This is a genomic window from Alishewanella sp. HH-ZS (assembly GCF_001704375.1).
GTDB classification, from domain to species: domain Bacteria; phylum Pseudomonadota; class Gammaproteobacteria; order Enterobacterales; family Alteromonadaceae; genus Alishewanella; species Alishewanella aestuarii.
On the sequence record NZ_LZEJ01000005.1, the window covers coordinates 1 to 56,852 of the forward strand.

At 53.1% G+C, this 56,852-nt stretch carries 57 protein-coding genes (1 of these 57 running past the window's edge); 23 read left to right on the forward strand and 34 right to left on the reverse strand.

Annotated features, from left to right (window positions below):
• Positions 1–227 precede the first annotated feature (227 nt).
• From A9165_RS02975 to gspC, 12 genes are read right to left on the reverse strand one after another with little or no spacing between them, the layout of a single operon-like run.
• On the reverse strand, positions 228–977 hold the full coding sequence (locus tag A9165_RS02975) for a type II secretion system protein N (protein ID WP_065954867.1): 750 nt from the start codon (positions 975–977) through the stop codon (positions 228–230).
• A gap of 1 nt (position 978) precedes the next feature.
• Positions 979–1,446, reverse strand: coding sequence for a type II secretion system protein GspM (gene gspM, locus A9165_RS02980; RefSeq protein ID WP_008609655.1), 468 nt, complete (start codon positions 1,444–1,446; stop codon positions 979–981).
• On the reverse strand, positions 1,443–2,633 hold the full coding sequence (gene gspL / locus A9165_RS02985) for a type II secretion system protein GspL (protein ID WP_008609657.1): 1,191 nt from the start codon (positions 2,631–2,633) through the stop codon (positions 1,443–1,445). The genes gspM and gspL overlap by 4 nt, the downstream gene beginning before the upstream one ends.
• Entirely contained in the window at positions 2,630–3,622 is a 993-nt protein-coding gene (gene gspK / locus A9165_RS02990; RefSeq protein WP_039925526.1) for a type II secretion system minor pseudopilin GspK, read from the reverse strand. The genes gspL and gspK overlap by 4 nt, the downstream gene beginning before the upstream one ends.
• Positions 3,619–4,233, reverse strand: a complete 615-nt coding sequence (gspJ, locus tag A9165_RS02995) for a type II secretion system minor pseudopilin GspJ (protein WP_008609659.1) — start codon at positions 4,231–4,233, stop codon at positions 3,619–3,621. The genes gspK and gspJ overlap by 4 nt, the downstream gene beginning before the upstream one ends.
• Positions 4,220–4,597 (reverse strand): type II secretion system minor pseudopilin GspI, encoded by a 378-nt coding sequence (gene gspI, locus A9165_RS03000; protein ID WP_008609661.1) that lies wholly within the window; start codon positions 4,595–4,597, stop codon positions 4,220–4,222. Before gspI ends, gspJ begins: the two co-directional genes overlap by 14 nt.
• A complete protein-coding gene (gspH, locus tag A9165_RS03005; RefSeq protein ID WP_008609662.1) occupies positions 4,597–5,163 on the reverse strand; it encodes a type II secretion system minor pseudopilin GspH in 567 nt (188 codons plus the stop codon). The genes gspI and gspH overlap by 1 nt, the downstream gene beginning before the upstream one ends.
• The gene (gspG, locus tag A9165_RS03010) at positions 5,163–5,606 is read right to left on the reverse strand and encodes a type II secretion system major pseudopilin GspG (RefSeq protein WP_008609663.1); all 444 of its coding nucleotides are present in this window, start codon (positions 5,604–5,606) and stop codon (positions 5,163–5,165) included. The genes gspH and gspG overlap by 1 nt, the downstream gene beginning before the upstream one ends.
• Position 5,607: 1 nt before the next feature.
• Positions 5,608–6,828 (reverse strand): type II secretion system inner membrane protein GspF, encoded by a 1,221-nt coding sequence (gspF, locus tag A9165_RS03015; RefSeq protein ID WP_008609664.1) that lies wholly within the window; start codon positions 6,826–6,828, stop codon positions 5,608–5,610.
• A complete protein-coding gene (gene gspE, locus A9165_RS03020) occupies positions 6,828–8,333 on the reverse strand; it encodes a type II secretion system ATPase GspE (RefSeq protein ID WP_008609665.1) in 1,506 nt (501 codons plus the stop codon). The genes gspF and gspE overlap by 1 nt, the downstream gene beginning before the upstream one ends.
• Positions 8,330–10,423 (reverse strand): type II secretion system secretin GspD, encoded by a 2,094-nt coding sequence (gene gspD / locus A9165_RS03025; protein WP_008609667.1) that lies wholly within the window; start codon positions 10,421–10,423, stop codon positions 8,330–8,332. Before gspD ends, gspE begins: the two co-directional genes overlap by 4 nt.
• Before the next feature lie 28 nt (positions 10,424–10,451).
• Positions 10,452–11,399 (reverse strand): type II secretion system protein GspC, encoded by a 948-nt coding sequence (gspC, locus tag A9165_RS03030; protein WP_008609668.1) that lies wholly within the window; start codon positions 11,397–11,399, stop codon positions 10,452–10,454.
• 160 nt (positions 11,400–11,559) lie between these two features.
• Here gspC and hslR point away from each other — a divergent pair, with 160 nt between their 5' ends.
• Positions 11,560–11,973, forward strand: a complete 414-nt coding sequence (gene hslR / locus A9165_RS03035) for a ribosome-associated heat shock protein Hsp15 (RefSeq protein WP_008609670.1) — start codon at positions 11,560–11,562, stop codon at positions 11,971–11,973.
• Positions 11,974–11,983: 10 nt separating this feature from the next.
• Positions 11,984–12,826 (forward strand): Hsp33 family molecular chaperone HslO, encoded by an 843-nt coding sequence (hslO, locus tag A9165_RS03040; RefSeq protein ID WP_008609671.1) that lies wholly within the window; start codon positions 11,984–11,986, stop codon positions 12,824–12,826.
• A 52-nt stretch (positions 12,827–12,878) separates the two neighbouring features.
• On the opposite strand, the gene A9165_RS03045 is transcribed toward hslO, so the two are convergent.
• From A9165_RS03045 to A9165_RS03060, 4 genes are all read right to left on the reverse strand, one after another.
• On the reverse strand, positions 12,879–16,613 hold the full coding sequence (locus tag A9165_RS03045) for a S8 family serine peptidase (RefSeq protein WP_039925527.1): 3,735 nt from the start codon (positions 16,611–16,613) through the stop codon (positions 12,879–12,881).
• 285 nt (positions 16,614–16,898) lie between these two features.
• Positions 16,899–18,209 carry a two-component system sensor histidine kinase EnvZ gene (envZ, locus tag A9165_RS03050; RefSeq protein WP_008609674.1) on the reverse strand — a complete coding sequence of 437 codons (1,311 nt, stop codon included), beginning with the start codon at positions 18,207–18,209 and terminating at the stop codon, positions 16,899–16,901.
• Complete coding sequence (gene ompR / locus A9165_RS03055; RefSeq protein WP_008609675.1) at positions 18,206–18,931, reverse strand: two-component system response regulator OmpR; 726 nt, start codon at positions 18,929–18,931, stop codon at positions 18,206–18,208. The genes envZ and ompR overlap by 4 nt, the downstream gene beginning before the upstream one ends.
• 116 nt (positions 18,932–19,047) lie before the next feature.
• Complete coding sequence (locus tag A9165_RS03060) at positions 19,048–19,248, reverse strand: hypothetical protein (RefSeq protein WP_008609676.1); 201 nt, start codon at positions 19,246–19,248, stop codon at positions 19,048–19,050.
• 180 nt (positions 19,249–19,428) lie between these two features.
• Between A9165_RS03060 and greB the strand changes: the two genes are divergently transcribed.
• Positions 19,429–19,932: a transcription elongation factor GreB gene (greB, locus tag A9165_RS03065; RefSeq protein WP_008609677.1), complete on the forward strand. Its 504-nt coding sequence runs from the start codon at positions 19,429–19,431 to the stop codon at positions 19,930–19,932.
• 48 nt (positions 19,933–19,980) lie between these two features.
• The gene (locus A9165_RS03070) at positions 19,981–22,302 is read left to right on the forward strand and encodes a Tex family protein (protein WP_008609678.1); all 2,322 of its coding nucleotides are present in this window, start codon (positions 19,981–19,983) and stop codon (positions 22,300–22,302) included.
• 47 nt (positions 22,303–22,349) lie between these two features.
• On the opposite strand, the gene A9165_RS03075 is transcribed toward A9165_RS03070, so the two are convergent.
• The 3 genes from A9165_RS03075 to bioH form a co-directional block, all read right to left on the reverse strand.
• Positions 22,350–23,222, reverse strand: coding sequence for a putative metalloprotease CJM1_0395 family protein (locus tag A9165_RS03075; protein WP_008609679.1), 873 nt, complete (start codon positions 23,220–23,222; stop codon positions 22,350–22,352).
• Positions 23,223–23,227: 5 nt separating this feature from the next.
• A complete protein-coding gene (locus A9165_RS03080) occupies positions 23,228–23,548 on the reverse strand; it encodes a hypothetical protein (RefSeq protein WP_008609680.1) in 321 nt (106 codons plus the stop codon).
• A 114-nt stretch (positions 23,549–23,662) separates the two neighbouring features.
• Positions 23,663–24,418, reverse strand: coding sequence for a pimeloyl-ACP methyl ester esterase BioH (bioH, locus tag A9165_RS03085; protein ID WP_065954868.1), 756 nt, complete (start codon positions 24,416–24,418; stop codon positions 23,663–23,665).
• 30 nt (positions 24,419–24,448) lie between these two features.
• On the opposite strand from bioH, the gene A9165_RS03090 reads away from it, so the two are divergent.
• Complete coding sequence (locus A9165_RS03090) at positions 24,449–25,165, forward strand: ComF family protein (protein ID WP_008609682.1); 717 nt, start codon at positions 24,449–24,451, stop codon at positions 25,163–25,165.
• On the opposite strand, the gene A9165_RS03095 is transcribed toward A9165_RS03090, so the two are convergent.
• Complete coding sequence (locus tag A9165_RS03095; protein ID WP_065954869.1) at positions 25,150–27,696, reverse strand: M14 family zinc carboxypeptidase; 2,547 nt, start codon at positions 27,694–27,696, stop codon at positions 25,150–25,152. The two genes, A9165_RS03090 and A9165_RS03095, sit on opposite strands and share 16 nt — an antisense overlap.
• 125 nt (positions 27,697–27,821) lie before the next feature.
• Here A9165_RS03095 and nfuA point away from each other — a divergent pair, with 125 nt between their 5' ends.
• Together nfuA and A9165_RS03105 are read left to right on the forward strand one after the other, a co-directional pair.
• Positions 27,822–28,400: a Fe-S biogenesis protein NfuA gene (nfuA, locus tag A9165_RS03100; protein WP_008609684.1), complete on the forward strand. Its 579-nt coding sequence runs from the start codon at positions 27,822–27,824 to the stop codon at positions 28,398–28,400.
• 120 nt (positions 28,401–28,520) lie between these two features.
• Entirely contained in the window at positions 28,521–29,528 is a 1,008-nt protein-coding gene (locus A9165_RS03105; protein WP_008609685.1) for a polysaccharide deacetylase family protein, read from the forward strand.
• Here the strand turns inward: A9165_RS03105 and A9165_RS03110 are convergent.
• The 5 genes from A9165_RS03110 to A9165_RS03130 are packed head-to-tail and all read right to left on the reverse strand — an operon-like array spanning position 29,525 to position 33,285.
• Positions 29,525–30,163, reverse strand: coding sequence for an SCO family protein (locus A9165_RS03110; RefSeq protein WP_065954870.1), 639 nt, complete (start codon positions 30,161–30,163; stop codon positions 29,525–29,527). The two genes, A9165_RS03105 and A9165_RS03110, sit on opposite strands and share 4 nt — an antisense overlap.
• Complete coding sequence (gene cyoE, locus A9165_RS03115) at positions 30,153–31,064, reverse strand: heme o synthase (RefSeq protein WP_008609687.1); 912 nt, start codon at positions 31,062–31,064, stop codon at positions 30,153–30,155. Before cyoE ends, A9165_RS03110 begins: the two co-directional genes overlap by 11 nt.
• A gap of 1 nt (position 31,065) precedes the next feature.
• Positions 31,066–32,058: a heme A synthase gene (locus tag A9165_RS03120; protein ID WP_008609688.1), complete on the reverse strand. Its 993-nt coding sequence runs from the start codon at positions 32,056–32,058 to the stop codon at positions 31,066–31,068.
• The gene (locus tag A9165_RS03125; protein WP_065954871.1) at positions 32,055–32,564 is read right to left on the reverse strand and encodes a hypothetical protein; all 510 of its coding nucleotides are present in this window, start codon (positions 32,562–32,564) and stop codon (positions 32,055–32,057) included. The genes A9165_RS03120 and A9165_RS03125 overlap by 4 nt, the downstream gene beginning before the upstream one ends.
• Entirely contained in the window at positions 32,551–33,285 is a 735-nt protein-coding gene (locus tag A9165_RS03130) for an SURF1 family protein (protein WP_008609690.1), read from the reverse strand. The genes A9165_RS03125 and A9165_RS03130 overlap by 14 nt, the downstream gene beginning before the upstream one ends.
• 21 nt (positions 33,286–33,306) lie before the next feature.
• On the opposite strand from A9165_RS03130, the gene A9165_RS03135 reads away from it, so the two are divergent.
• Positions 33,307–33,516, forward strand: coding sequence for a DUF2909 domain-containing protein (locus A9165_RS03135; RefSeq protein WP_008609691.1), 210 nt, complete (start codon positions 33,307–33,309; stop codon positions 33,514–33,516).
• Between the two features lie 6 nt (positions 33,517–33,522).
• Here A9165_RS03135 and A9165_RS03140 read toward each other — a convergent pair whose 3' ends face one another.
• From A9165_RS03140 to lexA, 5 genes are all read right to left on the reverse strand, one after another.
• Positions 33,523–34,401: a cytochrome c oxidase subunit 3 gene (locus tag A9165_RS03140; RefSeq protein ID WP_008609692.1), complete on the reverse strand. Its 879-nt coding sequence runs from the start codon at positions 34,399–34,401 to the stop codon at positions 33,523–33,525.
• A gap of 1 nt (position 34,402) precedes the next feature.
• Entirely contained in the window at positions 34,403–34,957 is a 555-nt protein-coding gene (locus A9165_RS03145; RefSeq protein WP_008609693.1) for a cytochrome c oxidase assembly protein, read from the reverse strand.
• An 8-nt stretch (positions 34,958–34,965) separates the two neighbouring features.
• Complete coding sequence (gene ctaD, locus A9165_RS03150) at positions 34,966–36,552, reverse strand: cytochrome c oxidase subunit I (RefSeq protein ID WP_065954872.1); 1,587 nt, start codon at positions 36,550–36,552, stop codon at positions 34,966–34,968.
• Positions 36,553–36,555: 3 nt separating this feature from the next.
• A complete protein-coding gene (gene coxB / locus A9165_RS03155; protein ID WP_008609695.1) occupies positions 36,556–37,626 on the reverse strand; it encodes a cytochrome c oxidase subunit II in 1,071 nt (356 codons plus the stop codon).
• A 418-nt stretch (positions 37,627–38,044) separates the two neighbouring features.
• A complete protein-coding gene (gene lexA / locus A9165_RS03160) occupies positions 38,045–38,668 on the reverse strand; it encodes a transcriptional repressor LexA (RefSeq protein ID WP_008609696.1) in 624 nt (207 codons plus the stop codon).
• A 136-nt stretch (positions 38,669–38,804) separates the two neighbouring features.
• Here lexA and plsB point away from each other — a divergent pair, with 136 nt between their 5' ends.
• Positions 38,805–41,261 carry a glycerol-3-phosphate 1-O-acyltransferase PlsB gene (gene plsB / locus A9165_RS03165; protein WP_218060727.1) on the forward strand — a complete coding sequence of 819 codons (2,457 nt, stop codon included), beginning with the start codon at positions 38,805–38,807 and terminating at the stop codon, positions 41,259–41,261.
• Here plsB and tesB read toward each other — a convergent pair.
• Positions 41,246–42,115: an acyl-CoA thioesterase II gene (gene tesB, locus A9165_RS03170; protein ID WP_008609698.1), complete on the reverse strand. Its 870-nt coding sequence runs from the start codon at positions 42,113–42,115 to the stop codon at positions 41,246–41,248. The two genes, plsB and tesB, sit on opposite strands and share 16 nt — an antisense overlap.
• A gap of 61 nt (positions 42,116–42,176) precedes the next feature.
• On the opposite strand from tesB, the gene A9165_RS03175 reads away from it, so the two are divergent.
• Complete coding sequence (locus tag A9165_RS03175; RefSeq protein WP_008609699.1) at positions 42,177–42,635, forward strand: EVE domain-containing protein; 459 nt, start codon at positions 42,177–42,179, stop codon at positions 42,633–42,635.
• 33 nt (positions 42,636–42,668) lie between these two features.
• Positions 42,669–42,911 carry a hypothetical protein gene (locus A9165_RS03180; RefSeq protein WP_008609700.1) on the forward strand — a complete coding sequence of 81 codons (243 nt, stop codon included), beginning with the start codon at positions 42,669–42,671 and terminating at the stop codon, positions 42,909–42,911.
• An 85-nt stretch (positions 42,912–42,996) separates the two neighbouring features.
• On the opposite strand, the gene A9165_RS03185 is transcribed toward A9165_RS03180, so the two are convergent.
• Positions 42,997–44,736, reverse strand: coding sequence for a DUF885 family protein (locus A9165_RS03185; RefSeq protein ID WP_008609701.1), 1,740 nt, complete (start codon positions 44,734–44,736; stop codon positions 42,997–42,999).
• A 262-nt stretch (positions 44,737–44,998) separates the two neighbouring features.
• Between A9165_RS03185 and A9165_RS03190 the strand changes: the two genes are divergently transcribed.
• The 10 genes from A9165_RS03190 to hemB all read left to right on the forward strand — a co-directional run bounded on the left by A9165_RS03190 (position 44,999) and on the right by hemB (position 52,768).
• Entirely contained in the window at positions 44,999–46,003 is a 1,005-nt protein-coding gene (locus A9165_RS03190; protein WP_008609702.1) for a GGDEF domain-containing protein, read from the forward strand.
• 101 nt (positions 46,004–46,104) lie between these two features.
• Positions 46,105–46,860, forward strand: coding sequence for a bifunctional demethylmenaquinone methyltransferase/2-methoxy-6-polyprenyl-1,4-benzoquinol methylase UbiE (ubiE, locus tag A9165_RS03195; protein WP_008609703.1), 756 nt, complete (start codon positions 46,105–46,107; stop codon positions 46,858–46,860).
• Complete coding sequence (locus tag A9165_RS03200) at positions 46,860–47,477, forward strand: SCP2 domain-containing protein (RefSeq protein ID WP_008609704.1); 618 nt, start codon at positions 46,860–46,862, stop codon at positions 47,475–47,477. Before ubiE ends, A9165_RS03200 begins: the two co-directional genes overlap by 1 nt.
• Positions 47,468–49,096 (forward strand): ubiquinone biosynthesis regulatory protein kinase UbiB, encoded by a 1,629-nt coding sequence (gene ubiB / locus A9165_RS03205; RefSeq protein ID WP_008609705.1) that lies wholly within the window; start codon positions 47,468–47,470, stop codon positions 49,094–49,096. The genes A9165_RS03200 and ubiB overlap by 10 nt, the downstream gene beginning before the upstream one ends.
• Positions 49,097–49,126: 30 nt before the next feature.
• Entirely contained in the window at positions 49,127–49,378 is a 252-nt protein-coding gene (gene tatA / locus A9165_RS03210) for a Sec-independent protein translocase subunit TatA (protein WP_008609706.1), read from the forward strand.
• A gap of 2 nt (positions 49,379–49,380) precedes the next feature.
• Positions 49,381–49,758 (forward strand): Sec-independent protein translocase protein TatB, encoded by a 378-nt coding sequence (gene tatB, locus A9165_RS03215; protein WP_008609707.1) that lies wholly within the window; start codon positions 49,381–49,383, stop codon positions 49,756–49,758.
• Positions 49,736–50,488 (forward strand): twin-arginine translocase subunit TatC, encoded by a 753-nt coding sequence (tatC, locus tag A9165_RS03220; protein ID WP_008609708.1) that lies wholly within the window; start codon positions 49,736–49,738, stop codon positions 50,486–50,488. The genes tatB and tatC overlap by 23 nt, the downstream gene beginning before the upstream one ends.
• Positions 50,485–50,979 (forward strand): hypothetical protein, encoded by a 495-nt coding sequence (locus tag A9165_RS03225; RefSeq protein ID WP_008609709.1) that lies wholly within the window; start codon positions 50,485–50,487, stop codon positions 50,977–50,979. Before tatC ends, A9165_RS03225 begins: the two co-directional genes overlap by 4 nt.
• Position 50,980: 1 nt before the next feature.
• The gene (locus A9165_RS03230; protein ID WP_065954873.1) at positions 50,981–51,760 is read left to right on the forward strand and encodes a TatD family hydrolase; all 780 of its coding nucleotides are present in this window, start codon (positions 50,981–50,983) and stop codon (positions 51,758–51,760) included.
• Positions 51,761–52,768 carry a porphobilinogen synthase gene (gene hemB, locus A9165_RS03235; protein WP_065954874.1) on the forward strand — a complete coding sequence of 336 codons (1,008 nt, stop codon included), beginning with the start codon at positions 51,761–51,763 and terminating at the stop codon, positions 52,766–52,768.
• Positions 52,769–52,814: 46 nt separating this feature from the next.
• Here hemB and gppA read toward each other — a convergent pair whose 3' ends face one another.
• Both gppA and rhlB read right to left on the reverse strand, forming a co-directional pair.
• Complete coding sequence (gene gppA, locus A9165_RS03240) at positions 52,815–54,359, reverse strand: guanosine-5'-triphosphate,3'-diphosphate diphosphatase (RefSeq protein ID WP_083216214.1); 1,545 nt, start codon at positions 54,357–54,359, stop codon at positions 52,815–52,817.
• A complete protein-coding gene (rhlB, locus tag A9165_RS03245; RefSeq protein WP_065954875.1) occupies positions 54,328–55,608 on the reverse strand; it encodes an ATP-dependent RNA helicase RhlB in 1,281 nt (426 codons plus the stop codon). Before rhlB ends, gppA begins: the two co-directional genes overlap by 32 nt.
• Positions 55,609–55,709: 101 nt before the next feature.
• Here rhlB and trxA point away from each other — a divergent pair, with 101 nt between their 5' ends.
• Together trxA and rho are read left to right on the forward strand one after the other, a co-directional pair.
• On the forward strand, positions 55,710–56,036 hold the full coding sequence (gene trxA, locus A9165_RS03250; RefSeq protein ID WP_008609714.1) for a thioredoxin TrxA: 327 nt from the start codon (positions 55,710–55,712) through the stop codon (positions 56,034–56,036).
• Between the two features lie 197 nt (positions 56,037–56,233).
• Positions 56,234–56,852, forward strand: partial view of a transcription termination factor Rho gene (rho, locus tag A9165_RS03255; RefSeq protein ID WP_008609715.1) — the 5' end (the start) only. 647 nt of this gene lie beyond the right edge of the window; only the first 619 of its 1,266 coding nucleotides appear in the window; it begins with the start codon at positions 56,234–56,236; its stop codon lies beyond the right edge, outside the window.

Sequence of the window (56,852 nt, forward strand, 5' to 3'; positions counted from 1 at the left end):
CAGATCAAGTCTGAGCTAGTACACATAATATTAACAACAAACCAATGGAATAGCTCATTTCCACTCCCCATCACACATTACTCTTACAGATCTAAATTTCTACCTTAAAAACATCAATGAAATCGTAAGGACTTGATATTGACACAAATCGGTGGCGAGCATTGCCCGCCATCACTTACATATCCACAGCATGCGCAGCAAAAGGGAGAGAAAATAAATACCAAACATCAGAAATTTAAGCGGTAGCGGCCCTCAGCGTCGGGTGCGCCAACGAACTGCATCGCCTGATGCACCTCAGCCGGCAACTCTGCCGCTGGTTTCAGGGTGCCGCTAACCTGCAGTTTACCGGCAGCATTAACCGTTGCCCTTACGTCTAACGCCAGAATATTGGCCGGATCGGTAATCAGCACCGGTTGTTGCTGTTCACACTCGAGGCGGGCATTAAACTGCTGCAGTTGCAACCAGGTACCTGTCGGCGGCTGCAGGCTGGCATCAAACCAGCTGAGCTGGCCAGCAAGGGTCTGGCAACGGCCACTTTGCAAAGTCAGACGCTGAATATCCAGCACTAACTCGCCGCCGGCCTGCACCGGCATCGGCAATTGCAGTAATGGCAGCAATAAAGGTACCGGCAGTTTAATCAGGCTGGAATGCACACTGATACCCGCCGGCGTGGCCCAGACCCGGGCCTGCAAATAGGGTTGCTGATTTTGCTGCACACTACCGGATTGCAGTGCCAGATCTAAGCGTAAGCGCAGTAATGACCAGGGATTAAGCTGCCAGTTCAGTTCATTTAACTGCAGTTGCTGGAAGCGCAGCTGTTGCACCTTCCCCTGCCACAGGGTGCCCGTAACCTGACCCAGTTGCAGTTGTGGCGGCAAGCTCACCAGCTTTAACCACCAGGCTGCCGGCGTTAATACCAGCATAAACAGCAAGTAGGCAACCAAGCCCAGTGCGGCCAAAGGCCAATGTTGTTTCATACTACTCAATCACCATTCTGCGAACTCTGACAATACCGGCCTTATCTGTTGCGGCAACGTCTACCTGCACCAGCCGCACCCCGTTCTGATAGTACAGCTGATGCAACCAGGGCAACAATTGTTCGAACGCCACATCTTCCAGTACCAGTTGCAACTGCTCATTCTGCGGCTGCATCCGGCTAACCCGGATATTAAAGCTTCGGGCACTGGTGCTGATAATTTGCGACAAGCTGCCACCGCTGCGTGCCGTTACCGTGGCGCCCTGCAACAACGGAGCCGCCTGTTGTAACGCCTGCAGCTGTTGCTGCACCTGTTGAATTGCTACTGCGTTGCGCGCCTGTGCCTGGTGCAGTGGTTGCCACAACAGCCAGTAAAAGGCGCCGAGCAACAGCACAGGAACACAGAGTAACAGCAGTTGTTGTTCGCGTTGCGCTAAACCTTGCCACCAGAGCAGCACCCGTTGTTTCATACCTTACCCCGCATTACTACTGTGCCCTGTACCCGGCTGCCATCGTTGCTCAGCGCGCCCTGCTCTATGCTATAGCCGGCTTGCTCCAGCACGGTTTTTAACTGTTCAAAACTCTGAAAACCTGCAGCACTGGCTGAAAAGCGTAACTCATGCCGCGCCGCGTCATAGCGCAGTGAGTCAAGCTTCACATCCGGCAAGCCTTCCAAGCGTTGCTGTAGCGCCTGTAATTGCACAAAGAAATTCTGCTCGTTAGGTCCGACGCCGGCAGCCTGTAACTTCTGCTGTAACTGGCGGTTTAAATTCACGATCCGCTCACCCGGGAACAGCTGCAGATAATTAGTTTGCAGCTCGGCGGTCAATTGCGTCAGCTGCCGTTGCTGCTGCCAGACACCGATACCCAGCTGTAACAGATAGGCCAGCAGCAAGCCGCCAGCCAGGGCGGCACTGAGTCGCCATTGCTGCCAGGTTTTGTTCTGAGGCTTTTTCGGAGTATAGGGGCCTTGTAACAGGTTGAAACTGGTCGCAGTCAGGCCTCTGGCCAGTAAGGCCAGGGGTAACTCCGGAGCGGCAGCCTGATGTGGCTGGACAATATGTTCAGGCCAGGGACTGTACGTTGTCAGTTGTGGCAGAGCAGCCAACGCCAGGTAGTCCTGCCACCAGGCACTGTCGATCGCTGTTGCCTGCCAGCTGTCCAGTCGCAGTAACCATTGCTGTTGCAGTTCAATACAAGCCGGTAATGTATCAGCTGGTAGTAATAACGCATCTGGCAGCATCCGGCTAACATTAAAGCCTGCCTGTTGCAACCAATCTAACCATTGCTGCAAACGTTCGCGCTGGCAAATCGCAACCTGCTGCCGGTACTGCCCCTGCTGCAGTTCAGCCTGTCCGTGCGCAATAAAAAGCTTATCAATATCTTCAGCCTGCTCTTCTTCCAGCATATAGGGCAGCGCCTGCAGTAACTGACGGTTCGGTTTGGCCGGTAAGGTCACCGTTTTCAGTACCACATCTGCGGCCGGTACCAGCGCGATAACGTTGCGCCGTCCCAGCCGCTCGGCCAGCGCGGCTAGCGCCGCCACACCGGCAACCTCGCCACTGGCTATGATGTCTGCGGTTAGCGGTGCATAGACCAGCCAGCTGATTGGTTGTTCAGGCTGACTGGCCAGCCGGATTAGTAGTTGTTCATTCACCCCTGGCCTCCAAAGCGCCGGGCCAAAACCCTGATGGCATTATTTTCTTCTCGTTTAAATAGTGTACTTTGCTGAAAACCACTTTCCTGATAAGCCGTCGTTGCCTGTAACCGGAAATACTCGGATTTGACGGCCAGTGCCGCCTTCACATCGGCCGGCACTGTCAGCCCGGCCAGCGCCGGGCTTTGTAGAAAACTTTCTACATCGGTGTAGCCCTGCTCCGGCCGGTTTAATACCGCATCCTGCGCCTGAGTTTCGGTCATCTCCGGTAGCAGCGCCTGTAACAGGACGGCGCTTTGCTCCGTTAACGTATTCACATTCAGCAGCAATACATCGTTTTCCGGCAGCACGCAAATATAAGGCAGCAGTAATTGATAATCTGCCGGCGTCAGATCGAGGATTAACCGCAGTTCAGTCTCCGACACCATCAAGCTGTTGGCGGTATAATAGGGAAATAACAAGGCGGCATAATCGTCCTGTTCCGCGCCCCCGGCAGAATTCAGAATACCATCCTCGTCCAGCCAATCACTGAGCCGCGCCGTCAGATTCTCGGCCGGCATACTGAGATCGGCTGCCACCAGCTCCAGTAAACGCAGGAAGGTGCGCTGCGCCAGCGTCTGCACCTGACCTTGTTGCCGGTCTGGTTGTTTTTGCAACGCATTCAGGTTAAAGCAACTGTTCAGATCACGGATTTCTCCGGCGATCTGGCCGTCATCCACCATAAAGCTCGCGCCCTGCTGCGCCCAATCCTGCCCCAGATGCACCACATCCTGCCCTTGCAACGAACGACGCAACAACACCCGGGTAAAGGCTTCTGCCCCCATTGCATACCAAAACGCCTGCTGCTGTTGCTGCAAATTCTGTTGCCGTTGTATTTGCAACTGCAAGCGGCCACTCATCTCAACCGCCAGCACGACCACAATCGCCACGATCAAGAGTACGGTGATTAAGGCTGCGCCTCCTTGTGACCGCGGATAGCATCTGTTCATTCAGCACCCCGCCACAAGCCATCCGGCAACACGTATAAGCGCTCAATTTCACCCAGCTGTTGTTGCTTTAGCGTGACCTTCACCGCCTGCGGTAAATACTGATGATGCCAACGCTCTTCCCAGCGTTCGTTATACCAGTATTCAATTGCAAAGGCCTCAACACCGTCCAGTAACATCTGCTGTTGCGGCTCAGTGTCATTGACCGCGTCGACGTATAAGGTAAACAAACGTTGTAATTGCCCGTCTTGCAGGCGATAGGCCACAGCCTGCAATTCGCTGCGGGGCAGCAACATCCCCGGATTACGCCAGCCCTGGCGGGTAAAGCTGATACCATGATCTTCACTACCGAGCAAAAACGGCTCACCCCACAAGCGCTCTTGTTTCGGCGGGTCTCCCTGGATCCGGACCTGCCGGGCACTGATCTGCAGCAAATCACGCTCCAGCAGCAGCATGGCCTGTTGTAACTGGCGCAGTTGTGCTAAGTGCTGCCGTGATAATTCATCACTTTGCGTGACATTACTCAGAATGGCGACCGAGGCTAATCCCACCATCGCAAAGATCGCCGTCGCCAATAACATTTCGATAAAGGTAAAACCCTTAACCCGGCGCATCGGGACGCCCTATATAGGTTTTCAGCTGATAGACGACTTGCTCCGGCTGCTCAGCCAGGCGCACGCTAATCTGCAGCTCGCGCAGATCCTGATCAGGCACCGTAACGGCTCGTAATTGCCATTGCCAATCCCGGTTGCCGAGGCTGACTTCGCCCTGCTCCAGCTCACGCGGTGGCCAGCTGCGATTCAGTTGCGCCTGCTGTAGTTGATTATTGGCAATCATGCTGGCGAGTGTTAATTCTTCCAACTGAGCAACGGCGCGTAAATGACTGGCACTGGCCTGCAAAATGGCCGCACCGGCGGTGGCAAAAATCGCCAGCGCGATCAGCACTTCCAGCAAAGTAAAACCGCGCCACTGCCGCATTATTCTGCTCCGCTAAAGCGGCTGAGCGGGACACTGAAATCGGTACCCACCCGCACCTGCACGGGCGGCCGTTGCTCAGCGGCCTGCAACACTAAACGAAAGGGGGTAATTTCACCGGAAGATAAAATAAATACCTGTGGCAGAGGGGGTTTATTCGCAGCAGGCGCATCGGTAGCCTCAGCTTGCGCTTCCTGCTGCCAGCTGACCTGGCCAAGCAAATTAAACTCAGCACCAGGCAAGCCTTCTAATTCCAGCAGCAGTGACAATTGCTCCGGCAACTGATAGGTTTTAGCGGCGGCAACCTCAGGCGCCCATTGCCAACCATCCGGCCCATAATAAACGAAGGCATATTGTTGCTGACTCACCACCAGACCCCATTCCTGCTGTCTCAGCAACGCCGTGTCGGCAATAAACTGAAACACCTGGCTAAAGCGCGTTGCTTCGCGTTCCAGCCGCTGCTCGGTGCTATCGCCGCTAAAGGTAAATACCACCGCACTGGCTAAAATACCAATCAGCAGCAACACCAGCATCACTTCCAGCAAGGTAAAGCCGGCACGGCGCAGCATCAGTTACCGCCAGCGCCATCCGCGTCAAGATTCCAGTTGCCGATATCATCATTGGTACCGGCTACCCGATCCGGGCCCTTACTAAAGACATCAATCCGCCCTAACTGTCCGGGACTGACCAGAATATACTCCTCTCCCCAGGGATCCTTTGGTAAACGCCGGATAAAGCCACCCTCCGGAAAGACCCGCGGTACCGGCTGCGAGGTGGGCGCCGTGACCAGAGCGTCGAGGCCCTGCTCTGTTGTCGGGTAGAAACCATTACGCAGGCGATACATATCCAAAGCGCTTTCCAGTTGCTGAATATCCACCACCACTTTTTGCCGTGCCGCCTGTTCCTGATTACCCATCAGGTTAGGCACCACCATACTGGCAATGATGCCGAGGATCACGATGACCACCATCACTTCCAGCAGAGTAAAACCTTGTTGCTTTTGCCTTAACATCTTAAGCACCTACCATATTATTTAACGCTAAAATGGGTTGTAGTATTGCCAGTACGATAAATAACACCATACCTGCCATCACGGCCACCAGCACGGGTTCAAACACCTTTAGCGAGACCTTAACCAGGGTTTCAAATTCGGTGTCCTGCGCATTGGCGGCACGTGCCAGCATGGCATCTAACTGCCCGCTTTTTTCACCGCTGGCTATCATATGCAGCATCATCGGCGGGAACAAGCGGCTTTGTTCCAGCGCACTTTTTAATGAAGCCCCTTCCCGTACTCTGGCGGTGGCATCGGCCAGCGCCAGTCGCATATAGCTGTTACTGAGCACTTCGGCACTGATCCGCATCGCCTCCAGCAACGGCACCGCACTGGCATTCAAAATACTGAGCGTCCGGGCAAAGCGTGCCGTATTCAGCCCGCGCGCCACCTTGCCCAGCAAGCCCAGCCGCAATACCAGCTGGTCCCACTGCAAGCGCAAGCCGGGTTTTTGTAAGGCGCGCTGCCAGGCTACTGCTGTCAGTAAGATCGCCAGTAACACTAAGACACCGTAATGGCGTAAAAAGTCACTGGCCGCAATTAAGAATAGTGTCGAGCCGGGTAACGATTCTCCCATATGCTCAAACTGTACGACGATCTTCGGCACTACCGCCGCCAGCAGGATGCTGATCACCAGGATGGCAAAGCCGGTCAGAATTAACGGGTAGAGCATCGCCTGCAGGATCTGACTGCGCATATACTGGCGCTGCTCGGTATAATCCGCCAGCCGGTTTAATACCTGCTCCAGATGGCCGGATTTTTCGCCGGCCGCCACCATCGAGCGGAATAAATGATCAAACACATACGGAAACTCCGCCAGCCCCTCTGCCAGACTGTAGCCTTCTACGACCTTAGAGCGCACCGCCATCAGCATATTTTTCAGGCGGGGTTTCTCGCACTGCTCGGCAACCGCTAACAACGCGCTTTCTATCGGCAGCGCGGCCTCAACCAGGGTGGCCAGTTGCCGGGTGATCAGCGCCAATTCGGCAGCAGATATCCGCCGCTGCAACCAGGGGCCGCGGTTGGCGAGTTTTTTTTCCTGCTGTGACGCCAGTTCCACACTGAGCGGCGTCAGTTTACGCTCACGTAAAATTTGCCGGGCGTGGCGCGCGTTATCAGCCTCCAACACCCCTTTATTTTTTTTACCGCTGCTATCTAATGCCTGAAACTCAAAGGCCGCCATTACAGATCCTCACGGGTAACCCGCAGCACTTCTTCCAGCGTGGTTACGCCGGCAAGCACCTTAGAGAAACCATCGCTACGAATACTGGGGCTCAGTGCCCGGGCGTATTTTTCAATCGCCTGCTCGCCCTTACCATTATGGATCATCTCACGCATCTGCTCATCCACCACAATCAGCTCATGGATACCGGTACGGCCGCGATAGCCGGTATCATTACAGTGCTCGCAACCGACAGCGCGATAGATCAGCGCGCCTTCTTTCTTGGTAATACCCAGCAGATGACGTTCTTCTTTATCCGGCTCATGTGCAGCTTTGCAATGCGGGCAAAGCGTACGCACCAAGCGCTGCGCCAGTACCCCCAGTAAGCTAGACGACAGTAAGAACGCCTCCACCCCCATATCCTCCAGCCGGGTAATGGCGCCGGCAGCGGTATTGGTATGCAGGGTCGATAGCACCAGGTGACCGGTCAAACTGGCCTGCACCGCAATCTGTGCCGTTTCCAGGTCGCGGATCTCCCCTACCATCACCACATCCGGGTCTTGCCGTAAAATGGCTCTCAGACCGCGGGCAAAGGTCATATTCACCTTGGTATTGACCTGGGTCTGGCCGATACCTTCCAGTTCGTATTCGATTGGATCCTCTACCGTCAGGATATTCCGATCTTTAGTATTAATTTCGGTTAAACCGGCGTACAACGTGGTACTTTTACCGGAGCCGGTAGGACCTGTCACCAGGATAATGCCATGCGGTTTTAGGATCAGCTGCGAGAACAGCTGCTGCACGGCAGGGGTCATGCCCAGATCCGCTAAATTCAGGTGCGAATTGTTTTTATCCAGTAACCGCAGCACCACCCGTTCGCCATGACTGGACGGCATCGTCGAAACCCGCACATCCACCGCCCGCCCGGCGATCCGCAGACTAATACGGCCATCCTGTGGTACGCGTTTTTCGGCAATATCCAGCTTCGCCATAACCTTGATCCGTGATACCAGCAGGCTGGACAGGCGGCGATTTGGCCGCAGCACTTCGCGCAGCAAGCCGTCGACCCGGAAGCGGATAATCAGCGCTTTTTCAAAGGTTTCGATATGAATATCTGAGGCGCCAAGCTTAATGGCTTCGCCGAGCATGGCGTTAATCAGTTTGATAATGGGCGCATCGTCTTCGTTTTCCAGCAGGTCTTCGGCTTCCGGGATATCTTCCGCCAGTGACGCCAGATCGACCTCGTTACCGATATCTTCCATAATCTGCTGCGCTTCACTGGAATCGCGCTGATAGGCGGCTTCCAGCAGAGCTTCAAAAGCCAGAGCATCCAGTTGCTGCACCTTAAACGGCTGCGCCAGCAAACGACGCACTTCCAGTAACGCCTGTGGCGGCGTGGCCGGCTGCACGTAGAGCAACCAGCCATCGTGATGCGGCTGCAGCAGCACGCCAAACCTTTTGGCGAAACTAAAGGGCAATCGCACCCGCTGCGTCAGTACCGGATTAAGTTGTTCCATCTCTGTCATGGCTTAGGCTGTCCTGCCGGCGGCTGTGGCTCTTGCTGTTGCATAAACTCTTCAAAACTCGGCGGCAGCTTCAGGCTGTCGTCCCATTCCGGCAAAATCGCCTGCCGGGTTTGTGGCATTAAGCGGATCCCTTCCTGGTCACGTTTAATTTGCTCGGCGCGGATAAAGTTATATTTTTGCTTACTGATGCCATTAATGGCATTGCCGTCGCGCACTATAGTGGCACGAATAAACACCATCAGGTTGCGTTTGCGTTTGCTGACACTGGTTGATTTAAACAGATGGCCCAGTACCGGGATATCACCCAACAGCGGCACCTTGGATTCACTTTCCTGCACATCTTCGTCAATCAAACCACCCAGTACAATAGTCGCACCATCGTCCGCCATCACGGTGGTTTTGATTTCACGCTTATTAATAGTGATATCGACCGCTGTTGCGCCACCAATACTGGAAACTTCCTGCTCGATCACCAGCTGCACGGCATCACCTTCGTTGATTTGTGGTGTCACCTTGAGCTTAATGCCCACTTCTTGCCGCTGTACTTGCTGGAACGGGTTGGTATTGTTAGAGCCCAGTGACGAGCCGGTGATAATCGGCACTTCCTGACCGACCAGGAAAATCGCTTCCTGATTATCCATGGTCGTAATATGGGGTGTCGCCAGTACGTTGGAGTTGGTGCTGGTACGCACGGCCTGCAAGATCGCCGCCCAGTTACCATTGTAGAACCCCAGCAAGGCGCCATTGAGCCCTTGCAGGGCCTGAGCTAAGCCGGAGTAGTCACGATTGGTATCTGGCGTAGTGGTGGTAATTAACTCACCGGTAGTCGGGTCACGCGATTGCGTGGTAGTACCGCGGGTGATCTGCGAAGCCTGAGCTGCGCCAGCCGCAATATTCACGATCGGAATAGTATTAGTGCCGGTAAAGTTAGTGCCACCGCCATTGGCGTTTAGCCACTGTACGCCGAAATCGGTGCCGTTACCGTCAAACACCTCGACAATAATGGCTTCGACCAGGACCTGAGCACGCCGGATATCCAGCTGCCGTACCACATCCTCCAAAGAGCGCATCATATCCGGCTGCGCGGTAATCACCAACGAATTACTGTCGGCATGCGCTTCAATACTAATAGAACGGCCACCAGCTGCCCGTCTGGGTGCCGGTTGTCCGCTCTGTTGCGCGCCCTGGGCTTCGGCAGCAATAGAATCACTTACCCCGGTGAGCACCGGCACCAGGTCTTCCGCTTTGGCATACTTCAGATAAAACACCCGGGTATTACCGCTGGTTTGTAACTCTGCATCCAAACGGCGGGCTAATTCAATGACCCGCTGCCGGGCTTGGGCTTCGCCACTGACAATCACGCTGTTGGTGCGTTCATCGGCGACAATCCGTGGCACCAGAAAATCCGGTTGCTCGCCCCGGTTCTGGGTGCGGTAGATGCTCTCCAGAATCCTGACAATTTCTGCAGCCGAAGCAAAGTTCAGTTTCAGAATTTCCAGCTCCTGATCACCCGCTTTATCTACCCTTTGAATAATATCCACCAACCGGTTTACCAGCGCAGCAGGGCCGGTCATCATAATCACGTTGGACGGGTCATAGTTCACCACATGACCGCCACCGCCCTGGTTAACAAACTGCCGTAACAGAGGCGCCAGTTCACGCACTGAAACATTGCGCACCGGAACCACCCGTGTCACCATCTCATCGCCATAGCCCGGCGCCTCATCCCCAACCACCGGGATATTCGAGGTTTTCGCATCCTTGTCGCGTACCACCTTCAGGATGCCGCTCTCCATCTCGACCACAGCAAAACCGTAGACTTGAAGTACGTTTAAGAAGAATTGGTAGTACTGTTCTTCCGTCAGCATATCGTAGCTGCGCACATTAATCCGGCCACGGACCTGCGGATCGACAATGATGGTTTTTTTCAGGTTCATACCGACGATATTGATAAACTCATTAATGTCGGTACCTTTGAAATTGGGAGAGTAGCGAATGTCGCTGTCCGCCACGACGCTGAAGCTAAGTAGCGCAGCCAGCAGCGCCGTCGCCAACGGGCGTCTTGCCCTGGAGAAAAAAGCTGATTTCATGAGAGATTAACCAATTCTTATCGTTATTTTACTGTGACAGACTAAACAGAATATCTCTGATTTCGCCATCCCGTTCAATCTTTAACCGCGCTTCAGATGCATCGCGCAAATCGTTGATTACCCGCATCGCTTGCTGCATATCATTCAGCGGTATACCGTTAATTTCGATCGCCAGATCATTTTGCTGTAAGCCCATTTGTGCAAACAAGGCCGCATCTTTGCCGGCCATCAAACGATACCCCACCAGCTGGCCATCACGCTGTACCGGTGAGACCCGCACGTAGTCAAAAAATTTCATCGGTTCAGCCAGAATTTCATCGCGTTGTACCTGCACATCCGGATTAATCACTCCAGATGCGATAGGCGCGGCCAGCACTATGGGTTCTTCTGCCTGTAACTGATAATCCGCGTTATTGTCGCTCTGCCCCAGACCAGCGTTAGCCTGAGCAATGCGGGTAAACTCAACACCGTCGAGCATCAGGGTTTCAAAGCGGCCATTTTGTTCCAGTAGCACCCGATCTTCCAGCACTTGAGATAAGCGGGAACGGGTACCTTCGATCTGATCACCCACCGCATAGGTGGTCTCGCTGCCGCGCTGTTCAATGATGGCGCTGCCGGCCTCCGGTCGGCCTGGCACTGAGACCAGGCCGGTTAACTTAACATTTAATTGGGTTTTCGGTGCTTCGGTTACCTGCGCTACGGCAGGTGTAGTCACCTCAGCCGAGGCCTGACCAAACAGGGCGTAACGTAACAGGTTATTCAGCGCAACCGGGGCTTGCTGTGCTGGCGTCACACTAACACCAGCTGGAAGCGCAGGGGCAACCGGTTGGGGCACCAGTTGCCAGCTTAAGCGCGCCAGCAACCAAGCCAGTAGCAGCACCAACAGCAGATTCAGCACCAGGCGCAGCGGTTGTAACGGCAGCCGCTGTAAATATTGCCAGCCAAGTTGTAGTTTCGGGTGAAGTGTCGCGTGCATAGCCTTTATCTTTTAATCAGTTCCACTGCATCTTACTGAGTAAGACCGCCGACAACAAGCTTTGTTAATAGCTTTTACAAGCCTCTAACGCCAAAGTACGACCTGCAACTTATCGGTTTTTGGGTGTATAATCAAAACTCCAATTACTATCAGGTTTCTTATGCCACAAACTACCGCCAACGCTACAGCTACCGACCTTGTTGTTCGCCTTGATAAATGGCTTTGGGCCTGCCGCTTTTATAAAACCCGCGGCCTGGCTAAGGAAATGATTGAGGGCGGCAAGGTGCACTATAATGGTCAGCGCTGTAAAGCCGGTAAGTTGGTTGATATCGGTGCCACAGTGCGACTGGCACAGGGAGCAGACGAAAAAATCGTGCTGGTCCGCGGGCTGTCTGATAAGCGCCTGGCTGCCCCTCTGGCACAACAACTTTACGAAGAAACCGCCGAAAGTTTGGCAGAGAGGCAAAAACGCGCCGAACTGCGAAAAAACAATGCGTTATTTGCGCCACACCCGGAAACAAAACCGGACAAAAAGGAGCGCCGGCAGCTCTTGTTACTTAAATCGCAGCAATGAGAATTCAAGCATGACTGATGCACTAATCCGTTTTTTATTTCAACAAAAGCATGTGCGTGGTGAGTTGGCCTATGTCGAGGATAGCCTCGATAAGATGCTACAGCATCACCAGTACCCACTGCCGGTCAAGCAATTACTGGCAGAGCTGGTGGTTGCGACCAGTTTACTGACCGCCACCCTGAAATTTGAGGGTGAAATTGCGGTACAGCTGCAAGGTGATGGACCCGTGCGTTTCGCGGCAGTCAATGGCGATCATCAGCAAGCCTTCCGCGGTGTGGTGCGGATGCAGGCTGAACTTAGTGGTGACAACTTCCGGGATCTGGTCGGTAATGGCTACCTGGTCGTGACCATCACACCGGTGCAGGGTGAGCGCTATCAGGGCATTATTCCGCTGAGTGGCGACAGCCTGACATCAACACTGGAAGCCTATTTCGCACAGTCAGAGCAGTTACCAACCCGTCTTTACATCTATACCGATATCAGTAATCGCAACCGTGCCGCCGGCTTTATGTTGCAGGTACTCCCGGTTGAGCAGGACAAAGCCCGCGAGGATTTTAATGAGCTGGTGGTGCTGAGCGATACCCTTACGGCTGGTGAACTACTGGATTTGCCGCCAGAAGAAGTATTACACCGCCTGTTTCACCAGGAAGTAGTTGAAGTATTCCCGGCCCAGCAGATTAGTTTTGTCTGTGGTTGCTCGAAGCAAAAATGTGAATCGGCTTTATTCAGCCTGGGACGCGCGGTGATAGCCGAGCAACTGGCACTGGGTGGATTGGATATGGCCTGCGAGTATTGCAACAAGTCGTATCATTTCAGTGCTGACGAGCTGCAAAGCATTCATGACCAGCTGTAAAAAAGCCACCGCGTAGCGGTGGCTTGTTAGTTAACCAGCTTCAGATTTGTGTTCAGACCTTAACCCGGCGCCGTAACCACAGTAACGGCAACAGTAACAGCCCTAACCAGCCCGCACTACCACCCGATCTATGGGTGATAGTCACTTGAGCTGTGGCTGTTGCCTGTAATCCGGCGGAATCACGCGCGGTCAAGGTCAGACTTTGGGGCCCGGCATCTGCTTTCACTGGTGCGCGGGTAAGCACGATCTGACCATTTTGCACTGCAAACAGCGGATTGCTGGATGTTACGCCAGTCAGTGTCGCGCCGGCTTCCCTTACCTGCACCGTAGCAGTACCGACCACAGTACCGGCTGCGGTACCAGATGGCAGTGAACTCAATGTCACAGCAGCGGTGATGACAGGTGGCGTATCCGGGATATTAACCACTTCCACCGTCACTGTTGCCGGTGCTGAAACCTGACCCGCACTATCCAATACTGCCACTTCAAAGCTCACCTGTGTCAGACCCGCTTCGTAATCCAGAGCTGTCTGATTAGCGACCACAATACGGCCATCGCTGTTGATAGACAGTGCCGCCGACGAGCTGCCCAGAACGACAAACTCAGTCACCGCAGTGCGGAAATCACTCTCTGCTTGTAACTGACCAACGACGGTACCAGTAGCTGTATTTTCATTGACACTGAAAGTTTTGCTACCAGCCAGCACGGGCTGCGCTAAAGGCGCCGCATAGTTTGCAACTGCTGCGGCATCGGCCTGAGTCGACAACAGCACAAAGCTGCGGTTATCGCCGGCAGGTCGCTGCAGATAGGCCGACTCACCCGGTGCCAGCTCACTAACGGTAACTGAGGTTGCTGCCGCTGGGCCTTCTGCCGGCGCCAGCGACGAACTAAAGGTCACAGCAGGTGACGGGGTTAACGTCACCTGAGCCGTTAGCTGATCGGCTGTTTGAGCCTGACTGTAGCTTAATGAGAAGGAATCTGGATTAGTCCGGAACCGCGCATTAATGGTACGGCCCAGATCTGCCGCCGTTAGACCAACATGGTTAAAACAGGCTTCCAGCGTGATCTGCTTACTACCGGCAAAATGCAATACATCACCGAGGAATCCGTTGGTGGTGTTGTACAGCGTATTAAACGAAACCATTACCCCGGGGCTTTGTGCATAGGTAGTACCAAGACGGGTTAACAACAGGGTATTCATGGTGTAGTTAAAGACACCATCATTGTTGATATCCAGATCCAGCGCGTAGTTACCCTGCAGTAGGTGAGTTACCCCTTCTGCCAGATGGAAAGTTGGATATAAAGCATAACCTGAACTACAGGCGCTTGCCGGCGCTACATCAAAAGTAATGGCCCGGATATCATGTATTGGATTGATGGCCGGGTTAGCCGCCGAGGTGGCAACCAGAGTGGAGGCAAAAGGCTCAACCGGGATCACGCCGGTATTGGTGATTTTCGTGGCAACCTTGCCATCGACCAGCTCGCCCGATAGCGCCAGTTTGCCAACGGCTTTCGGGATCAGGTGGTACACCAGATGCAGATCATGATCAGTTGCTGTGCTGGGGTCATTAAAAATCAGGGCACCATCAAATTCAACCTTGTCCATCTGAGCCGCAGCTTGCAAAGCAGAGTAGAAGACACCGTTGGTTAACACAAAGTCAGGTAACCTGGCCGGATCAACCGTTAGTGTGACGTCAAATTCTATGGTTTGTTTGGCTGGAACCGTTACCGCAGCCGGGAAACTCCAGCTTAACGCCCCTGTCGCCGATTTATCAGCATAGCGATCCTGGATCCGCAGGTTATAGGTTTTATTGGTGTTACTGAAGTTTTTCAACGTGACCCGTTTGGTCATGCTGCTTGGTTTATCCAGCGACTGTAAACCAAAAGATAACGCCGCCTGTGCGGTATCGAAGCGCGCGTCATTCACCCAGGCTGCGACCGGCGAGTTAACGGCTTTCTCGACATCCACCAAACCTGCACCAATCTGGCTGATTGATGCTAATTTAGCATCCGGATTGATACCCACCGGTTCACGGTGCACCGTCAGATTCGCCGTATTCATTAGCGTGGCTTTAATTTCCAGCGCATTGCGCTCAGGTAAGGCACCGCGCAGCAGCGCAACAGCACCAGCGGTAATTGGGCCAGAGAACGAGGTACCATTAACCGGAGCAGTGCCGGTACCTGTACCTAAGCGGGCAACCTGGATCGCGACCCCCGGTGCAGTAATTTCCGGCTTCAGCAAACCATCCATCGATGGACCGCGTGACGTAAAGTTAGCAATAGCACCGGCACCAGATTTGCCAACGGAACGAATATCGTAGCTAACTGTTTCGCCAGCTTCCAACTTGGCTTTGATAGCATCGCCCACTTCTTTGGTAATCATTACTGACGGAATCGTTACCGCTGGATCATCACCACCCGCTACGATCGGCGCCTCACCCGGATTACTATTCGCAATAATCACAAAGGCAGCGCCACGCTCTTGTGCAACCTTAACTTTGTCGGCAAAGGCGCAGACACCACGCGATACCAACACTGTCTTACCGGTTAAATCAACCTCGGCAGGCAGCGCATTACAGGCCGTATATTCGCCCGGCACCACCACCAGTGGTGTGTTGGCAGAACTAAAAGCAAAATCCAGAGTTCGATTAAAGGCAGAAGCTGTCATCACTGCCGTCGCACCATCTATTACCGCAGCTTCAAAGACTCCAACCGCAGCTTTCGGGTGTGTCATAGCGCCCACAGAAAGTGCGTTAGGTGTGGTACTAGGACCGCCAACCCGGAATGGCACATTACCGTCGTTACCTGCCGAGATAACCAGATTTGTCCCCAGTTTTACGGCACGCTGAATTAAGAACTGAGTACCACTAACTGCTTGGGTTGAGCCAAATTGGCCACCAAGTGACATATTGATAATATCGACCCGATCTTCCATATTGCCATCGCCGTTCGGGTCCATTGAGGCTTCTAATGCTCTTAGCTGAGCGACACCCGGACAGGTATTAGTACAAACGGTATAGGCATAAAAAGCTACTTTTGGTGCAATGCCAGATACCGAATGTGCCACAGAAGTACCATGGCCGGCACCAGCCAGACGGACATCGTCGATAGGATTAGGGTCATTCCGCAAAAAGTCGTAGCCACCGATAATCTGACCAACTGGCCAGGCTGGTGCATTAACCTGGTCACTTAACGCTGCATTGTAAGCAGCCGTGGTGCCAGGACCACCCAATAAGGCATGGGTATAATCCACACCGGAGTCCAGAATAGCAACCCGGATCCCTTCACCGGTCGCTTTGCCAGATTGCACCGTTTGCAGCGCCCGGATGTACTCGGCGCTGTCAACCACCATCGGCTTACTATCATAGATAGGCAAAATATTCTGTACTGCGCTGTGCTTACGCATCTCGGCCAGAGCTTCAGTAGAGGCGTTCACCACCAAACCAGCTGCCAGATGTTTGGTCGCCAGTAAGATTTCAGCATCCGGATCGACGCTGTGCAGTTGAAACGTCACTTCCTGCTGAATTTGTTCTGCAGTCAGCTGATACTGTGCCGCCAACTGTTGATCAAAGCGCGAGCCTTGCAAGGCGTCACTGGACGCCGGGGCATTTAGCAGGATTAACCAGGCACTCGGTTGCTCAGTTTCAGCATGTAGGCTAACTGCCGTTTGGTTATTAAAGATTTCGTGCACACTTTGGCCATGTGCTGTTCTGAATTGCTCGATGCCGGCTACCGCAGACCCGGAAATAGCCAAGCCGACAGCTGTTGCCAGCAGGGTTTTATTCATTTTTCCCAAGGTATTACTCCTTCCAGATTATTATTGTTATACCGGGCGAGATATTTTATTTAGTTACCCGGTGGCTGGTGAAAACTTTGCCAAAATGACAAAGCAACCAGGGGCACAGTGAGAGTCTGCGCCCATAAGAGATCATCTCTCTTTACCTGTTTTTACCACAGCTTTGGATGGATGCAATGCTAAAAAAATGGATTAATGTAAAAAATAATGACACTTTTCCGTGAGATACTGTAATTTATATTTTACAGCTCCATAGTCAAATGAAGGTTATGCGGGCTATTGTGGCGACTTCAGCGGCAGGCTGACTGTCACCACCAACCCCCCTTTGGCATGATTATGCAGACGTACTTCGCCATGATGCATGGCAACGATTTTCTTAATAATGGCCAGCCCCAAACCAGAACCGCCACTACCCCGGGCTTCATCCCCCTGGACAAAGGGACTAAACATCGCCTGCATCTTATGCTCCGGAATACCAGGGCCGTGATCCCGCACTTCCAGATAAAGCCATTTCGCTGCCCGCTCATAGCCGGTGCTAATTTCGATATCACCTTCACTGTAGCGTAAGGCATTTTCCAGCAAGTTATTCAGCATGCGTTTCATTGCCAAACGACGTAAAGCTACTAAGGGCAAAGCCGGATCAAGGTAAGTTAGGATCTGACGCTGCTGCACCTGTTCCGCCTGCACCAGATCGCGGACCAGCTCATTTAAATCCAGCAGTTGTGGCTCTTCCTGCTTATGGTGCCGCAGATAATCAATAAACTGATCGATAATGGCATTCATATCCTCAATATCGTTAATGATGCCATCGCGGATCCAGGCATCCGACTCGCTCATCATCTCCGATGCCAGCCGGATACGGGTTAACGGTGTACGCAAATCATGCGACACCCCGGCCATCAGTAAGGCCCGGTCTTCCTCCAGTTGCCGGATCCCCTGTGCCATATAGTTAAAGGCCTTGGTTACCGCCAGGATCTCAGTGGCCCCCTCCTGCTCTGATAACGGCGGCGGAAATTCACCGCGCCCAACCTGCAGTGCCGCCTGCTGTAACTTCTGTAGCGGCCGGTTCAGATGTCGGGCCAGCGTCCAGCCACCCAGCACACTTAAGGCGCCAATCATCAGCAAATAAAAAGTGAGCAACGGAAAACTGGCTTCGTCCAGCCCGGCCAGCGGCACCCTGACCCACAGGTCCTGCTCAAGATCTGGTCTGACCCAGAAGATAAAACTATCGGTTTGTGAAATTCGGACCTCGGCTTGCTGCTGCAGCTCATCCGACAGTTGTTGTGAGAAGTACCCGTAATAACTGGCCTCGGCCAGTCCCTCTCGTAAAGCTTGCTGCTCGTCAAATACCCGCACCTGTGTCGCTTGCTGAAAATGTGCCGCTATAGCCTGTTGTAACTCAGGATTGGTGGCTGTCGCTGGCAATGCCAACCGGACCTGTTTGGCGACCAGATGACTGATTTGCTGGGTGCTGGGTTTAATCACATAAAAAGCGACTGACAGGTAAGACACCACCTGATTAATTAACAGCATGATGCCAATCAGGAATACCGTTTGCCCGAAAGCGCTGCGCGGGAAAAATCTCATCCGTTCAGACTACCGTCCGGCACAAAAACATAGCCCAAACCCCATACCGTTTGAATGTAACGCGGATTAGCAGCATCGTCTTCCAACATCCGGCGTAAACGCGATACCTGCACATCAATGCTGCGCTCCATCGCGGAATAGTCGCGGCCGCGGGCCTGATTCATCAGCTTATCGCGTGATAAGGGTTCGCGGGGGTGGCTTACTAACACCTTTAATACGGCGTATTCACCACTGGTCAGGGGGAGTTGTTGCTCACCTTTAAACATTTCCCGGGTCGCCAGGTTAAAACGGTAGGGACCAAATTCAACAATACCTTCGGCCTGACTGGGCGCGCCCGGCACCTCCTTGGTTTTGCGCCGCAATACCGCGCGGATCCTTGCTAACAACTCTCTTGGGTTAAAGGGCTTAGGCAAATAATCATCAGCCCCCATTTCCAGGCCGATAATCCGATCTACCTCGTCACCCTTTGCCGTTAACATAATGATCGGGATTTCGTTTTCCTGCTGGCGCAACTTGCGACAGATCGACAAACCGTCTTCACCGGGTAACATCAAATCCAGCACCAGCAAATGAAAGTGTTCGCGTTCCATCAAACGTTGCATTTGTTCGAAGTTCGCCACGCTACGTACCTGATAGCCTTGTTCCACCAGGTAGCGCTCCAGCAAAGAGCGTAGTCGCAAATCATCGTCGACTACCAGAATCTTGGTTGTTTCAGTGACCACTACCCTATCCTTATTTCTGATGCTTTTCAGGTCACTATAAACGAAAATGCCGTCTTTGCATCGGCCAGACGGCATAAACTATGTTACAAAGTTTGTCTGCTCGGCAGGGCGACAAATTACTGTTGGCCCGCGTCCTTTTTCATGGGCGGGTTAACCCAGTAAATCCTGGGGCTGAGACTGTTTTTCTTCGCTGCGGCTTCGACCTGATTAATATAATCCTGATCAAGCTGACTACGGGCAGTCTGCACCGGCGTCGAGCTGCAGCCAGCTAACAGCAGCAAGGACGCGACGATGGCAATTTTCTGGCGCACTTTCATTTACACCTCTCCTGTTACAGGTTATTGCATTTTAAGCCTAGCCAGCACGGCTGAGATTGCCAAACCAGGCTGGTCGAAATTTAACCAGCAAAGGGCCGCAACTGGCTAAAAAGCTTTACGCTCTGCCGCACTATGGCTGATAATCAGCGCCAGTGCTGTAAGAAGGGAATGTCATAACAGGTGAAACGCACCAGCAGTAAAACCTTGCTAATTACCCGCGAAGGCTATCAACAGCTCAAAGCCGAACATGATGAGCTCTGGTTCAAAAAACGCCCGGAGATCACCCGTATTGTCAGCTGGGCTGCCAGCCTTGGCGATCGTTCGGAGAATGCCGACTACACCTACAATAAGAGATTACTTCGGCAAATTGACAGTCGGCTGCGCTTTTTACGCAAACGGCTGGATGAGCTGACTATTGTCGATTACTCACCACAGCAAGCCGGCCGGGTGTTCTTTGGCGCCTGGGTCGAATTGGAAGATGATGCTGGCAATAGCCTGAAATTTCGCATTGTCGGCCCGGATGAAATCTACGGCCGCAAAGACTATATCTCGATCGACGCCCCTATGGCCCGCGCCTTACTGAAAAAACAGGTCGATGATGTGGCCACGGTTTCCACCCCAAATGGTCCGAAAGACTGGTACATTGTGGCTATCGACTATCCGCAGCCAACCCAGCCTAGTTAAGGCTTTAAGCTCAATCGCTGCGCCAAACCGTTACAGGAATTTAGTGTTATGTCTATGCTGATTAATCAAATTGCTACTGAAATCGCCGCCCGCCCGGAGCAGGTTGCCGCCGCCATCGCCTTGCTGGATGAAGGCGCAACAGTGCCTTTTATTGCCCGTTACCGGAAAGAGGTCACCGGCGCCCTGGATGACACCCAGCTGCGTATCCTGGATCAGCGCCTGAGCTATTTGCGAGAACTGGAGGAGCGGCGCCAGGTGATCTTAAACACCATCGCCGAGCAGGGCAAACTCACCGCCGAACTGGAACAACAAATTCGCGCCGCAGATAATAAAACCCGGCTCGAAGATTTGTATTTGCCCTATAAAACCAAAAGACGTACCAAGGGCCAGTTAGCTATTGAGGCCGGCATGCAGCCACTGGCTCTGCTGCTGCTCTCAGAACCAACACGGCAACCGGAACAGGAAGCCCTCGCCTATCTTAACGCTGAGGCCGGTTATGCCGATGTCAAAGCCGTATTAGAAGGCGCCAAATATATTCTGATGGAGCAATTCGCCGAAGACGCTGACTTGCTGGCCCGTTTGCGCGCCCATCTGAGTCAGCATGCCGTGCTGCAAAGCCGGGTTGTTGCCGGCAAGGAGCAGGAAGGTGCCAAGTTCAGCGACTACTTCGAACACAGCGAAGCGCTGAAACAGGTGCCTTCGCACCGGGCGCTGGCCATGTTCCGGGGGCGCAACGAAGGCATACTTAACTTGCAGTTACTGCCTGAACTGAGTGAACAACCACACGCCGTCTGTGAACAAATGGTCGCTGAGCAATTTCAGATCCGGCAGTTGGACCGGCCGGCTGATGCCTTCCTGCGCACCGTTGTACAGTGGACCTGGAAGGTAAAACTACAGCTGCATCTGGAAAATGATTTATTGAGCGAACTGCGGGAACGGGCCGAAGCCGAGGCGATCAGGGTATTCGCCCGTAACCTGAAAGATTTGCTGATGGCCGCACCCGCCGGCATGCGCCCGACTCTGGCACTGGACCCCGGACTGCGCACCGGTGTAAAGGTCACGGCCATTGATGAAACCGGTAAGCTGTTAAATCACACCACCATTTACCCGCATGCGCCCCAGAATCAATGGGATAAATCCGTTCAGGCGCTGTCGGCCTTGTGTAAGGCCTACCAGATTGAGCTGATTGCGGTTGGTAATGGTACCGCCTCGCGGGAGACCGATAAACTGGCCGCTGAGGTGATTAAGACACTGCCCGGTCAGCGGATCAGCAAGGTGATGGTGTCCGAAGCCGGCGCCTCGGTGTATTCGGCATCGGAGTTGGCGGCGCAGGAATTTCCGCAGCTGGATGTATCCTTGCGGGGCGCCGTCTCGATTGGCCGCCGCTTACAGGACCCGTTGGCCGAGCTGGTAAAAATTGAACCCAAAGCCATCGGCGTTGGCCAGTATCAGCATGATGTGAACCAGAGCTTACTAACCAAATCGCTGGATGCCGTAGTAGAAGACTGCGTCAACGCGGTCGGCGTCGATTTAAATACCGCCTCAGCGGCATTACTGGCCCGGGTGGCCGGCCTGAACAAAACGCTGGCACAAAATATTGTGCAGTATCGCGATCAACATGGCCGCTTTACCAGTCGCAGCCAGTTGTTAAAGGTGCCGCGTCTGGGGCCAAAAGCCTATGAGCAGGCCGCCGGCTTTTTACGCATTAATAACGGCACTAACCCACTGGATGCCTCAGGTGTGCATCCCGAAGCCTACCCACTGGTCGAGAAAATTGTTGCCGCGCATCAGAAAAGTGTCGAGCAGTTGATTGGCAACAGCAGTTTCCTGAAACAAATCGATGCCCGGCAATTTGTCGATGACCATTTTGGCTTACTGACTATTGCTGACATTTTAAAAGAGCTGGATAAGCCCGGTCGCGATCCACGGCCGGAATTTCAAATGGCGAACTTTAAAGACGGGGTGGAAACCCTGGCCGATCTCAAACCCGGCATGTTGTTGGAAGGGGTGGTCACTAACGTCACCAACTTTGGTGCCTTTGTTGATATCGGCGTGCATCAGGATGGCCTGGTCCATATCTCCTCGCTGGCCGATAAGTTTGTCAGCGATCCGCATCAGGTGGTCAAAGCCGGCGATATTGTTAAAGTGAAAGTATTGGAAGTCGATCAGGCCAGAAAACGCATCGCCCTGACCATGCGGATGGATGAACAGGCCCGCAGCAACGGCGACAGTAATGTTTCGACTGCTGGTAAGGGTCGGCCAGAGCGCAGCTCGGGCAGCAATAAAGCCAGCCAGACGCCAAAACAGGAACAAGGCAACGCAGCAATGGGTAATGCGTTAGCGGCTGCCTTAGCGAAATTTAAAAAGTAGGGTAAATATTCGCAGGAAAAACCGGAATTGCGGCGGCTGCGAGCAGATTAAACCTGCTGCCGTAATGGCCGCTGTGCCGGTTCAGTTGCCAGCTGATAGAAATTTTCAATCACCTGGCTGCGTCTGGCCATAAGTGCCTGCCATTCCAGTCGTTCACGTTGTGGTAAAACAATATCGGCTGCATCAGCCTGGGTAAGCTGTGACTCAGCTGCTGTAGAACCTTCCTCAGTCGTGCTGCTATCACTGGCTGCGGCATTAGCGAGCGGCGCCTTCTCGGCGATAAGCTCGGCCTGAGCTTGCAACAGGCGTTGGCCAGCTTCCGCCGCGATACTGCGGTCAGCTGCTGAGGGTTCGGCCGGTGCCAATGCCGCCGCCTTGACCTGCTGCATTTTCTGAACCGTCGCTGCCGGATCACCCGGTACCGGTGCCAGATCAATTTGCACCTCGCCACCTACGGCATAGCGTTTACCGTCAGGGCCTTGTTGATAGTCGTAACTGGGCGCGCTGGCGTAACGGCCCCCGACAATGGCATGGGCCTGCTCATGTGCCCGGACTTCCTGATCACGCGCCTGCAGTTCGCGAATTTCCCGCTGCTCGGCCTGTTGCTGTTGTTGTTCTTGTTCCGACTGTTGCCCGGACTCTTGCTTTTCTTCCTGCTCGCCGCGCTCACCCTGCTCACCTGTTATCGCTTGCTGCGTCTCGGTTTCCTTACCATTGGCATCATACAGCGTAACATTCGCGCTACTATTCGCAGCACCACGTTGCCGATCATCTGTCGCCAGCGGCCGCTCAGCGGCACCTTTTTCCAACTCCTTTACCGGCTCAATCGGCTCACGCCGCTGCATATCACGCCGCGCCTGCTCCGTGGCCGGATTCGCGGTGTTAATGCTGACGTTGGGGTAATAGGAGGTGATTTGCATCGCAATCAGACCCGGATATCAATAATATTACCGAGCATTTCATCGGCTGTGCGCAAACTCCGGACATTGGCCTGAGCCAGCAATTCCTGTTGTTCCAGACGCACCAGTGATTGAGTGGTATCGGTGCCGGCGGCACGGTTCGGTTCGGCTGCAGCATTAGTAGGTGCCGGATTAGCCGTCTGCTGTGCATCAGCTGCCGCAACCTGCTGTTCCTGTTGCCGGTTTTGAGTTGTTTGCCGGTTGATATTCAGCGTTTCTTCGCTAATCGCATTGGACGCACGCTGCAAACCTTGCATGCCGGCACTAAAGGCAGACTGAATTTGCATAACCAAGCCCTCTCTATTCTCTTGCTATTAGACTGCTTAATTATCGAACAGTTTCGGCAAAAAAGAAAGCAAGGGCGATAATGAGCCCTAACCGCTTCTGCCCGCTAAGTATTTTTATTGCAGTGCGCTACGCAGCCACTGACAGAACTCGTGCGGATGAGAAATAAAGGGCGCATGCGAGGCTTTGGCCAGTACCGTTAGTTTTGCCGCAGGCTGCAATTGCTGTAACAAAGGCAGCACTGCCACTGGTACCAGCGAATCAAGCCGGCCATAACAGCCCACTACCGGTTGAGTTAGCACGGCAAACTGTTGTCTCAGGTCAGTGTCTGCCAGCAGGGTTAACGCCTGCACTACGGCCTGGGGTTGTGCCTCCGGAAAGTGGGCAATACTGTCGCGTAACTTCAGAATATCCTGCTTGGCATGCTCTGAGCCCAGCGCCTGGATCGCCAGAAAACGCTGAATCGTTTGCGGCAAATTCTGGCTCAGGGCACTGGCAAACTGCTGCATCACTTCGGCGCGCATCCCGGGCCAGTCATCTGTCGCCAGAAATTTCGGCGTCGCAGCCACCAGCGCCAGTTGCTTAACCTTGTCCGGATAGGTCGCGGCCAACGCAATGGCCAGCAAACCGCCCAGCGACCAACCACAAAGATAACTTTGCTCTGGCAGCTGCGCAGCAAGCTGGGACAGCACCTCATCCAGACGGTAAGCAGGCGGAAACTGTCGGCTCAGGCCAAAACCGGGCAGATCCAACGCCAAGATCTGAAAATCGCCAGCCAGTTGTTGCTGGACTTCGGACCAAACGCCCTGATTTAAGCCCCAGCCATGTAACAGTACCAGTGTTGGTTTGGCGGTTGTGCTGTGTTCTGCCATACTCTGCTTATGTTAATAAAGGGTAATAAAATGGATCTGCTCAACCTGCTGCGTGCTGGCTGGCAACGGCTGTTGCCCTCACCTTGTTTATGGTGCAGCCTGCCGGTAATCCATCATCATTTTATGCTGTGTCAGGCTTGCCGCAGCGCGCTGCCGCAGTTTCCGTATCAGCTGTGTCATTTTAACCTGTTGTTCTTACCTGCTGTGCAACAAGGGCTGCCGCAGTGCCAGTTTGACCGCCTGCTCAGTTTAGGCTGGTATCAACAGCCCTATCAACACTGGATCAGCCGTTGGAAGTATCAACAGGATCCGTATGCCGGCGCTTTACTGCAGCAGGAATTTTGCGCGTTGTTGCAGCGATATCAACAAAGCCAGCCGTTACCACAGGCACTGGTTTATGTGCCGATGGCGCCAGCTCGCGAGCGGCAACGAGGCTTTAACCAGGCCAGAGTTCTTGCCGAAAGCGCCGCCAAAAGCCTGGGCATCCCGCTGCTACACTGCCTGCAGCGCTGTCGCACCACGGCGCCGCAGCAGGGCCTGAACCGCCAGCAACGTTTAGCTAACCTGCGGCAGGCATTTCGCTTAATTGATACGCAACTACCACCAAAACTGGCACTGATCGATGATGTCGTCACCACCGGCAGCACCGCCAATCAGTTAGCACAGCTGCTGCGAGCCGCCGGGGTGACAGAACTTAGTCTGTGGACGCTGGCGGTAACGCCAGCCTCGGCTCACTCCTCAGCCTGAACGCTGGCATTAAAGCCATGGCTTAAATACAGCGCATTAATCAGCAAGCGACTGGAGCCTTTAAAGTAACCGCGAAATACCGGGTTATCGCTCATGCCAATCACCCGGCCCTGCCCGAGATTATGCGCCACTAAGGCCGCGCCCTGCGCAATACGGGGAATAAACTCGGCAGCAGCATAGCCAGCCAGGTGCGGCTGGGCACTATAAGTTGCGACATTGACAAAGGGCGCCTGGCTGGGCTGTAACAACAAGGTGCTGTTTTTAAACAACGGTAAGTCGCGCCGCGGTATGCCAAAGGTCAGCGGGTGGCTCAGATCCAGCTCAGCACTGAAAATGGCACCGGCGATCCGTTGCTGACCGCCCAGTTTTTCGCGATCGGCGTAGCGTAAATCATGTTGTGGGATCAGTTGGTTCATGTCCTGTACTGTCCAGACTCCGGCTTGCAACAGCTTGGCATCCACCAACCAGGCTGCACCGCGCTTCTGCCCCCACAACACACCACCTTGCTGTACCCACTGCCGTAACTTGGTTATTTCACTCTCTTTCCAGCTGCGGTAATCGCCATCTGGTAATAAAATATGGGTGTAGCGGCTCAAGTTAAGCCGGGACAAACGATCCGGCTCTGCCATGCTGGGAGAGATGCCGGCTAACCGCTCCAGGTTGTACCAGAGTTCGCCGGCTTCAGTCGAGTTCACACCAGGACCCGCCAGCACCAATACCTGAGGCAAACGCACCGGTGTAAAATTATGGCTACCCAGATCACTGCCGCGGCTGGTTAAACCGGTGGTCAGGGTATGAACAGGCAAGTTAAAGCGCTCCTGCAGTCGCTGCAAACGGAAGAACCAGTCAGCATGTTGCTGTAAACCGGCAGCGACCACCATAGCGCCAGCGCGGAAACTACGCGAACCCTGCGGTGTACTGCCGGTAAAATCACCCAGCGCCGCTCTGACAATCAGCCCTTCTTCCAACATCGCCTGCAGCATCACCGGTGATAATTGATCCTGCCAGCCCAGCACATAGGCATAACCACCGGCCTGCATCGTCTGACTGCGGGCTCTGGGCTGTGCCTGCCACGGCTGCTCTGCTGCCGCGCGACCGGGTTCACGGTTCACCGCCACAAAATCGATATTATAGGCATAGGGTAAGGTCCAGGCCGAAACATCATAGAAGGTGTTGTCATTAAAGCTTTTTTCCGTGCTAAAGGCCGCTTTTAACAGCCGGTATTGTGTTTGCTGCAGCGGCACATAGTAACTCTGACCGGCGCGGAAAGTGCTTTGTTCGTATTGCCAGTCGGCCGTTAGCGGATAGACCGCAATCTGATGCTGACTCAGCAGTTGTAACAGCGCCTCCAACCGGCTGCGATCCTGGCTCTCAGTCAGAATATAGCCCTTAGTCCGCTCGGCGCGCGCCTGTTGCGCCGCAGATTGAAAGAATTCTTGTTGATAACTGAGTAACGCCTGCCGGTTAGCGACACTACCACGGATAGTAGACAGCGACGCATCAAACTGGTTTTTGATCGTTGCGGCAAAGGTTAGCAGGCCATTGATCGACTCCTGGGCATGACCGCGGCTGCTGGCCTGCTCGAACAAGATACCAACACTGCCGGTAACATCCGGATAGGTAGAGCCTTTGCCGACATAGAAATCATCAAAACTTTCTTCGGTATAATATAGCTGGCCGCGCTGGTCAAAGGCCTGAGCATGAAAGCCGGCCAGGATCCGGGTCAATTCAAAATTGCGCTCCGGGGTCAGCGGATAGTTACGGCTGGGGATCCCTGGCTGAAAGAAATAGCTCGAGTTAGTGCCCATTTCATGGAAGTCGCCGACCACATTCGGCTGCCATTTATGAAACTGCGCGATCCGCGCCTGACTTTCCGGATGTTGCAGCAGCAACCAGTCACGGTTTAAATCAAACCAGTAATGATTGGGCCGACCATTCGGCCAGGGCTCAATATGTTCACGATGTTGCGGATCGGCCACCGGTGTTTTGCCGCGGTGCATATTGGCCCACAACGCAAAGCGATCGTGTCCGTCCGGATTCATACTCGGCTGGATCAGGATCACCGCCTGACGCAGCCACTGCTGTACTTCCGGGCTGTTACTGGCGGCCAGATAGTGTGCCAGTACCAGCGCTGCATTAGCGGCACTGGGTTCATTACCGTGCACGCCGTAACCCAACCAGATAATCACCGGGCTGTCATCACTTACCGCCCGGCTGCCCCGCACCTGTGCCAGATGCTGGCTGCGGATTTGTTCTAACCGCGCCAGATTTTCCGGCGCCGACACCACCAGCTGCAGTAATGGCCTTTGCTCATGACTGCTGCCAATCACTTCCAGCTCGGCCCGCGGTGACTGGGCAGCGAGCACCTCGAAATAACGCTGGATCTGGTCATGCCTGGCATGCCATTCGCCCACCGGAAATCCGAGCACCTGCTCGGGTGCCGGTACCTCAGTCGCCACCGGCTCGTCAAAATAACTTGCCTGCACCTGCCAGATACTGCAGAGCAGGATGATGCCTAACATTTTTTTCATTATTGTCTCCCCAGACTCGCGGCTAAGTTAGCCAGAAACCGCCACAAAACTCAAGCAGGGCTGGCATCAGACAGGTAGGAAGAGTATGATAGCAACATAACCTAGTAATTTAGTCAGGTACTACGATGATTACGATTTCAGAACAGGCTCAGGCACACTTTGCCAAATTGCTGGAGAAACAAGCGGCCGGCACCCATATCCGGGTGTTCGTGGTCAATCCGGGCACGGCCCAGGCGGAATGTGGCGTATCTTACTGCCCGGCTGATGCGGTAGAAGACACCGATATCCGCTTACCTTTTAACGGCTTTGATGCCATCGTTGATGAAGAAAGTAAGCCGTTTTTAGTGGACGCTGAAATCGATTTTGTCACCGATCAGATGGGTTCACAGCTGACCCTAAAAGCGCCGAATGCCAAAGTACGCAAGGTGAGTGACAATGCCCCGTTGATGGAGCGGGTGCAATATGTGATTGACAGCGAGATCAACCCGCAACTGGCTAACCATGGTGGCCGGGTCAGCGTGATGGAAATTACCGAGTCAGGTGTTGCAGTACTGCAGTTTGGCGGCGGTTGTAATGGTTGCTCCCAGGTTGACCTGACCCTAAAAGAAGGGATTGAAAAAGAGCTGTTAAATCGCTTTAGTGGTGAGCTGGCCGGTGTGAAAGATATCACTGAGCATCAACGTGGCGAGCACTCTTACTACTAAAAAGCCAGCGCTTTTTATGCTATAACATGCTCTCGGACTGGTCGGCGGCCTTTGGGCGCAGCCGACAGCCGCCTTTCTGGCCGTCTTCGGTTTTTTTGGAGTGGTGTTTGGAGTGCTGTTATGCGCGCTTTGCTGTTTTGCTGTTTATTAAGCCTGAGTTTGCCCGCCTCTGCGGCTGTGATGTTGATCTATCACCATGTTGCCGAGGATACCCCCAGAGTCAGCTCTGTCACCCCCGCTGAATTTCGCGGCCATCTGCAGTATCTGCGTGATAATAATTTTCAGGTCATCGGCCTCGACGTACTGATAGACCAGCTAAAAAGCGGCAAGCCCATTGCTGATAACGCGGTAGTGATCACCTTTGATGATAGCTATGAAAATAATTACACCACTGCGCACCCGATCCTGCAGGAATTCGGCTATCCCTACACCATCTTTATCAGCCCGGGAGATATTGATAAACGCACCGGTCCGGTAATGAGCTGGCAACAAATTAAACAAATGTCAGACGATGGCGTTCTGGTTGCCAACCACGCCATGTGGCATGAGCATATGGCCAGACCGGAAAAGGGCGAATCTGAAGCCGACTGGTTAAAACGGATGCGCCAGACTATTCTGGATGCCGAGCGGCGGATCAAGGAAGAAACCGGTCAGAGTCATCAGTGGCTGGCCTACCCCTATGGTGAATTTAGCGCCCCGCTGGAACAACTGGTAACGGAACTGGGCTTTATCGGCATTGGTCAACAATCCGGTGCCATCGGGCCGCTGACCAAACTCACCCGCATCCCCCGTTATCCTGCGGCCGGTCAGTATGCGGATTTGAAAGATCTGGGGCAAAAGTTACGAACTTTGGCCTTTCCAATCACCGGCTATCTGTCTGCCGACCAGGTGATTAGTAGCAATCCGCCAACCTTACGCCTGCAACTGAAGATTGAAGATTTCCGTAAACAGCAGCTGCGCTGCTTTGCCGGCTCTGAGGTCCTGGAGCCAACCTGGTTAGATGACAATACCTTTGAAGTCAGGGCCAGTAAGCCAGTAAATCGCGGGCGCAGCCGCTACAACTGCACCGCGCCGTCGCTGAGTAAAAAAGGCTATTTTTACTGGTACTCGCAGCCGTGGCTAAATTAATAACCCAACTTTGCCAGCACCAACGGAAAATCGGCCAGTAGCTGTTCGGTATCAATGACCGGCACCTGGCCAATTGCCATTTCAGGTTTAAACATCGCTACCAGCTGCCCCTGCGGATTAATCAGCACCACTGAAGCGCTGTGGTCGACCAGATAATTCCCCTCTGCATTGCTGTTCAGTGCATACATCAGGCCCAGCTGCCGCACAAAGGGAAACAGCTGATCATGGCCGGCGGTCAGCCCCAGCACTGCCGGTTGCTGAAAGTAGTTTACATAATTATTGAGCTGCTCCACGCTGTCGCGCTGCGGATCAACCGAAATAAACCAGACTTTCAGCGGCTCCTTCACCATAGCAGCCAATTCCGGCTGCACCCCGGCCAGCTTGGCCAACGTCAAAGGACAGATATCCGGGCAATAGGTATAGCCGACAAAAGCCAGCGTCCATTGCTGATACAGCTGCTCACGACCGGCAGGCTGACCATGCTGATCGACTAACTGAAACTCCTGCAGATTGCGCGCCTGCGGATACACCAGTGCGGATTTCGGTTCAGCCGGCTGCTGCCATAGCTTATAACTGAGGCTACCGGCCACCACGGCAGCAATCGCCAGCAGTAAGTAAGTCAGATTACGAAACATAAAGCGCTAACACCTTAAAGTAATGGTCTACTAACAATAACAGGAAGAGTACCATTAAATGCACGATCGAGAACTTAAAAGTCGCCATCGCGGTGTCAGAGCCGGCAGCAAACTTCAACTTCCACGCATACTGTAAAAAGCGCAGATTCAGCAAGGTACTGCCAACCAGATAGATGGCACCGGTCATCCCGACAATGTAGGGCAGCAAGCACACCAGACATAACAACAGGGTATAAAGCAGGATAGCGCTCTTGGTAAAGTCGATACCGTGTGTTACCGGCAACATCGGCATATTCACCCGGGCATAGTCATCGCGGCGGTGAATCGCCAGGGCCCAAAAATGCGGCGGCGTCCAGGTAAAGATAATCATCACCAATAGCAGCGCATAGCCATGCACCTCGCCGGTTACCGCCGTCCAGCCCAGCAACGGCGGCATAGCGCCGGCTAAGCCACCGATCACGATATTCTGCGGTGTTGCCCGCTTGAGAAACATGGTGTACACCACGGCATAACCAAACAAACTTAACAGCGTCAGCCAGGCTGTGAGCGGGTTCACCGCCAGATAAAGCAGGGCAAAGCCGGCAGCCGCCAGGCTACAGGCAAAGACGATCGCCTGCTTGCTGCTGATCCGTCCGCGGGCAACCGGTCGGCTGTGAGTACGCGCCATTTTGGCGTCAATACGTTGATCCACAACATGATTCAGTGCCGCCGCCGCCGCCGATAACAAACCTATGCCCAGAGTCGCACTTAACAGCAGCCACCAGGGCGCCAGGCTATTGCTAGCCAGCACCATTCCAACCCAGGCGGTCAACACCAGCAGCGCTACCACCTTGGGTTTAGTCAACTCCAGATAGTCGCGCCAGCGCCGGCTACTTGAGCCACTAATAATTGCCGTTGCCATCTTAAGCCTCCTGCGGTTTGGGGTATGCGATCTGGTAGCAAATCAGCACTGACAACATCAGTAAATTCGCTCCGACAAAATTATGCGCCACGGCATTTAGCAGTGGTAAGTGCAAGACAATATTCAGTAAGCCCAGCGTCAACTGCACGGCCAATACCGCAGCCAGGGCCAGCGCAAACCTGCGCATCAATACTTCACTGGCCTGACGATACAGGCGCCAGGCAAAGGTCGCGACAATAAGGGTGGTGACTACAGCACCCAAGCGATGTAAAACATGAATAGTGGCACGCGCATCCTGCGACATCACGCCGTATTCGTAGTCATCATGGCCTAGGTGCAAATCGAAGGCTTCCGCAAAGGCCAGCCGGCTACTCCAACCGGCTTCACAGAACGGCAGTTCGATGCAGGCCAGCGCGGCGTAATTCGCTGCGGTCCAGCCACCCAGCGCGATCTGCAAACAGACCACCACTAAACTTAACAGCGCCAGCGGTAATAATGGCCTGAGCCCGGTATCCCGACTACGCCAGGCCGGCTGCTGCTTTAACCAGTAAACGGCCAACAAACTGAAGAGCGTAAAACCAAACATCAGATGCGCCAGCACCACTATCGGCAACAGGCCCATCGTCACCGTCCAGGCGCCGAGCGTAGCCTGAAAGATCACAATCAGCAGCAGGGCGGCCGGTAAACTGCGCTCCGTTTGTTGCCGCCGCCAGTGCATTACTGCCAGTGCTGCGATCAACAGGCCAAGCGTACCGGCCAGATAGCGGTGGATCATTTCATTCCAGGCTTTGGCATGTTCCAACGGCCGCTCCGGGAAGCGTTCTGCCGCCAGTTGCATTTTCTCTGGTTTGTGCGGCACCTTTAAAAAGCCATAACAACCGGGCCAGTCCGGACAACCGAGGCCGGCATCGGTTAAGCGGGTGTAGGCCCCCAGAATAATCACCAGCATGGTCCAGACTAACGTCAGCGTGATTAATTTTTTTTGTAGGCTCATACGCTGGTCCTGTCGTAGTTCATTAACTTCATTAAATCGGCACGAATCGCTTTCGCCGTGGCGGCCATCTGCTCGGCCTGGGCCGGTAACGGATACTTCAGCAACGCCAGACCACGTTGATCAACCAACACAATATGTTGCTGTAAGTCGGCACTCAGGGCGGCCGGGGTCTCGGCCTGGGTAAACATCGGATAATCGGTCAGACTGGCCTGCCCAAGCAGCACCGGCTGCACCTGGTTTTGCTTGCGGCCCAAACCAATATATAACTGCTTGACGGTATGCAGCGCTTGCTGGCAGGGAGTAGCACATTGCTCAGCGACGACCACGATACGCCAGTGCTTGGGCACCTTACCGGCGTCAGGCAACAGGTAAACCTCCTGGCTTAACCAGTCACCACGACTGGAGCTGCCCGGGTTGAACCAACCTAATTCCAGCACCAGCTTCGCCAGCAACAGTGGCAGGGCACAGCACAGGATAAACAACAGCAGAAATTTATTCTTGTTCATAGTTTTTCTCTCGTTGCCAACTGGTCGCCAGTCCGACGGCCAGCACCGCGATCGCCAGACCAAACCATTGCAAGGCATAACCACGGTGTTTTTCCGGCGGCATCACCACCGGCTGATAATGGGGGATAAAGTCAGATGCCTGCTGCTGATACAACACCGCCGGATACAGTGACCAGGGTAATTGTTGTTGCAGCAGGGCATAGTCGATTTGCTGCATGCGCATCGGATAGCTGTCGCCTTCCAGATTCTGCCCCAGCAATAGTGCATTAGACGGCCGGCTGCGTACCAGGGCCGCTATCGCGATTTCTGCCGGGATCTGCGGCTCGGGCAGCAATTGCCGGTTGTGGCCGGCAGCGAGCCAGCCCAGATTCACCAGCACCAGCGTACTGCTATCCGCAAATTGCACCGGAATAATCACATCGTAGCCAACCTTGCCGTGCAGAATTTGATTATCCAGCAACCAGATGTAGGGTGGAACCCAATAGCCGGTGTCGCTAAGCAAAGCACCATCCAGTTCAGTTGCAGAACCCGCCAGCAGCTGCCGGCCGCTCACTGGTCCCTGCTGCTGCACTGCGGCGATCTGCTGTAACTGCACGGTTTTTTCGGCTGCCCGTTGCCATTGCCAATGTGATAACTTGATCAAAATGGCAAAAGCGGTCAGAGTAATTAATAACCAGACCCGGTTAACCGTAAATAATTGACCGAACAACTTAAACTGCATCAGTCAGACTCCGGAGTAGCTATGCTTATTAAAATCATTATCGGCGCACTGTTAATCTTTATCGTGTTTAATCTGGCCAGAGCCGGGGTGGCAATGGCGCGACAGCAGGAGAGTACTCTGCCAATGTCGCACTTTCTTGGCCGCCGGGTCCTGTATTCTGCCATCGCCCTGGGCCTGATCCTGCTGGCGATTGCCACCGGCCTGATCACACCAAACCCGCGGCCTTACTAGGCCGCGTTACAACACATAAACAAAGAAGAACAGGCACACCCAAACCACATCAACAAAGTGCCAGTACCAGGCTCCGGCCTGAAACGCGAAGTGTTTTTCTGGCGTAAAGTGTCCTTTCAGCACCCGCAGAAACACAAAGAACAGGATCAGGGCGCCCAGCGTCACATGTAGGCCGTGGAAACCGGTTAACAGGTAAAAGGTATTGCCATAGAAGCCGGAATCAAGCCGCAAGCCCAGATCGCGATAGGCGTGCACATATTCGTAGCCCTGCAGGCATAAGAAGATCACCCCCAGCAACAGGGTAACAAACAGCATGCCCTTTAGCTGACCCCGTTTATTCTGCTCCAGACCGGTATGGGCAAAGTGCAGTGTGACCGAGGAAATCAGCAGGATAGCCGTATTAATCGCCGGCAAACCCCAGGCTGGCATGGCCTGAGTTTCTATACCACCCGGTGTTTTTACCAGTGGCCATACCGGCTGAAAATCTGGCCACAGGATGGCAAAGGTCATGGCATTATTGCTTGCTCCTCCCAGCCATTCCATCGCAATGACCCGGCCATAAAACAAGGCACCGAAGAAGGCCATAAAGAACATCACTTCCGACACAATAAACCAGCTCATGCCCTGCCGGAACGAACGGTCCATCTGGCTGCTATACAAGCCAGACATGGACTCATCAATCACATTGCGGAACCAGCCAACCAGCATAAAGACCAGAATGGCTAAGCCCAGTAACAATAACCAGCCACCAAAGCCACTTTGTTGTTTACTCATATCAATAACATAGTGACCGGCGCCAAAAGCGATACAAAACAACGCCACGGCACCGACGATCGGCCAGGGGCTTTGCGCCGGGACATAATATTTTTCGTACGTTTTACTCATCTTATTCCCCAAGATTTTCAGTAGCGGCACTGCCCTGCCAGTTAGCTGTCACATCGTACAGGGTGTAATTCAGCGTAATAGTGCTGAACTGCGCAGGCAGAGCCGGATCAACGTAAAACTGAACTGGCATCAGCATCTTATTGCCGGCTGCCAGTTGTTGTTGGGTAAAGCAGAAACATTCGATTTTATGCAGATACAAAGCGGCCTGTCCGGGCGAAACTGAGGGCACCGCCTGACCGACAATCATCCGGCCGGTTGGATTTTCGGCCAGATAATTCATCACATGCACCTCACCCGGATGTACCGTCAAACGGCGGATCTCCGGCTTAAAAATCCATGGCATGTCTTTATTCGGTCTGGCCAGAAACTCAATGGTCACTTCACGGCTGGTATCAATGCCATCTGCCAGTACCGTAGCCGGTACATTTGAGGTTTTGCCATTGATGCCAGTGACTTCACAGAACACGTCGTAAAGTGGCACCAGCGCAAAGCCAAAACCAAACATCAGTACCGTTACCAATAGCAGTTTGCTTACCAAAGTCCGATGCAGCTGCATAGGGCCTCCTATTTCACTTCCGGCGGTGTATCAAAGGTATGGTAAGGAGCCGGCGACGGCACCTGCCATTCCAGTCCTTCAGCGCCTTCCCATACCTGTGCGGTCGCTTTTTCGCCGCCGCGGGCGCATTTGACGATCACCCAGACAAAAATCAGCTGCGATAAGCCAAACAGGAAGCCACCCACGCTGATAAAGGCATTGAAGTCGGCAAATTGCAGCGCATAGTCAGGGATCCGCCGTGGCATACCCGCCAGGCCAACGAAGTGCATTGGGAAAAACAACAGATTGACCGAGATTAGCGAACACCAGAAATGCAGCTGACCTAATCTTTCGTCGTACATATAGCCGGTCCATTTCGGTAGCCAGTAGTAGGCAGCGGCAATAATGGAGAACACCGCGCCGGATACCAGTACATAGTGGAAATGCGCCACTACAAAGTAGGTATCGTGATACTGGAAGTCCGCCGGCGTAATAGCCAGCATCAAACCGGAAAAACCACCGATGGTGAAGAGTACGATAAAGGCCAGTGCAAACATCATCGGGACTTCAAAGGTCATGGCACCACGCCACATGGTTGCGACCCAGTTAAACACCTTCACGCCGGTCGGCACGGCAATAAGCATGGTGCAATACATAAAGAACAGCGTGGCAAATACCGGCATACCGGTGGTAAACATATGGTGCGCCCAAACCAGGAACGATAAGACTGCGATACTGGCGGTGGCATAAACCATAGAGGCATAACCAAACAACGGCTTGCGGGCAAAGGTCGGTATGATAGCCGACACAATACCAAATGCCGGCAAGATCATAATGTAAACTTCCGGGTGACCGAAGAACCAGAAAATATGCTGGAACAATACCGGATCGCCGCCACCGGCCGCATCAAAGAAGCTGGTGCCAAAATACTTATCCGTCAATACCATAGTAACAGCGCCCGCCAGTACCGGCATCACCATAATCAGCAAGAAAGCGGTGATAAACCAGGTCCAGACGAACAGCGGCATCTTCATCCAGGTCATCCCGGGCGCCCGCATATTCCAGATGGTGACGATCACGTTGATGGCACCCATAATTGAGGAAATCCCCATAATGTGTACCGAAAACACGAAGAGCGCCGTGCTGTCATTACTGTAGGTAGTGGATAGCGGGGCATAGAAGGTCCAGCCGAAATCCGGACCACCACCCGGCATAAACAAACTCAGCAGCAGGATCAGAAACGCAAACGGCAGGATCCAGAAGCTCCAGTTATTCATTCGGGGCAACGCCATATCCGGGGCGCCAATCATCATCGGGATCATCCAGTTCGCCAAGCCGGTAAAGGCTGGCATCACCGCCCCAAACACCATAATCAGACCATGTACTGTGGTCATCTGATTAAAAAATTGCGGCTCAACAAACTGCATGCCGGGTTGGAACAGTTCCAACCGGATCACCATCGCCATGCTGCCACCGATAAAGAACATCACTAAAGCAAACACCAGATACATGGTACCGATATCTTTATGGTTAGTAGTAAACAGCCAGCGTTTTATCCCGGTTGGCTTATGGTCATGATCATGGTCATGCTCGTGTTCATGTGTAATAGCTGACATCGCTTACTCTCCCTTACCCTGCTGCACAGCGTATACATCCGCAGCCTGCACGGCGTCACCGGTATTATTATCAAAGGCATTGCGGGTATAGGTAATGACCGCGGCCAGTTCTTTCAGGCTGAGCTGCCGGCCAAAGGCCTGCATCGCCGTACCGGGTTTACCATTGACGATAATATCGATATGGGCGCGCCGGTCATTCAGCACCAGCTGACTGCCACGGATCGCCGGGAAGATGCCGGGTAAACCGTTACCACTGGCCTGATGACAGGCGACACACCAACCCTGATACACCCGTTCACCGGTAGTCATCAGTTCTGCCATATCCATACTCATTGCCAGTAATTCACGCTCTGCTGCCTTTGCTGCGGCAATCCGGGCCTCTTCCTGTGCCACCCAAACCTGGTAGTCCGCAGGCTCTTTCGCAATCACCACCACTGGCATAAAGCCGTGATCTTTACCGCAGAGCTCTGCACACTGACCACGATAAATGCCAGGCTCATCAACCCGGGTCCAGGCTTCATTAATAAAGCCGGGGTTAGCGTCTTTTTTTACGGCGAAGGCAGGCACCCACCAGGAGTGAATCACGTCGTCAGAGGTCATCAGAAAGCGAACTTTTTTACCGGTTGGGATCACCAGCGGCCGGTCAACTTCCAGCAGATAGTTCTCGCCTTTGGCCAGCTTGTTAGCAATTTGCTCACGTGGGGTAGCCAACAGGGAGAAATATTCGATCTCATGATCAAGATATTTGTAATGCCACTTCCACTGCGAGCCCGTCACTAATACGGTGACATCTGCAGCCGAGGTATCTTCCATCGCGATTAAGGTTTTGGTGGCAGGTATTGCCATACCAATCAGAATCACCACCGGAATGGCGGTCCACAGAATTTCAACCTTAGTGCTTTCGTGAAACTGAGCCGGCTGCACTCCCCGCGCTTTGCGGTGGCGAATGATGGACCAGAACATGATCCCAAACACCACTGCACCGATAACGCAACAAATCCAGAAAATTGTCATATGCAGTTGATAAACCTGCTGACTAATTTCCGTAACGCCCCGGGTCATATTTAAAGGCATGGATGTTGATGCATTTGCCGATGCGGCAAAAAGCAGGGTCGGCAGCGACCAAAGCAGACAACGCGCGTTTGTCACTGTACTTCTCCTCTGTCATTTGCAAAGCAAATTGCAGAAACCAAGTACACAGAACTACACGGTTTTTTTACTACCCACCCAACCGAATCTATGTGCTATACCCTTCATCCTTAAAGATTCGGGGATATAAGTTTCGCAATTTATTATTGTTATTGTTCTTGGGTTGATTTCGAGGCTAGCGCTGAAATCAGTAGCGGCACACCTGTTGTTATTTTTTCGCCGGCTACCGTCTAAGAATTATCCAGGATGAAGATTATGTAAACCCCTAAAATGCAAAAGTGCCGATAAAACCAACAGGTCATACCAGCGCTTTTAAAAATAAGCTATTGAGAAATTTTATAAATTATAACCAGCTACCGTTACGGATCACCCCAACTGCCAAGCCTTCTACGGCGAAAAATTGCTGCCGCAAGTCAACTTTTATCACCTCAAAATCCGGATTTTCCGGTAACAGCAATACCTGATGGCCATCGCGCTGAAAGCGTTTTACCGTGACTTCATCATCGACCCGCGCGACGATGACCTGACCTGGCTGCGCCTGCTGGGTTTTGTGCACGGCCAGTAAGTCGCCATCCAGAATACCGATATCCTGCATACTCATACCTTGCACCCGCAATAAGAAATCAGCATGCGGTTTAAACAGGTTGGCATCGATCTGGTAATGATCCTGGACATGCTCTGCTGCCAGGATCGGCTGACCGGCGGCGACTTTACCAATTAATGGCAAACCCAGTTGCTCCGGGGGCGCGTCCTCTTCCAGTAAACGGATCCCACGAGAGGTGCCGGGTAACATCGCGATCACACCTTTCTTGGCCAGAGCTTTTAAATGTTCTTCCGCTGCGTTAGCTGACTTAAAGCCCAGCCGCACGGCAATTTCTGCCCGCGTCGGCGGCATACCGGTTTCCTGTTGATAATCCTTAATCAGCTGCAGAATTTCTGCCTGTCGTGGAGTAAGAGGTCTGTTCATGCTGGCTACCCATACAGTATTTACTGTGAGTATATACAGTCTTTCTGGCCTTGCCAAGTTTTCAGCGCGAACAAAACTTGCTGCTATGATCAGCTATGCTATTCTTAGCGCCCATTTTTTTCAGGTCAGTAAGGTTATGTTGTCAGGCTTTAAGCTGTTTACCAAACTGTTACGATGGCCCATCCGGCTGTTGGTGAAATATAAAATTGTGCCCGATAATCCGCTGCATGCGCTTGGAGTCGAGCCCGGACGGCCCTTGCTGTATATCTGCCATACTGAGTCCGCCAGTGATTTGGCAACCTTACGCCGGGTATGTCAGCAGTTACAATTACCTGATCCGCTATCGAAGGTGCAATTAGGGTCACAGCTGTTGCCCCGCACTCTGTTTCTGGAGCAACCACACCGGCTGATCGGCGGGCGCGGCAAAACCCGTGCCCTGCAACAAGGCCAGCAACTGTTAGCCGCCCATCTGGCACAGCCTGAGCTAAGAGCGCAGTTAATGCCGGCTGCCATTTTATGGGGCCGGGCACCGGGTAAAGAGAACAGCATTAAATGGCTGATTGGCGAAGCACACTCACCAAACTGGCTGGCAAAATTACTTATTGTGCTAATTTCCGGACGCCATACGCTGGTGCGACTGAGTAAACCCGTGGATCTGCAACAAATGGCGGCCCAGTTTGGTTCCGCACCGGAAACGGCGCGCAAACTGTTACGGATGTCGCGGATCCACTTTTACCGGCAACGGCTGGCGGCAACCGGGCCCAAACTGATGCAACGTAATCAGTTATTTAATGCGTTATTGGCTTCACCGGCGCTGAAAAAGGCCATTGCCGACGAGGCCGAAACTAAACGCATCAGTTATCAGGCGGCCCAGCAGGAAGCCCGCAAGTTATTGCAGGAAATTGCCGCAGACTACCGCACCTCGACGCTACGCTTTGGCGACCGTATCCTCAGCTGGTTATGGCAAAAACTCTACTACGGCATCAAGGTAAAAAATGCCGATCAGCTGCGCGAGCTGGCACAAAAAGGGCACGAAATTGTCTATGTCCCCTGTCACCGCAGCCATATGGATTACTTATTACTTAGCTACATCATCTATCATCAGGGCCTGGTGCCGCCGCATATTGCGGCCGGTATCAATCTGAACTTCTGGCCAGCCGGTACCATTTTCCGCCGCGGTGGCGCTTTCTTTATCCGACGCAGCTTTAGTGGCAACAAGCTTTACTCAGCCGTATTCCGTGAATACCTGAGTTTGTTGTTTATCAAAGGTTATGCCGTTAAGTATTACACTGAAGGCGGTCGCAGCCGCACCGGCCGGCTGTTGCAGCCCAAAACCGGCATGCTGGCGATGACAGTACAGTCGATGCTACGCGGTATCGATCGCCCGGTCACGCTGGTACCGGTGTATCTGGGTTACGAGCATGTGATGGAGGTCAATACCTACCTTAGCGAACTGCAGGGCTCAGGTAAGCAAAAAGAATCGGTGTTTGGCGTACTGAAGGCAATCCGTAATCTGCGCGATTATGGCTATGGCTATGTCAACTTTGGCGAGCCGATTTCACTGAACCAGTATCTGAGCCAGCAAGTGCCAGCGTGGAAAAGTGAAATTAACCCACTGGAAGCACCTAAACCGCAGTGGTTAAATCCGGTGACCGGCAAGTTGTCCGAGCAGATTATGCGGCATATCAATCAGGCGGCGGCATTGAACAGCATTAACCTGATTGCCCTCTGTTTGCTGGCCAGCGATAAGCATAGCCTGACCCGGCAAGAGCTGGTGCAACAGCTGCAAGCCTATCTGACGCTGCAGCAAGCAGTACCCTATCATGCTAATGTCAGCCTGCCAGAACAAAGTGCCGAGCAAATGCTGGAGCATGCGGCCAAGATGCAAAAAATCATGCTGACGGCAGACAGTTTCGGTGAACTGGTCAGTCTAAGCCCGCAGCAAGCGATACTGATGAGTTATTACCGGAATAATATTCTGCATCTGTTTATTCTGCCGGCCATTCTGGCTTCAGCTGTGCTCAGACAGCAGCGACTCAGTTTGACTGAATTGCAAAGCCTGGCCGAGCAACTGTATAGCCTGTTAAAACATGAGCTATTTTTGCAGGTGCCCTCACTGCAGCACTATATCAGGCAACAGGTGCAACAACTGCAGGCGCAGGGGTTATTAATACAGGACGGCGAAGATTATCTGGCACCACCGCAGCACAGCCGCGAATATATGATGTTAGATTTGCTGGCGCACAACGCCGAACATACGCTGCAGCGCTATGCCATGGTCTTTAACCTGCTGCGGGCGCATGGCCCGCTGCCGCGCCCAGAGCTGGAACAGCAAAGCCATCAGCTGGCGCAACGTTTACTAACCTTGCATGGCATCAATGCGCCGGAATACTACGACAAGAATCTGTTTGCCGGCTTAAGCCAGGCATTAAAACTGGAGGGTTACTGTCAGTCAGATCAGGACAACCGGTTACAGGCAACGCCAGCCTTGTCGCGGCTGGCGGCTACCGTTAACTTGTTGTTGCGTAGCGAAGTGTTACAGAGTATTCACAGCATTATGCCGGAGGCCGCAACCACTCAACCCGGCTCCTGATACTCGCGGATCACCCCTTGCTGGATAGTGGTCGCCACCAGTTTACCATCGCGGGTAAAAAACTGGCCTTGCACTAAACCCCGGCCGCCGGATGCGGCCGGGCTATCCACAGCGTAGAGCAACCAGTCATCAAAACGAAAATCCTGATGAAACCACATGGCATGGTCGATAGTGGCGACCTGCATATTTTTCGCCATAAAAGAACGACCATGCGGCTGCAAAGCAGTAGGCAGAAAGTTAAAGTCTGATGCATAGGCCAGCAGATATTTATGCACCCGCAGATCATCTGGCATGCTGCCATTGGCTTTAAACCAGACATAACGCTTTGGCGCACTGACCACCGGCGAAAACGGATTTTGAAAATCCACCGGCCGCATTTCGATCGGTTTTTCGCAGATAAACTTACTGCGTAACTTTTCCGGAATTTGCGCCGCATGCTGTTGGTAGAAATCGAGATCCGATACCAGCTGATCCGGGCCCGGTACCTGTGGCATGTTGAGCTGATGTTCAAAGCCCAGCTCCTCATCCTGGAATGACGCCGTCATATAGAAGATCGGTTTACCATACTGAATGGCACTGACCCGGCGGGTACTAAAGCTTTTGCCATCACGGATATTGTCAACTTCATAGACAATCGGCTTGCTGGCATCACCCGGGCGTAAGAAATACGAATGGAACGAATGTAATTTACGCTCTTCGGGCAGCGTTTCTTTGGCTGCCGATAGCGCCTGGCCCATCACCTGACCACCGAACACCGCCTTAAACCCCAGATCCTGACTTTGGCCGCGGTATAAGCCCAACTCTATGGTCTCAAGTTTCAGCAGTGATAATAAATTCGCAAGTACCTGACTCATACGGTAACCTTTTCCGCTAGCAAGAGGGGTTATTCTGCCGTAATTACCGGAGCCTGGCAAAATGAACTATTGGTTATTTAAAACTGAACCCAGCGAATGCAGTATTGACGATTTTGCGCGCGCACCGACAACCCCTATTGTTTGGGAAGGTGTGCGCAATTATCAGGCGCGAAACTTTCTGCGCGATGGTGTCGTGGTCGGCGATCAGGTGTTGATCTACCATTCCAGTTGCAAAGACATTGGTGTGGCCGGAATTGCGGAAGTGGTCAGAGCAGCTTATGCTGATCCCAGTCAATTTGACCCCCGTAGCCCTTATTACGATGCGAAAAGCTCGCCGCAGCAACCGCGTTGGGTCGCCGTCGATTTGCGTTTTGTAAACAAATTACCCAGACTAATAACACTGGACAAAATTAAAAGCTCGGCTAAGATGGCTGAGTTGCCTGTTGCACAAAAAGGCAGCAGATTGTCAGTGATGCCAGTTACGATACAACAATGGCGGGATCTATTAGCGTTACAATAGTCCCTCACTTAATCCTGTGTTTTGGAGCCCGTTATGCTAGCTATACAGGTACAGGAAAGGCGCCAGACGGAAAAGGACCTTAATTATTTTTGGGATCAGTTAAGTTTAGCGCAGAAATTCTCGGTCGCTGAATTGCAGCGTTATGGCTACCAGCTACAATTTGTCCGTCATTTACCGTATGGCAAGCTTGCGGTACTGGATTTTGACGGTAAGCTGGCGGCGATTGACCAGGAAGGCCAGATTGATACTGCCCCTGATATTGTCCTTCGGGGTTAGATATTAATTTCTGATACTGATTCAGTTTTCCAGAGAGAAATAGATGACAACGCCGGCTTAGTCGGCGTTCTCTTTTTATGTCCTGTTAGGAGCCGCTGAGTTGCTGCTGGATATAATTTTGTACCTGCTGTTCCAACACCGCCAGCGGTACACTGCCATTACCCAGCACGACCTGATGGAAGGCTCGGATATCAAATTTATCCCCCAGTTGCTGTTCCGCCTGTTGCCGCAACCGGCGAATGGTCAACTCACCCAGCTTGTACGACAGCGCCTGTGCCGGCCAGCTGATATAGCGATCAATTTCCGTTTGCACATTGTGCATTGATAAGGCGGTATTTTCGGCCAAAAAGTCGATCGCTTGCTGCCGGCTCCAACCCAGACTATGCATGCCGGTATCTACGACCAGCCGCGCAGCACGCCACATCTCATAGGTCAGACGGCCAAAATTACTGTATGGGTCCTGATAAAAGCCCATTTCCAGCCCCAGATACTCGGCATACAAACCCCAGCCCTCGCCAAAGGCTGAGGTGTAGAAGGTGCGTCGATAGTCCGGTAAATCGCCTTGCTCCCGCGCCAGGGAGATCTGTAAGTGGTGGCCGGGTACCGCCTCATGCAGTGTCAGAGCTTCCATTTCATACAGTGGTCGCCGGTTCAGGGCATAGGTATTCACCCAGTAGTAACCCGCCTGATCGTCACGGGCAGCACCGGAGTAGCGGCCAGTCGTATATTTGGGAGCAATTTCTGCCGGCACTTCTACCACGCCATAAGGCGTGCGTGGTAATAGTTTAAAGAAGCGCGGTAACTGGGCATCGGCCCGCTTCGACAACCAGGCGGCATAACGCAGCAGCTCATCGGCTGATTGCGGGTAGAATTGCGGATCTTCGCGCAAGAACTGCACAAAATCGGCAAAGCTGCCGGTAAAGCCAAGACTATCAATTACCTGCTGCATCTCAGCACGGATCCGCGCCACTTCCGCCAGACCAATGTCGTGTACCTGCTGCGGCGTCATCTGTAGCGTGGTGTAGTGCTCCAAGCGATTTTGGTAGAACGCCGCGCCATTTGGCAAGGTGCTGGCAGCAATATCCTGGCGTGCGCCCGGTAAGTATTGCTGCACCATAAAATCGTAGAAGCCCTGAAACGCCGGATTCACCGCCGTCTCAATTATGCCGAGGGCCTGCTGCCGGAAGCTTTGCCATTCCTGCTCACTGATCAGGTCTGATTTGCGCTGTAGCGGCTGAAAAAACACGCTTTGCTCAGGCAGGGCAATATAGGAACTGATACTTTGCTCAAAACCCGCCAGCACTACCGCCGGCTGGGTAATACCTTGGTCCAGGCCCTGCTGCATCAGCGCGATCTGTTGCGCCATATAACCGGGAATCGCGGCCAACCGTTGTAAATATTGCTGGTAATCATCGACTTGCCGTAAAGCAGAGCGCTGAAAACTAAACGCCAGCGAGGTATGAAAGCCCGATTCAGAGGTCAATGGCATCAAATGCGCATTAAATTGATACTGATCGATCTCATCCGCCAGCCGATAACTCAGAATGGCGTGATTAATCTTATCCTGTTCGCTCAGCCGCGTCAGGTCAACCGCCTGTAACTGCTGCTGCAATGCCAGCCGTTGTTGTTGCCGTGCAGCCAGTGCTGCCGGCGACATATCGGTTAAGGTACCCGGTGCTGGCGTACGCAGGGCGGTTTCAGCCTGCCAAATCTGCTCAGCCAGTTGGCTAAAGCCCGGCGCCACAGCGTCCGGAGTCTTACTGGCACAGCCTGCCAACAGCAGTATCGCAGCAATCAGACTGAGGGGTTTTGCTCGTATTTGCATCAGTGATTCCCTGTTATTTTGATTTTCTTTCCTTGATTGTACCTGTCTGACCGCAAAAAAGCAGAGCACGGAACCGATTAAACCGGCACTTTATCGCTATTTTCGGCAATCTGAACTCCGGCGCACTGCGAATTTCAATACAATCACTAAATTATCTGTAAAAGATATTGCCTGTAATCTTTTATCACGTACTATAGGTTTGAAAGAATAATAAGATTGCGCTGATGGAGCCCTGATCCCTGCCATGAAGTACAAGGACACGATGCAGCAAGCTTTGGACAAAGCAACGCAGGTAGGTGCCTTTTTGCGCCATAACCAGCTTGCCGCGCATCCGACCAATTACACTGTTGCCTACGAATACATCAGTGGGAATAACGCTGAACTGTGTCAGGCGATAGAACAGAAACTGGCAGCTAAGGCCGAGTTTGACGACTTTATTATGGCGGAGCTGTACAACCGCTATTTAATGCCGGAACATCAGCAACAGGAGCAACTGTTGCAGGATGTATCAGGTATGGTCAGCCGGCTTTCCGGTTACACTGACCTCGCCGCTGAAGCCACCGAAAACTTTATCGACCAATTGGATCATACCGCCTTTAAGCTGGAGCAAGATGCCCAGCCGATGCCTCCGGCGCTGGCCGAATTGAAACAAGTCACCCTCGCCTACCGTAAACAGCAGCAACAATTGAATCAGCAACTGGTGGCGGCAAACCAGCAAAGCCATCAGCTGCGTGATGAGCTGGAACAACTAAAACAGCAACGACTGCAAGATCCCCTGACTGGCTTGTATAACAGGGTGGCGATGCAAAATCAGGTTGAGCTGTGGTTAAGCGAACAACCTGACCGACGCATCGCGGCTATTGCGGTAGATTTGGATCACTTTGCCCGTTTTAATCAGGATTATGGCGCCACCATTGGCGATATTATTTTGTCCAAGGTGGCGAAAAAAGTGCGCAGCTATGTACAGGAAAGTGGTATGCCGGTGCGCTCTGGCGGGGAAGAGTTTTTACTGCTGCTACCCGATGTAGACCTGAGAACCGCCGCCGAAATTGCCGAACAAGTCCGCAAAGGCGTTGAGAAACTGCGTTTTGTCTCCGCCCGGGATAAGAAAAGCTTACCGAAAATCACTATCTCACTGGGTGTGGCACTGTATCAGGCATCGGAAAACTGGTATCAGTTTTTATCGCGCACCAATAACGTGTTACAGCTGGCAAAACAACGTGGCCGCAATCAGGTTGCCAACGAGGCCATGCTGGCCGCTGTCTGACGGGCGTGTTGCATATTTTTTAACGGGATCCCCTCTGGTTGTTGGCTCGGCCGGCGTAATCTTTTACACTAGCGGCCTAATGTTCCCAAGCAGGCTTTGTTATGTCCGAACCTACCAATAACACCACGCATTTTGGCTTTAAATCTGTACCTAAAGAGCAGAAAGTTGCGATGGTCGCCGATGTCTTTCACTCGGTCGCCGCCAAGTACGACATTATGAATGACGTGATGTCGATGGGCATTCACCGGCTGTGGAAACGTTTTACTATCGACTGCAGCGGCGTGCGGGCCGGGCAACAGGTACTGGATCTGGCCGGGGGTACCGGCGATATTACTGCCTTATTCTCCAAACGGGTTGGTCCAAGCGGCAAAGTGGTACTGGCCGATATTAATGAGTCAATGCTAAATGTCGGCCGCGATAAACTGCGTGACCTGGGCCTGGTGAATAATATCGAATTTGTGCAAGCCAACGCTGAAGCCCTGCCCTTTGCCGACAACAGCTTCGATATTGTCTCTATTGGCTTTGGCTTACGTAATGTCACCGATAAAGATGCGGCACTGCGCTCAATGTTCCGGGTGCTCAAGCCCGGTGGTCGCTTGCTGGTACTGGAGTTTTCCAAACCAGAAAGCGAATTACTCAGTAAAGCTTATGACCTCTACTCGTTCCGCATTCTGCCTTTTATGGGCCAGTTGATCGCCAATGATAAAGAAAGCTACCAGTATCTGGCCGAGTCAATCCGGATGCACCCGGATCAGGAAACCTTAAAGCAGATGATGCAGGACGCCGGCTTCCAGGAAGTCAGTTACCATAATCTGACCGGTGGTATTGTTGCCTTACATCGGGGCTATAAATTCTGATGTTGCCGTTATTGCCACAATTGCTGTGTGCTGTGGCAGAGCGGCTCAGCCGCAAAGCGATAGCGCTGGATCCATCCTGCCTGCCCAAACTGCGTCAGCTACAAGGCAAACAGCTGGCTTTCGCCTTACGCGAGCTGAAACTGACGATAGTGGTCAGCGCCGGTAGCGATAGTTTGCTGTTTAATCAGCAGGACGAAACGGCCGACTGCCGGATCAGTACCGATCTGGCCAGTTTGCGCCAATTGCGCGACCCCAGCCAGTTAACCCGCCTGATCAAAGCCGATGCCCTGCAAATTGACGGCGACTTACAGCTGGCGCAGCAATATGCCAGTTTTTTCCAGCAGCTTGACCCCGACTGGCAAACCGAGCTTGCCCGCTATCTGGGGGATGCCACCAGTCATAAATTGTTGCAGACGTTAAGCCAACTCAACAGCTACTGTAGTCAGAAATGGCAGTTGTTACAGCAAACACAGCTCGAGCTGGTACAGGATGAACTGCAATTAGTACCGGTGCGGGCAGAATACGAGCTGTTTACCCAACAGCTTAGCCAACTGCAGGGGCAGGTAGAGCAAGTCCGACGCAAAATCCAACAACTGCAGGAGTCCAGGTGCGCCTAAGCCGTTTCTATCAGATCCAGAAAACCTTGCTGCAATATGGGCTGGATGAGCTGATCCCTGCCCAGTGGCAACCCTGGTATGCCCGGGCGGCGCGGCGTTGTCTGTTCTGGTTAAAAAACCGCTATCCCGAACAGTCTGTCGCCGCCAGACTGCGTCTGGCATTGCAAAGTCTGGGACCGGTCTGGATTAAGTTTGGCCAGATGTTATCCACCCGGCGCGATTTATTACCGGCCGAGCTGGCAGACGAGCTGGCGATCCTACAGGATAAGGTCAGCCCCTTTCCTGGTGAGCAAGCCAAGGCATTAATCGAACAGGCGCTGGGACTAAATGATATCCAGCAGCTGTTCGCCGAATTCGACATTACACCTCTGGCTTCGGCCTCGATTGCCCAGGTGCACAGCGCCCGCTTGCAATTAGCTGACGGCACCCAGGCGGCTGTCGTGGTTAAGGTGATCCGCCCGGGGATCGAAAAGCAAATCCTGGCTGATCTCGCCCTGATGGACAGCCTGGCCGTAATCGCGGCCCGCCTGTTACCCGATGGCAAACGTCTGCGGCCACGGGAAGTGGTATCGGAATATCGCAAAACCATTCTCGATGAACTGGATTTGCAACGCGAAGCAGCGAACGCTATTCAACTACGACGCAACTTTGAAGGCTCAGATTCGCTGTATATTCCTTTTGTTTACGCCGATTACAGCCGCAGTAATATTATGGTCATGGAACGGATCTATGGTATTCCGGTTTCTGATATCGCGGCACTGGAAGCGCAAGGCACTAATATGGAGCTGCTGGCCAAACGCGGGGTCGAGGTGTTTTTTACCCAGGTATTCCGTGACAGCTTTTTTCATGCCGACATGCATCCGGGGAATATCTTCGTTGCGCGTGAGCATCCGGAAAATCCAAAGTATATCGGTATTGATTGTGGCATCGTGGGTACCCTCAATGCCGAAGATAAGCGCTATCTGGCAGAAAATTTTGTCGCCTTTTTTAATCGCGATTATCGCAAGGTGGCACAGCTGCATCTGGACTCTGGCTGGGTACCCGCCCATACCAAGGTAGAAGAATTTGAAAGTGCGATCCGCACCGTCTGCGAGCCAATTTTTCAAAAGCCGCTGGCTGAGATTTCCTTTGGGCATGTGCTGCTGAATTTATTTAATACAGCGCGCCGCTTTGAAATGCAGGTCCAGCCGCAGTTGGTGCTGTTGCAGAAAACCCTGCTCTATATTGAGGGTTTAGGGCGGCAACTGTATCCGCAACTGGATTTATGGAAAACCGCTAAACCCTTTCTGGAAAACTGGGTCAAACAACAGGTAGGCTTGCCAGCGATTTGGCGGCAGGTGAAAGAGAATTTTCCGTTCTGGGCAGAAAAAATGCCCCAGATGCCGGAGCTACTGCACCGCTATCTGGAGCAAGGCCCACGGCAACAACAGGCGCTGCTGTTGCAGTTACAAGCGTTGCAACAACAACAGCAACATGGGAAAGCGCAAATTATTAGTGCGGTGCTTGCAGCAGCCAGCTTAATCAGTGCTAGTATAGCGCTTAGCATCAATTTACCGGTACTGGCCAGCCTGTTGGGGGCCGGTGCCATCGCCCTAACGGTTAGGGCGCTGCTGCACTAGCAGCAGTCAGGCAATTCCGAGGATAAGAGCATGGGTTTTGGTGGTATTAGTATCTGGCAACTGTTGATTGTATTGGCGATTATTGTTTTGCTGTTCGGCACCAAGAAGCTGCGCGGTATTGGCTCTGATTTAGGCTCAGCCATCAAAGGATTCCGCAGCTCAATTAAAGATGAAGAGCAGCCGGAACAGCCAGCCGCCGAGCAAAAGCCACAACAGCTGCCAGAGCAGAAAAACACCGCTGCCAACAGCAACACGGTTAACACTGAAAAAGATAAAGTCTGATTATGGGCTTTTGGGAACTGCTGGTTATCGCGGTGGTCGCCCTGCTGGTGCTGGGACCGGAACGCCTGCCCGGGGCGATCCGCAGTACCGTGAAGACAGTGCGCAGTATCAAACAGTTTGGCCAGCAAATGCAGGCCGAGCTGAATGACAACCTGCGTGTACATGAGTTACATCAAAAGCTAAAAGACGCTGAAGCCAAAGGCCTGGTTAATCTGACTGCTGAGGAAACCGCAGCGCTAAAGGAGCTCACCGAAGCGGCAAATGCGGTGCGCCCGGCCAGTTCTGCTCAGGCGACACCTTTGCCAGTGCCAACCCCAGAAACTCCAGCACCAACTGCCGAAGAGACCGCTGTAAATAATGAAAACAAAACCGGATCCTGACAGCCTGTTAGGTCACCTCGTCGAGTTACGTAACCGTCTGCTCCGCTGCGTTATTGCGGTCTTAATCGTCTTTGCTGCGCTGGCTTACTTTGCGCGTGATATCTACGCCCTGCTGGCAGAACCACTGTTAGCGGTGTTGCCGGAAGGCACCAGCATGATTGCCACAGACGTTGCAGCCCCCTTTTTCGCGCCCTTTAAGCTGACCTTTATCGTCGCGATCTGTCTGGCTATTCCGTATATTCTGTGGCAAGTGTGGCAATTTATTGCGCCGGCGCTATACAGCCGTGAGAAAAAGCTGATGGCACCGCTGGTTTTCAGCAGCACCCTGCTGTTTTATGCCGGCATAGCGTTTGCCTACTTTGTCGTCTTCCCACTGATTTTCGCCTTTTTTACCAGTGTCGCGCCGGCCGGTGTCACCATTGCTACCGATATCAGCAGCTATCTGGATTTCGTGCTGAAGCTGTTCTTTGCTTTTGGCTTATCTTTTGAGATCCCGATTGCGATTCTGTTATTGATCTGGAGCGGCAGCGTAACCCGGCAGGCACTGGCCGAAAAGCGCCCTTATATTATTGTCGGCGCCTTTGTACTTGGCATGTTATTAACACCGCCTGATGTCTTATCACAAACCCTACTGGCTATTCCGATGTGGCTGTTGTTTGAAGCCGGCCTTTGGCTCAGCCGTTTTTATCAGCCCAAGACTGATGAACCCTCGCAGGAACAAGAACCATGAAATTACTGTTTACGACTTCAACTTTCGCCCTGTTACTGTTAGCCAGCCCCATGCTACAGGCGCAAAGTTCGCTGGCAGCGCAATTAGAGCAGTGCCGTACCGAGCAAAATGCGTTAAAGCGGCTGGTCTGCTATGACGAAATTAATCTACGCACTGCAGGCACCGTAGCCACCCCGGCACCACAGGCCGCTGAACGCGCGCGGCAAGCCACCATAGCCACGCCAGCCACGGATAATTTCGGCAAAGAACATCGTCAGGTCGCGGCAGATCCGGTGGACCAACTCTATGCCACTGTCACCAAGCTTAGCCTGAGTCCACGTAAAGAAATGATTATTGAGCTGGATAATGGCCAAATCTGGCGTCAGAGCGGCTCTGGCCAATTCCCCCTACAAAGCGGTGAGCGCATCTATATTAAGCGTGGCATGCTGGGCGCTTTCTATCTGGGTAAAGATGGCAGCAACCGCACCTTGAAAGTGGTACGCAGCAACTAAGATGCGCTGGTTTGATGCCGGGGTAAATTTATTTAGCCCGCAATTTGCCGGTCAGGAAGCCGCTATTGTGGACGAAGCGCAGGCGGCTGGCATAGCGCGTTTGCTGTTAATTAGCAGTGAGCTGGCAGAAAGCCAACACAACCTGGGGTTCCGCCTGCAATATGCGAACTGCTACACCACAGCAGGCGTCCATCCGCATCAGGCAGCCCAGGTTAGTAGCGACTGGCTGGCTAGCCTGCAACAGCTGGCACTTCAGCCTGGCGTAGTCGCGATTGGCGAATGTGGCTTGGACTTTAACCGCGATTTTTCGCCGCGTCAGCAACAACAACAGGTTTTCGCCGAGCAGCTGCAACTGGCTAAACAGCTTGATAAAGCGCTGTACCTGCATGAAAGGGATGCTTTTGCTACCCAACTGGCGATGCTAAACGAGCAACAAATCAGCTATGGCATCGCGCACTGCTTTACCGGCGATCGCAGTCAGCTACAAGCTTACCTGGACCTGGGGCTCTATATTGGCATCACCGGGTGGCTCTGCGACGAACGTCGCGGTCAGGCATTACAGCAAGCCATCCACTATATTCCGGCCGATCGCTTAATTCTGGAGACCGACGCCCCCTACTTACTCCCCAGAACAGTAAGACCCAGACCAAAACGTAATACCCCGGCGTTACTGCCGGCGATAGCGGCGGAGGTCGCGCGGCTGACTGGCCGTGAGTTGGCCGAAATCGCAGCGCAAACCTATGCTAATAGCTGCCGGCTATTTCAACTTGAGGATCGCTAAGTGAATACAAATCGCTATTTCCCAGCCAGCCGGCCCCGCCGGATGCGTGAACAGGACTTTAGTCGCCGCCTGATGGCCGAACACAAGCTGACAGTCGATGATCTGATTTATCCGCTGTTTATTGTCGAAGGTGAACAACAACGGGAGAGTATCGCCTCCATGCCAGGTATTGAGCGACTGAGTCTCGACCTGCTGCTTGAGGAAGCGAAAGAGCTGGTTGCTCTCGGTATTCCTGCCATCGCGCTGTTCCCGGTGGTACCGGCAGCGAAGAAGTCATTAAACGCTGAAGAGGCCTGGCAGCCGGATGCGCTGGTGCAACGGGCGGTAAAACTACTGAAACAGCAGGTTCCGGAACTGGGCATTATCACTGATGTGGCCTTGGATCCTTTTACTACCCACGGTCAGGACGGCATCATTGATGATAACGGTTATGTGCTAAATGATATCACCACTGAGGCGCTGGTGAAGCAAGCTCTGTCACATGCTGCTGCCGGTGCCGATATCGTTGCGCCCTCGGATATGATGGATGGCCGGATTGGCGCTATCCGCGAGGCGCTGGAAGACGCAGGTTATGTTAACACCCGTATTCTGGCTTACTCGGCGAAATACGCCTCCAGTTACTATGGCCCCTTCCGTGATGCGGTTGGCTCTGCTGGCAACCTTAAAGGTGGTAATAAAAAAACCTATCAGATGGATCCGGCTAACAGCAACGAAGCCTTGCATGAAGTCGCGTTGGATCTGGAAGAAGGCGCCGATATGGTGATGGTAAAGCCGGGTATGCCTTATCTGGATATTGTACGGCGGGTAAAAGACGAGTTTGGCGTGCCCACTTTTGCCTATCAGGTCAGTGGTGAATATGCGATGCATATGGCGGCTATTCAAAATGGTTGGCTCGCCGAAAAACCGGTGATTATGGAGTCGTTACTGGCATTTAAACGCGCCGGCGCCGATGGCATCCTGACCTACTTCGCCAAGAAAGTTGCGATCTGGTTGAAACAGGGCGCCTGAGACCAGCGGCGCCTGTGCTTCGCGACAGGCGCCCGACAAAGCCCGCTTAATTGATACTCAACTGCCAACCAGCTTGTTGCTGGTACTGGATTTCCTGTTCCAGCTCGGCACGCATCAAAGGGTGTTGTTCCAGCCAACCGTTCGGTAAAACCAGCTCCAGGCTTTCTGCCTTCGCGTTGATCGTGACCTGAGGCAGGGCCTCATGCCGGCGTCGCATCGACAATATCACCGCCAGGCGCAGGATACGGGTCAGACGCACCGCCAACACCACTGACGTCATCGTCTGCCGGGCCAGTACTTCAGGCATGATTTCGGCGCGATGGTTATGTACCAGAGCCATTAACAACTGCTGCTGTGCGCGGGTAAAGCCGGGTAAATCGGAGTGACTGATAATATAGGCACCATGATGATGGTGATTTTTGTATTCGATTAACAGGCCAAGTTCATGCAACAAGGCACTACACCGCAGCATGCTCAGGCCTTCAAACTTCTGCAGATCCCAGCGACTTTGTAATTGCGCCGCCAGCTCCAGTGCCATCTCAGCCACCCGCTGCGCATGCTGTTGATCAATAAAATAGCGGATCATCAGACTGTTTACGGTACGATGCCGGACATTGGCATCCTGCAGTTGCGGTAGCATGCTGTACAATACGCCTTCACGCAGCGCACCGCCGGACAGTGTCATGCCCTGAATATCCAGCTGCCGGAACAGGGCAATCAGAATGGCTAAGCCGGATGGAAATACCTGCTTGCGTTCCTGCGCCAGCCCAACCAGATTTAGCTGCTGCAACTGGCCACAGGCCATCACCTGCTGCAAGATATCATCCAGTTTTTGCAGGGTAATCACTTCGTCTTTACCCTGAGCGACCAGCATTTCCTGTACCGCCTGCACTGTGCCCGATGCGCCCACCGCCAGCTGCCAGCCGGCCTGCCGGAACTCGCTGACAATAGGCTGAATTTGTTGCTCAGCCGCAGCTATCGCCGCCAAAAAGTTTTCTTCGCTCAGTTGCTGATCGCTGAAATAGCGTTCCAGGTAGGTGACACAGCCCATATTTAAACTGGCCAGCTGTTTCGGGCTAAAGCCCTGACCAATCACCACCTCGGTACTGGCGCCACCAATATCAATCACCAGTCGACTGCTGTCACTGTTGGAGGTATGGGCCACGCCCAGATAAATGATGCGGGCTTCGTCCTCGCCGCTAATCACCTCGACTTTTTGCCCTAAAATGGCTTCAGCCTCAGTTAAAAAGCTGCTGACATTGCGCGCCAGACGCAAAGTCGCGGTGCCAACGATACGGATATTCTGACTGGGGATGTCCTGCAGGCGCTCGGCGAAAAGGGCCAGGCACTCCCAGCCACGTTTCATTGCTTTATGACTGAGCACCAGGCTGTCGTTTAAACCGGCCGCCAGCCTGACCTTGCGTTTGACCCGGCCAATCACTTGCACCGAGCCGCCGACCACCTTGACCATCAGCATATGAAAGCTGTTGGAGCCAAGATCGATCACCGCATAGATATCACTATGCGGTGAAGGCGTAGCCACTTTGACTGCGGTGAGATCAGGGGCGATTACGCGGGGCTCTGGCGCCATGGCTATTGCGTCCACTATGGCTGCGACCACCACTGCGGGCCTGGCCCGGGCGGCGTCTGACCCGCGGTTTTGGCGGGGTAAGATCGGTCAGCAAGGCATCCACGTCGTACTGGGTAACCGGGATCGGATGCTTGATATAGTCTTCAATCGCCGTCAGATTTAACGCATAACGTTCGCAGGCAAAACTGATCGCTTTACCACTCTCGCCAGCGCGACCGGTGCGGCCAATGCGATGTACGTAGTCTTCGCAGTCATCCGGCAAATCGTAGTTAAAGACATGGCTGACTTTCGGGATATGTAAACCACGGGCGGCAACATCGGTCGCTACCAGAATATCCAGTTTGCCGGTAGTAAAATCATCGAGGATTTTCAGCCGTTTTTTCTGGATCACGTCACCGGTTAATAGGCCAACCCGGTGACCATCGGCGTCTAACCAATGATAGACATCTTCACAGGCATGCTTGGTATTAGCAAACACTATGGCTTTATCCGGCCATTCTTCTTCCAACAGCGTTAGCAACAGCGGCATCTTATGTTCATGCGCCGGATAGAACAGTTCTTCACTGATCCGGCTACCAGTCATTTCTTCCGGCGCGATATGGATATGTACCGGCTGGTTCATCTTCTCAAACGCCAGTTCCTGTACTTTATATGACAGGGTGGCAGAGAATAATAGACTTAAGCGTTCGGTCGCCGGCGGCATCCGGTTAAACATAAAGCGGATATCTTTGATAAAGCCAAGATCAAACATCCGATCTGCTTCATCCAGCACCACCACCTGAATTTGCGACAGGTCGTACAAACCTTGTTTCAGGTAATCGATCAGCCGGCCGGTGGTACCAATTAAAATATCTACACCCTGCTCCAGGGCCTGGCGTTGAGAATCATAGCCCTCGCCCCCATAGATCAGACCAAGCCGCAGGTTGGCTTTTTGCGCCAGCATTACGGCATCATTATGGATCTGAACGGCCAGTTCGCGCGTAGGAGCCATAATAATAGCCCGCGGTTGGCCTGAGCCTTTTGGCTCATGGGTCAGCAGATGGTGAAAGGTCGCCGTTAAGAAAGCCAGTGTTTTACCCGTACCTGTTTGCGCTTGACCGGCGATATCTTTGCCAGCTAACGCCAGGGGTAAACATTGGGCCTGAATTGGCGTACAATAACCGAAACCTTGCGCATTCAATGCGTCAAGAACCTGGGGCGCCAATGCGAAATCGGCGAATTTATGCGATGTTAAGTGTGTTTTATTCATACCTGCCTAGCATAACTGTTACGCTTGCAATAAGAAACAGCCGCGATTAAATTGATAATAGATATTTGCAGTGTAACTGCACAGCCTGAACGGAGAAATAGATGAGCGAACATATTTTACAGGTTTCTGACGACAGTTTCGAAACTGACGTGTTAAAAGCAGAAGCGCCGGTACTGGTAGACTTCTGGGCAGAGTGGTGTGGGCCTTGTAAAATGATCGCGCCAATCCTGGATGATGTCGCCACTGAATACGCCGGTAAGGTCACTGTTGCTAAGGTCAATATCGACCAGAACCCGAATACACCACCTAAGTTTGGTATTCGTGGTATTCCAACCTTACTGTTATTCAAAAACGGTCAGGTTGCAGCAACCAAGGTTGGTGCGCTGTCAAAAACCCAGTTAAAGCAGTTCCTGGATAGCAATATCTAAGCACAGTACGAAAAAAGGCGTATTTTTTATACGCCTTTTTAAATTGTCTGCTGGACGCAGTCATTATCAGCTGCTATTGTGTGCAATAGCAAAAGTCCTGAACCACGCTTGTCTGTCGAAAAAACCAACTTCAATCCCTTATTTTTATCGAACCGATAAGCTTTTACTCTGTTTTTACCAACAAGAACCCATCAAATATGCATTTAACAGAACTGAAACTGAAGCCAATTAGCGAACTGGTTGAGCTGGCTGAGTCTATGGGCCAGGAAAATATGGCCCGTCTGCGCAAGCAAGACATCATTTTCGCCATCCTGAAAGCCCATGCCAAAAACGGTGAAGAAATTTACGGTGATGGCGTACTGGAAATTCTACAGGACGGCTTCGGTTTTCTGCGCTCCTCTGACAGCTCTTATCTGGCCGGCCCGGATGATATCTATGTCTCGCCGAGTCAGATCCGCCGTTTTAACCTGCGTACCGGTGACAGTATTTCAGGTTTGATCCGGCCACCAAAAGAAGGTGAGCGTTATTTCGCGCTGTTAAAAGTCAGCGAAGTGAACTTCGGTAAACCAGAACAAGCCCGCAATAAGATCCTGTTTGAAAACTTAACGCCGCTGCATGCCAATTCACGCCTGCGGATGGAGCGGGGTAATGGCAGCCGTGAAGATATCACGGCCCGGGTATTAGATCTGGCAGCGCCTATTGGCCGCGGTCAACGCGGTCTTATTGTAGCCCCGCCGAAAGCCGGTAAAACCATCTTATTACAGAATATTGCACAGTCGATTGCCGCCAACCACCCTGAGTGTGTGCTGATGGTCT

What these genes read in the sequence shown, in the direction of transcription:
- A9165_RS02975 (WP_065954867.1), bottom strand. Translation starts at nt 977, where the DNA reads ATGAAACAACATTGGCCTTTGGCCGCACTGGGCTTGGTTGCCTACTTG.
- gspM (WP_008609655.1), bottom strand. Translation starts at nt 1,446, where the DNA reads ATGAAACAACGGGTGCTGCTCTGGTGGCAAGGTTTAGCGCAACGCGAA.
- gspK (WP_039925526.1), bottom strand. Translation starts at nt 3,622, where the DNA reads ATGAACAGATGCTATCCGCGGTCACAAGGAGGCGCAGCCTTAATCACC.
- gspJ (WP_008609659.1), bottom strand. Translation starts at nt 4,233, where the DNA reads ATGCGCCGGGTTAAGGGTTTTACCTTTATCGAAATGTTATTGGCGACG.
- gspI (WP_008609661.1), bottom strand. Translation starts at nt 4,597, where the DNA reads ATGCGGCAGTGGCGCGGTTTTACTTTGCTGGAAGTGCTGATCGCGCTG.
- gspH (WP_008609662.1), bottom strand. Translation starts at nt 5,163, where the DNA reads ATGCTGCGCCGTGCCGGCTTTACCTTGCTGGAAGTGATGCTGGTGTTG.
- gspG (WP_008609663.1), bottom strand. Translation starts at nt 5,606, where the DNA reads ATGTTAAGGCAAAAGCAACAAGGTTTTACTCTGCTGGAAGTGATGGTG.
- gspF (WP_008609664.1), bottom strand. Translation starts at nt 6,828, where the DNA reads ATGGCGGCCTTTGAGTTTCAGGCATTAGATAGCAGCGGTAAAAAAAAT.
- gspE (WP_008609665.1), bottom strand. Translation starts at nt 8,333, where the DNA reads ATGACAGAGATGGAACAACTTAATCCGGTACTGACGCAGCGGGTGCGA.
- gspD (WP_008609667.1), bottom strand. Translation starts at nt 10,423, where the DNA reads ATGAAATCAGCTTTTTTCTCCAGGGCAAGACGCCCGTTGGCGACGGCG.
- gspC (WP_008609668.1), bottom strand. Translation starts at nt 11,399, where the DNA reads ATGCACGCGACACTTCACCCGAAACTACAACTTGGCTGGCAATATTTA.
- hslR (WP_008609670.1), top strand. Translation starts at nt 11,560, where the DNA reads ATGCCACAAACTACCGCCAACGCTACAGCTACCGACCTTGTTGTTCGC.
- hslO (WP_008609671.1), top strand. Translation starts at nt 11,984, where the DNA reads ATGACTGATGCACTAATCCGTTTTTTATTTCAACAAAAGCATGTGCGT.
- A9165_RS03045 (WP_039925527.1), bottom strand. Translation starts at nt 16,613, where the DNA reads ATGAATAAAACCCTGCTGGCAACAGCTGTCGGCTTGGCTATTTCCGGG.
- envZ (WP_008609674.1), bottom strand. Translation starts at nt 18,209, where the DNA reads ATGAGATTTTTCCCGCGCAGCGCTTTCGGGCAAACGGTATTCCTGATT.
- A9165_RS03060 (WP_008609676.1), bottom strand. Translation starts at nt 19,248, where the DNA reads ATGAAAGTGCGCCAGAAAATTGCCATCGTCGCGTCCTTGCTGCTGTTA.
- A9165_RS03070 (WP_008609678.1), top strand. Translation starts at nt 19,981, where the DNA reads ATGTCTATGCTGATTAATCAAATTGCTACTGAAATCGCCGCCCGCCCG.
- A9165_RS03075 (WP_008609679.1), bottom strand. Translation starts at nt 23,222, where the DNA reads ATGCAAATCACCTCCTATTACCCCAACGTCAGCATTAACACCGCGAAT.
- A9165_RS03080 (WP_008609680.1), bottom strand. Translation starts at nt 23,548, where the DNA reads ATGCAAATTCAGTCTGCCTTTAGTGCCGGCATGCAAGGTTTGCAGCGT.
- bioH (WP_065954868.1), bottom strand. Translation starts at nt 24,418, where the DNA reads ATGGCAGAACACAGCACAACCGCCAAACCAACACTGGTACTGTTACAT.
- A9165_RS03090 (WP_008609682.1), top strand. Translation starts at nt 24,449, where the DNA reads ATGGATCTGCTCAACCTGCTGCGTGCTGGCTGGCAACGGCTGTTGCCC.
- A9165_RS03095 (WP_065954869.1), bottom strand. Translation starts at nt 27,696, where the DNA reads ATGAAAAAAATGTTAGGCATCATCCTGCTCTGCAGTATCTGGCAGGTG.
- nfuA (WP_008609684.1), top strand. Translation starts at nt 27,822, where the DNA reads ATGATTACGATTTCAGAACAGGCTCAGGCACACTTTGCCAAATTGCTG.
- A9165_RS03105 (WP_008609685.1), top strand. Translation starts at nt 28,521, where the DNA reads ATGCGCGCTTTGCTGTTTTGCTGTTTATTAAGCCTGAGTTTGCCCGCC.
- A9165_RS03110 (WP_065954870.1), bottom strand. Translation starts at nt 30,163, where the DNA reads ATGTTTCGTAATCTGACTTACTTACTGCTGGCGATTGCTGCCGTGGTG.
- cyoE (WP_008609687.1), bottom strand. Translation starts at nt 31,064, where the DNA reads ATGGCAACGGCAATTATTAGTGGCTCAAGTAGCCGGCGCTGGCGCGAC.
- A9165_RS03120 (WP_008609688.1), bottom strand. Translation starts at nt 32,058, where the DNA reads ATGAGCCTACAAAAAAAATTAATCACGCTGACGTTAGTCTGGACCATG.
- A9165_RS03125 (WP_065954871.1), bottom strand. Translation starts at nt 32,564, where the DNA reads ATGAACAAGAATAAATTTCTGCTGTTGTTTATCCTGTGCTGTGCCCTG.
- A9165_RS03130 (WP_008609690.1), bottom strand. Translation starts at nt 33,285, where the DNA reads ATGCAGTTTAAGTTGTTCGGTCAATTATTTACGGTTAACCGGGTCTGG.
- A9165_RS03135 (WP_008609691.1), top strand. Translation starts at nt 33,307, where the DNA reads ATGCTTATTAAAATCATTATCGGCGCACTGTTAATCTTTATCGTGTTT.
- A9165_RS03140 (WP_008609692.1), bottom strand. Translation starts at nt 34,401, where the DNA reads ATGAGTAAAACGTACGAAAAATATTATGTCCCGGCGCAAAGCCCCTGG.
- A9165_RS03145 (WP_008609693.1), bottom strand. Translation starts at nt 34,957, where the DNA reads ATGCAGCTGCATCGGACTTTGGTAAGCAAACTGCTATTGGTAACGGTA.
- ctaD (WP_065954872.1), bottom strand. Translation starts at nt 36,552, where the DNA reads ATGTCAGCTATTACACATGAACACGAGCATGACCATGATCATGACCAT.
- coxB (WP_008609695.1), bottom strand. Translation starts at nt 37,626, where the DNA reads ATGCCTTTAAATATGACCCGGGGCGTTACGGAAATTAGTCAGCAGGTT.
- lexA (WP_008609696.1), bottom strand. Translation starts at nt 38,668, where the DNA reads ATGAACAGACCTCTTACTCCACGACAGGCAGAAATTCTGCAGCTGATT.
- plsB (WP_218060727.1), top strand. Translation starts at nt 38,805, where the DNA reads ATGTTGTCAGGCTTTAAGCTGTTTACCAAACTGTTACGATGGCCCATC.
- tesB (WP_008609698.1), bottom strand. Translation starts at nt 42,115, where the DNA reads ATGAGTCAGGTACTTGCGAATTTATTATCACTGCTGAAACTTGAGACC.
- A9165_RS03175 (WP_008609699.1), top strand. Translation starts at nt 42,177, where the DNA reads ATGAACTATTGGTTATTTAAAACTGAACCCAGCGAATGCAGTATTGAC.
- A9165_RS03180 (WP_008609700.1), top strand. Translation starts at nt 42,669, where the DNA reads ATGCTAGCTATACAGGTACAGGAAAGGCGCCAGACGGAAAAGGACCTT.
- A9165_RS03185 (WP_008609701.1), bottom strand. Translation starts at nt 44,736, where the DNA reads ATGCAAATACGAGCAAAACCCCTCAGTCTGATTGCTGCGATACTGCTG.
- A9165_RS03190 (WP_008609702.1), top strand. Translation starts at nt 44,999, where the DNA reads ATGCAGCAAGCTTTGGACAAAGCAACGCAGGTAGGTGCCTTTTTGCGC.
- ubiE (WP_008609703.1), top strand. Translation starts at nt 46,105, where the DNA reads ATGTCCGAACCTACCAATAACACCACGCATTTTGGCTTTAAATCTGTA.
- A9165_RS03200 (WP_008609704.1), top strand. Translation starts at nt 46,860, where the DNA reads ATGTTGCCGTTATTGCCACAATTGCTGTGTGCTGTGGCAGAGCGGCTC.
- tatA (WP_008609706.1), top strand. Translation starts at nt 49,127, where the DNA reads ATGGGTTTTGGTGGTATTAGTATCTGGCAACTGTTGATTGTATTGGCG.
- tatB (WP_008609707.1), top strand. Translation starts at nt 49,381, where the DNA reads ATGGGCTTTTGGGAACTGCTGGTTATCGCGGTGGTCGCCCTGCTGGTG.
- tatC (WP_008609708.1), top strand. Translation starts at nt 49,736, where the DNA reads ATGAAAACAAAACCGGATCCTGACAGCCTGTTAGGTCACCTCGTCGAG.
- A9165_RS03225 (WP_008609709.1), top strand. Translation starts at nt 50,485, where the DNA reads ATGAAATTACTGTTTACGACTTCAACTTTCGCCCTGTTACTGTTAGCC.
- A9165_RS03230 (WP_065954873.1), top strand. Translation starts at nt 50,981, where the DNA reads ATGCGCTGGTTTGATGCCGGGGTAAATTTATTTAGCCCGCAATTTGCC.
- gppA (WP_083216214.1), bottom strand. Translation starts at nt 54,359, where the DNA reads ATGGCGCCAGAGCCCCGCGTAATCGCCCCTGATCTCACCGCAGTCAAA.
- rhlB (WP_065954875.1), bottom strand. Translation starts at nt 55,608, where the DNA reads ATGAATAAAACACACTTAACATCGCATAAATTCGCCGATTTCGCATTG.
- trxA (WP_008609714.1), top strand. Translation starts at nt 55,710, where the DNA reads ATGAGCGAACATATTTTACAGGTTTCTGACGACAGTTTCGAAACTGAC.